The organism is Sutcliffiella sp. NC1 (assembly GCF_027594365.1).
GTDB classification, from domain to species: domain Bacteria; phylum Bacillota; class Bacilli; order Bacillales; family Bacillaceae_I; genus Sutcliffiella; species Sutcliffiella cohnii.
In genome coordinates this window covers 3374242-3430179 of sequence record NZ_CP115153.1, presented here as the reverse complement: position 1 = coordinate 3430179, position 55938 = coordinate 3374242, and the positions used below count along the sequence as shown (strand labels likewise).

Below are 55938 nucleotides of genomic sequence, written 5' to 3'. Positions count from 1 at the left end.
TGGTATGTTGGTGTCGATCTTGGTGGAACTACAATTAAGATGGCATTTGTCAATGTATATGGAGAAATTATTCATAAGTGGGAAATCCCTACAAATATTAACGAAAACGGAAAATACATTACAACTGATATTGCAAAATCAATTGATAGGAAGTTATCAGAACTAGCAGAATCTAAAAGTAAATTACATGCAATTGGCATAGGTGCTCCAGGCCCTGTTAATTCCGCAAACGGTTCCATTTATGAAGCAGTAAATTTAGGGTGGTCGGATTACCCTCTGAAGGACAGGCTAGAAGTAGAAACAGGCTTACCGGTTATAGTTGACAATGATGCCAACTTAGCTGCTGTTGGTGAAATGTGGAAAGGTGCCGGTGACGGTTCAAAGGAGCTAATTTGTGTAACACTTGGTACAGGTGTTGGTGGAGGAATAATTTCAAATGGTGAAGTAGTAGTAGGAGTAAACGGCGCTGGAGGAGAAATAGGACATATAACAGTAGAGCCTACAAATGGCTCCCAATGCAATTGTGGAAAAAAAGGATGTTTAGAAACAATTGCTTCCGCTACTGGAATCGTTCGCCTTGCTAAAGAAGCCATCGCTAAAAATGGAGATAGTCAGCTTGCCATCAGAGCAGAACAAGAAGGCCTATCGGCAAAATTAGTGTTTGATCTTGCGAAAGAAGGGGAACCGATTGCTTCTTCTGTTATTGATTATATTTCTTCTCAGTTAGGCTTAACTCTTGCCAACTTAGCAAATGCATTAAATCCAGAAAAAATAATTCTCGGTGGAGGCGTATCGAAAGCAGGGGAACATTTAGTTCAAAGTATTACATCTCACTTTTTACCATATTTATTTCCGCGCGCTCAAAAAGGAGTTAAATTAGAGTTAGCAACTTTAGGTAACGATGCGGGTGTAATAGGTGCGGCTTATATCGCCAAAACAAAAATATAAAAAAGCCCGTTGTTACCGTGTTTTTCAAATGAAAAAGATGGGTAAAATATAACGGAAGCTATGAAAAGAAGCTTCAAAAAGAAGCTTCTTTTTCATGTGTTTTAATATTTAGAAAATTTAAACTTAAATATTCAATGAAACTTTTTAGGTTGTCCTACGTCTATTATTATAGTTGCTTATTTTTTGAATGAAAAATTAGGCGTAATATTCAACCAATTAGAACAGTATGAAATAACCATTGACTGATTTTAAAAAAAGATTTAAGATATGTGTTATTCCTTTTAATATTTATTCCATAAAAATGGAAAAAGGCATATTGTTGAAAATATACCTCAAAATACTATCTGATTGGTTTTGCATTGAAGGAGGTTTCAAAAATGAAAAAAGGAATAAAAACAAACATTCCTTTTATTCTAGTAGCGGTAACTTTACTATGGATAAAAACGTATATTGTCTATAAAACTAGCTTTAATATAACTATTGAATCCATTAAACAAGAATTTATTTTATTCATTAACCCATTAAGTTCAATATTATTAGTGTTAGGGTTGGCTCTTTTCTTTAAAGAGAAAGGTGCAAAGCGATTTATTATTATTACAAGTATAATTGTTTCCTTTGTCTTGTATGCGAACGCTGTTTACTATCGATTTTTCAACGATTTCATTACAATTCCGCTTTTATTCCAAACAGGAAATATGAGTGACTTAGGAAGCAGTATTACAGAACTAATTAAACCAACGGATCTATTTATGTTCCTTGACGTTGTTATTTTAATTGCATTAATGAAATGGACACCGAACTTCATTAACTTTACTACATGGAGACCTAAGGTGCGCAAAATGTATTTCTTATCCATTGTCGGCATTTTCTTATTCAACCTAGGATTAGCTGAAACAGAAAGACCGCAGTTATTAACACGTACTTTTGACAGAGAAATATTAGTGAAAAATTTAGGAACGTACAATTACCATGTATATGACGCTATTCTACAAACAAAAACTACTGCTCAACGTGCATTAGCGGATGGTAGTGAATTAACAGAAATTCAAAACTATATTAATGCAAAACATAAAGAGCCGAATGATGAATTGTTCGGAATTGCAGAAGGTAAAAATGTTATTGTTGTTAAATTAGAGTCATTGCAAAGTTTTGTTATTGATAACGAGATTAATGGTGAGCCTGTTACACCATTTCTAAATGAGCTTAAAAATGAAAGTTTCTATTTTGAAAACTTCTATCATCAAACTGGTCAAGGAAAAACTTCTGACTCAGAGTTTTTATTGGATAACTCACTATATCCGTTAGGACGAGGAGCGGTTTTCTTTACGCATGCAACAAACGACTATCATACTGCAACACCAAATGTTATTAAGGAATTAGGCTATCACCCTGTCGTGTTCCATGCGAATAACCAAAGTTTCTGGAATCGTGATGTGATGTACCAATCACTTGGCTATGAGCATTTTTACGAAATCAATGATTATGAAATTACAGAAGAAAATTCTATAGGATGGGGATTAAAAGACATCGAATTTTTCGAGCAGTCTATTCCGTATATGGAAGAATTACCTCAACCTTTCTATGCTAAATTTATTACGTTAACGAACCATTTCCCATTCGTTTTAAATGAAGAAGATAGGTTTGTAGATGAGTTTGATTCTAAGAGTAGAACGTTAAACCGATACTTCCCAACGGCTCGTTATATGGATGAAGCTATTAAAGTGTTTTTTGAAGAATTAAAGGCATCTGGCCTCTATGAAGATTCCATTATCATTTTATATGGTGACCACTATGGAATTTCTGAAAACCATAACGAAGCTATGGAGCAATATTTAGGTAAAGAAATTGGTCCTTTTGAAGTAGCTCAATTGCAAAGAGTTCCAATGTTTATTCATATCCCTGGTGTTACGGATGTCAATCCGGAAACATTTGATACCGTTGGAGGTCAAATTGACATTAAACCAACTATTAAACACTTATTAGGAATTGAAACGAAATTTGACATTCAATTCGGTCAAGATTTATTTGCTGAAGACAGAAGTGAGTTCATCGTTTTCCGTGACGGAAGCTTTATAACAGACGAACTTGTTTATACAAAACAAGTTTGCTATGACAAAGAAACGGAACAAGAAACAGACGAAGCAAGCTGTGAGCCGTTTATTGAACAAGCAAAAAAAGAATTACAGTACTCTGACAAAATAATCTACGGTGATTTATTACGTTTTTATAACGGAACGACAATACAAGTAGATGGTTTTGAAGATACAGTTATCCCAGATTAATAAGTAACAGAGGCTACAGAGTAATATATACTTTGTAGCCTCTTTTTATCGTCTAGTATTATTAGAACTTTTAAATTTTGTAGATAGTACTTAACTAAAGTTCTAACATTGAAATTTTCTCATAGGGTGTATTAGAGCCTTAAAATAGGGGGATAGCAATGTTAGTACAAGTTAGAAAAGGAGATTCTTTATGGTATTATAGCCAGTTATTTTCCGTACCTCTTGAAATGATAGAAGACGCCAATAAAGAAGGTAAATGCGAACATCTCCCAGTAGGAAGTACGGTTAAAATTCCAGCGTATAGGAAAGTGACAGTGGATTTTCAGCCTGGAGATACTTTGTGGACAATTGCTGCGTCGAGAAAACTGCATGTGGATTCTCTATATTTATTAAACCCACATTTACAAAATGTACCCCAGATTGAAATCGGGGTACCGGTTCAAGTTCCTGTAAGAATTGAATCAAAATTAATATATGGTAAAAAGAAATATTGCTATGAAACGATGATGAAAGACATTAAGCGATTAGAAGAAATATACCCGTTTATTAAAACTGAAATAATTGGTCATTCCGTCTTAGGGAGAGCAATCCCCCACATTAAAATTGGAAATGGCCAAAAGCATATACACATTAATGGAAGTTTTCATGCGAATGAATGGATTACAACGGCTATTATTATGACATTCATCAATGACCTTTTATTATCACTCACGAATAAAACGAGTTTACGAGGTCTATATATGTATCCATTTTATGACGAAGTTACATTATCGTTTGTGCCGATGGTTAATCCAGACGGAGTTGATCTCGTATTGCATGGAGCGGATGCTAGCTATAAAAAACAGGTTGTTGCTATAAATGGTGGTAGTGAAGATTTTACAGGTTGGAAAGCGAACATTAGAGGGGTAGATTTGAATAATCAATACCCAGCCAATTGGGATATAGAAAAGGAACGGAAAATTCCAAAGGCACCAGCTTTCCGTGATTATCCAGGTAATGCTCCATTGACGGAGCCTGAAGCGATTATAATGGAAGAGTTAGCGAATAGAGAACAGTTTGATATGGTTTTAGCTTTTCATACGCAAGGAGAGGAATTGTATTGGGGATACGAAGGGTGCGAGCCAAATGAAAGCGAAGCACTTGCAAAGGAATTCGAACTAGTGAGTAGTTATAAAGCAGTTCGATATGTTGATAGTCATGCAGGTTACAAAGATTGGTTTATTCAAAAATATAAAAAACCAGGCTTTACAATTGAATTAGGTAAAGGCGTAAACCCGTTACCTCTTTCCCAGTTTGATGAAATATACGTAAAATCGCTAGGAATATTTTTAGCCTCTATGTATATTTAGTTGAAAAACTCGTCAATATGACGAGTTTTTCATTTTTCACTTTTAGAAAGATGGGAATATATTACCTAATATAGAGTACAAAAACAGGACAAAAGTTATAATAAGAATAGGTAGAAATTAATATCTTCTCTTTAATGGTTTTTGCTTGAAATGAAACGTATTAACCTTCATAATCGAATACAAAAGGAGTAACAATGAAACGGAGTTGATGAGGTGAATTGAAAGTTATTGTAGTTTTGCTCAGCATGCTTCTTCTTCTTGGATGCCAAAACTCTCATCAGCATAAAGTTGTAGAACCATCCAAATTGATGGAAAATCGCTATTTTTATAAAGAACCTGGAGAACGCGCTTTTTTTCATCTCGATGAAATTCAAGTGCTAGAAGTGAATTCAACTTATAATTATTCTGTGTTGGAATGGCTTAACGATGAATTGATACTGTATATGGAAGAAACCCCTTTGGAGAATAATATTTATGCTTACAACCTGTTTACAGGGGATATAACAGAATTTTATTCCACCAATAATCCTGTCCTCTCAGTACGAGCAAACAAAAATTACGATTTATTTGCTCTTCATACAGCACCTTCTTCTTACGAAGCAAACGTTATTGTAGTGAATAAATATGGAATCCCAGTCATGGAGTATACTTTTCCTTCGTATGATTTAACGTATGAGTGGAACCCTTTTAATCCAGAGCAGATAATGATTACTTCGTTTCAAGAAGATTGGTCTTTCGAAAACTATATGATGGAAGTAGATAGTGAGAAAGTTCAAAAAGTCTTATTATCAAATCCGTTTGTTCACTGGGTTCATGATCAAAAGGTAGCATTTCTTGAATGGAATACCGAAGAGCCGTCTTTAACAGCGCCACTTTATGCCTTTGATTTACAAACAAACGCTATGCAACTATTAACAGAAGATGTAATTAGCTTTGCAACATTTTCAAACTATTTATTTACAATTTCTAATAACCGATTAGAAGATCATATTGCGGATTACACCTTATATTTATTACCTGATATGAAGGTGAAAAAAACATATACTGCACCAATTCTTTCTATGTATTCCACGTATCTAATTCCTTTTATAGAGTACGTACCTTCCAAAGGAAGTCTTTTTATTTTTCAACCTTATGATGGTGGTAATGTAGATAATTACGCAAACAAGTATCAACTAAAATCAATTTCAATGACAGAAGAGGAAGTTTTGTTTGATGACGTTGAAAATTTACCATTACGGTGTGCGCCATCCGGTGGCTATTGTTTATATGGTTATCAGTATGAGAAAATTATCGATATAAATAAACAACAAATTGTGAACATAATGGAGACGCAATAAAAGAAAGAGAGAACGAGCAGAAAAGAGGTTTTGCAATTGGCAATCGTTGATGTAACGGTCATTCCGATTGGTACGGAAGGGCCAAGTGTTAGTAAGTATGTAGCTACGATACAATCAGTTCTTGAACAATTTAAACAAGAAGGAGTTATTGAATATCAACTAACTCCAATGAATACTATTATTGAAGGCGAACTTTCACAGTTATTAAAGGTAATACAAGCAATCCATGAAGTACCGTTTCAACATGGTATACAAAGAGTAGCAACGAACATACGTATTGATGACAGGCGCGATAAAAAGTCAACAATGGTAAGCAAAATGGAATCTGTGCAAAAACATCGAACCAATTAAGACTGGCAAATTCACGCGAAAATAAATATTTTTAAATTTATCTAAAACCGACAAAAAGCTATTTCTCCTTTATTAGGAAAAATAGCTTTTTTGAGTGTTTAATTTCGCTTACCGAGGAGAGATATTTTATAATTTTATTTTGCCATTTCCATTGCATTTGTAACACTTTTTTGTGAAAGGGAGTAGTTTTCCTTTTAGTTTTCCCCGTCCATCACAAATTCCGCAAATAGTAATAATGGACATCATTTTTCTCCTTCATGTAGGGCTTTTATAAACAATATGTCCAAATATACTAGTTTTTATAGAAGTGGGAAGAAAAAAGAAAAAACACCTCTTGAAAGAGATGTTCTTCAGATAAAACATTTTAGTGAGCTACAGGATATCCTGATTTAAGGATTGTCATAACAGTAAACCATCCGAAAACACCAAGTGTTGCTAATGAGAAGCCAATACCTAGTAAATTCATTTCACGGAAAGTATGAATTGTACTAAATACAGATAGTACTGTTACGAGTGCAAAAAATACAACTAAAAGCATGGTTTTAACCCCCTCTTGTTACGGTCTATTATAGAAGTATCATACCCAATATATGTAATAACATATTACACTCTCATACCATTTTATCTGTTTTATTACAATTTGTCGAGGTCCAAAAATGACACTTCTATGTCATATGCTTTTCCTACTTTTTCAACAAAAGGTCTATATTCTTTGTCGATAAAATAACATTCTTTGACCCCGTGTTCAACTGCAAGTAAACAGTCGTCCATTTGAAGAATTGCCATTTCCATTTCCTCTTCTTTTCCACTTGTAAAGTAAAAGGAGCTAACTAAGTCTTTGAAGAGGTAGGAAAAAAAATTTGTTTGAAAACCATAATCAGAAAAAAGCGATGTACAGGTTTCATTTTCAAGCAAAATTAATGGATGTGTATCTCCAATATTGCGGCTGTTATGTGGATCTACATCAGAAGCATATAAAGCCGGAAAAACGATAATAAAATCGTCATCATGATCAAAAACGTTAACTGTCTGTTTTAATGACTGTACCGTATTACTAAAAGATTGTACGGAGTTCTGATCCGACAAAACTTCTATCCCATACATTATTTTCATCCAAAATAATCCCTTTCATTCGTCTACGATATATTAATTAGTGTAGAATAGAATGATGAATAGTTCAAGAATTATTGAAAGGTGGAAACTTTACATGCAATGGTTACAAATTCCTTTAGGTCCGTTACAGACGAATGCCTATTTATTAATTAACGATAAAAAAGAATGTATCGTATTTGATCCGGGAAGTGAAGGGGAAGCATTCGTTTCTTATATGGAATCACAAAATTTAAAGCCGCTTGCCATCCTACTTACCCATGCTCATTTTGATCATATTGGCGCTGTAGAGGAAGTGCGTAATAAGTGGAGTATTCCGGTATACATACATGAACTTGAGAATGACTGGCTAGAATCACCTAGTTTAAATAGGTCAGAATTTTTCCAGCAAGGCTCTATTAAAACAAAAAAAGCAGAACACGTTATTACTGAAGAAAAAACGCTTGTTATAGGAGATTTTGCTTTTACACTACTATTTACTCCAGGACATTCTCCTGGAAGTGTGAGCTACTATCATGAACCATCAGGCATTGTATTTGCAGGTGATACATTGTTTGCTGGAAGTATTGGTAGAACAGACTTACCAGGTGGTAATCATGCAACACTATTAGCTAGCATTCACGATAAGTTGTTAACCCTACCTGAAGAGACTGCTGTGTTACCAGGTCATGGACCAGCTACTACAATTGCTTCAGAAATGGACCAAAATCCGTTTTTAAATGGTTTTTAATAGGATGACTGAAATGAAGTCCTATATTAAAAGAATAATGGAACAAGACCCGTCAAAAAAAATAACATATTCAACATTTATCGAGGCAGCTCTCTATCACCCACAACTAGGGTACTATATGAAACCAAAGCAAAAAATAGGGAAAGAAGGAGACTTTTTTACATCAAGTAATGTGCACACCATTTATGGTAAGCTATTTGCAAAATTATTTTTATCCATTTGTGCTACTGAAAAACTCCCACCAGTAATTTGTGAAATCGGTGCAGGTACGGGGAGATTTGCGAATCAAGTGTTAGCAGAAATTAAAAAAGAGTCTCCATCCTTTTATTCTCAGTTATCCTATATCATAGTAGAAACAAGTCCGTATCATCTTAAACTACAGCAACAGCTATTACCTAAAGATGCGAATATAATTTATTATGAAAAAATAGAAGATGTACCACCTTTTGAAGGGATTATTTTTTCAAATGAGTTATTCGATGCATTACCAGTTTCGGTTGTTAAAAAACAAAACGAAACAGTATATGAAATATTTATTACGTTGAATGATGAAGAAAAATTAGTGGAAGTTATGGAGCCTTTACAGAACGACAAAATAGAGAAATATATCGAAGAAATGGGATTAGAGCTCGGGGAAGGTCAGAGGATAGAAATCCCATTAGCTATGGAACCTACTATTCGGTCCCTGTCACAAATATTGCAAAAAGGGATAGTGTTTACAGTAGATTACGGATATACGTTTGAAGAGTGGAAGCGTCCAGAACATCGAGATGGAAGTTTACGTGGATATTATCAACATCAATTAGTAAGTGATCCCCTACAATATGTTGGAGAGATGGACTTAACGACACATATTCATTTAAATGGTCTAGAACACTTTGGAGAGAAATATGGTTTATCACATGTGTTCACGATGAAGCAAGGTGAATTTCTCATTTCCGCAGGTATATTACAATATTTACAAGATAATTATGATCCTAATCCTTTTTCAGAAATAAGTAAACAAAATCGGGCTATTCGCAGTTTAATTATGGATAGCAGTTTAAGTAACTCATTTACAGTTGTAGCTCAGCAGAAAAACATAAGCGCACATTGGAGCAGTTTAATCAATTTATAAAAAAGAAAGCGATGACGAAGGTCACCGCTTTCATTTTTTTGAGGTATTAATGACCTCCTGGAACCATCATAAATGTTGTCCAGTACGTGAATCCTACAAAGAAAACTGTTAAGTATGCACCAAAAATATAAATGTACATACGCTCGGTAAGTTTTAAATAGCTTAGTAAAACAAAGAATACCGTTTGTCCAAAGAATAATAATGCAGTTTGCGGCATATGTCCAAGGTAGAACATAACAGCAAAAATCCCTGTCCAGAACCCTAACACACGGTACATACGATCCATATGTATTCCCTCCTTACACACGTAATCCATTTTATTTAGTATGTCACTTATCTATTATAATGTACAATTTGTTTAAAAGTAAATATAAGATTGAAGTTAGTTTGTGACATTTGTGACAGTTGCTTGATAAATGCATTGCTCACAACCATTTGGCATTATTTCTAGCTCTTTTAACTCCGTCCCTGGAAACACTTCTTCAAAAATCCCTTGAAGAAAAGATAAATGCATGTTACATATGGAAGAATATTCTTCACCGCTATTTATAATTTCTTTAAAAGGGCAATTGTTAATAGCAAGCTGTACAACATTACTTTCTTCGTTCACATCAAAAGAAGGATATAATCCACAGCTTGATGTAATATCTCTTACTAAATTAACTTTTTCATATAAAGAAGAAAAATTAGTCGTGTTATTTTTTATAAAATAACGTTGGGAAAGTTCTTCGCCAAATTTCCTCCCAGTATTATAAAGTGCCACTTTTCCTGCTTCCCCAAGGCTCACCATAGACTCTATAGCAATTTTAGCTAGTAAGGCATAATCTCTATATGGGAATGATAGTTCAATCGCATAATTAGATAATTTATATTTCCTACTTGGTCGACCGCCTTTACCTGATTTGTAGGAAAAGGAGAGAACTAGCTTTATTTCTTCTAATTTTGATAAATGTAGTCGTGCAACATTAGGATGGATAGAGAATTGATCGGCTATTTCTTGCACATCGACAGCGTTTTTGTTTGTAATTAAATACTCATAAATTGAATATCTCGTCGGATCCGCTAATACATTTGTAATTTTGAGTACATTTTCCAAGCGACATCACCCCACTTCTTTGTAATATATTATAATACAGCGAGTGTCATTAAAGCTTAATTTATGGAAAAAGACTAAAAAATGTCACAGAAATAGTAGTGAAAAGACTTAATGCTGAAAAACTAATATTGTCATAAGAATCTGTAGTCTATCATGTTTATTAGGAAGATATGGTGATATTAAAAAGTAGCTCCATTATTGAAATAATTTTTGCCATTTTTCTATAATGCCTATAATATGATAAAAGAGGAAATGAAAAAGGATGATGTTTATATGGCAAATAAAAAAATAGTTTTTACTGGTGGAGGCACAGCAGGGCATGTTACTCCAAACATTGCAATTATGAATCCATTACGTGAAAGTGGTTGGGATATTACATATATTGGTTCGAAGAGTGGAATCGAGAAGGAAATAGTTGAAAAAGAAAATGTGCCTTTTTATGGTATTTCTAGTGGGAAGCTAAGACGTTACTTTGACTGGAAAAACTTTAGCGATCCATTTCGAATCTTAAAAGGGGTTGGAGAGGCATACAGCATATTAAGAAAATTAAGGCCAGTTGTAGTTTTTTCAAAAGGTGGATTCGTAACAGTGCCTGTCGTAATGGCCGCTAAAATGTTAAAAATTCCAGTAATTATTCACGAGTCGGATATTACACCTGGACTTGCAAATAAAATTGCAACAAAGTTTGCAACTAGAATTTTTGTTACTTTTGAGGAAACAGCTAAATATTTTCCGCTAGAAAAGGTTTTACACACTGGCTCTCCAATTAGGAAAGAGCTATTCGAAGGGAACAAAGTAGAAGGAAAAGCTATACTAGGCTTACATGAGAATAAACCAATTATAACGATAATGGGTGGCAGTCTAGGAGCTAGAAAAATTAATGAAACAATCCGTGAATCGTTAGACATTTTAACTAATTCTTATCAAATTGTGCATTTGACAGGAAAAGGAAATGTTGATGAAAGTTTAATGCATGTTAGAGGATATAAACAGTTTGAGTATATTTCTTCTGAGTTACCCGATGTCCTTGCAGCTACTGACTTTGTCATTTCAAGAGCGGGTGCGAATTCTATTTTTGAGTTTTTAGCATTACGAATTCCAATGTTGCTCATTCCTCTTTCTAAAAATGCGAGCCGAGGCGATCAAATATTAAATGCGAAATCGTTCCGTAAAAAAGGATATGCACAAGTGCTAATGGAGGAAGAACTTACGAAAGAATCATTGTTATTAAATCTTGATTCGCTAGTGAGCGAAAGCGAAGTTTTTCTTCATGCAATGGAACAAACGAGTACACAAGATACAGTAGACTTAATTGTAGACGAAATAACGTACTATTCGAGATAAACTTGGCATCTAGCCAAGTTTTTTTCGAGTGAATAACTTTTACGGATGTTATCCTACACTGATAGTTCTCAAATCATATTCTTCCTCTTAGTGGTTAAACTAGAAAAAGACTAATGTCCAAAAAAAGTTCTTTGTTTTTAACAAAGCGTTTTATTGACATAAGCCTTAAATTTTCAGGAAGAACTCAGCAAGACGGCATGTTTTTACTTCTGCAGTTAATTGTGTTAATTTTATAAGTAGCAAAAGACTTACATATTGGGGGAGCAACGAATGAAATTAAATGCTATTACACTTTGGATTGGTGTTTTCGTATTTGGCGGACTGTTACTACAAACGTTTATTCAATTACAAGGAAAAGGGTGGACAACTCAGTTAGAAGCTCTTATCTTTATAGGGATGGCAACAGTGCTCTATTATTTAATTGCTATTTTGTACCAAAATAAAGCTAAGTCAATCAGTCTAGCATTAATAGGGATAACAGGCATAGTAGGCGTTGTATTTATTTTTCTATCACCAATCTTATTTGCAACACATTAATATCCAGGTGAAAGGGACTATCTTCTTCCATGTAGATAGTCTCTTATTTTGCATTTAAAAAAATGATTGTAAGAAATGAATTGTGCATTGATTATAGAAAATACTATAATGAAGAGTAATTAAAATTTATTTAATAGAGGTTTTTAAAAGTGAAACAAAAAAAATACTTGATTCCTATTATTTATTTTATTTTCGGTATCGTTTGGTTATTTTTTACAGATATATATTTACATCAAAATTTAACTTATGCTGCAATCATATATTTAGATTTATTTAAAGGAGTATTATTTATTTTATTTAGTACTTTTTTAATTTACTTATTACTGAAAAAACATACGGACTTAAAGCAGTTAGAAGCAAAACAAAATGAGTTAACAACACTTATAAACTCTATGCCAGATTTTGTCTGTTTTAAAGATGGCGAGGGTAGATGGGTCCAAACGAATGATTTTGGGTTAGAACTATATAATTTAAAACATGTAAATTATAAAGGGAAAACCGATGTTGAGCTTGCTAAGTATACTCCGTTTTTTAAAGAGGCTTTAGAATTTTGTGTAGAAACAGATGAACACGCATGGAAGGAAGGCGTTTTAACGAGGAATGAAGAATCTTTTCCACTACCAACCGGTAAAATTAAGACGTTTGACGTAATAAAGGTTCCACTTTTTTATCCTGACGGAAAAAGACAAGGTCTACTCACATTAGGAAGAGACATTTCTGTACTGAAGGAAGCAGAACAATTACTGTTAACAAAAGAGAAATTATCAGTAGTAGGTGAGCTTTCTGCAGGAATTGCACATGAAATTCGTAACCCGCTTACTTCTATAAAGGGATTTATCCAATTACTACAAGAAACGAAAGATCCTGATCCAAGACATTTCGAGCTTATCATGTCCGAAATCGAAAGAATTAACGAAATAGTTAGTGAACTACTTATCTTATCAAAACCACAACCTAAAGTAATTAAAAAATTCCCACTGAATGATGTGTTGAAATACGTAAATCAATTATTCAGTCATGAAGCGACGCTACATAAAATAAAGATCCATTTGAATATTGATGACTGTCCACACATGGTAGTTGGAGATGAAAATGGATTAAAGCAAGTTTTTATAAATATTGTTAAAAACGCCATGGATGCAATGGACTGCGGCGGAGAAATTGAGATATATTGTGAACGAAGAGTGGAAGATTCGGTAAATATTATCGTCAAAGATAATGGTAAAGGTATGCCGAAAAGTAGATTAGAACGTTTAGGAGAGCCTTTTTTTACTTCTAAAGAAAAAGGAATGGGATTAGGATTAACCATTACAAAAAAGATTATTAACGACTTTAAAGGCGATATTAAATTCGAAAGTGCTGAAGGGGAAGGAACAACGGTAACGGTTACTCTACCAGTTGCAAAAATGGACGAACACATAGGTGATAGATGACCAAGCAATCTAGAACACAATGCATACAATGTATTGTGTGCAACTTCCTTCTCCTTTCGCGTACACGTTAAAGACAGTTCCGTTTATCGGTTCTGTCTTTTTCTTTGTTAGGAGCTTTTGTTTGGATTTATAATAAATTTGCTGAAAATATTTTAAAAAAGTGTGGAAGAAAATTGTGAAATTTTGTAGAATATTAGTGACGAAAGATTACATTTTGATGTTTCTATTAAAAGTATTCAGGTAGCACTCTTTAGTATGAAAAAAGAAGGTGAAAAATTGAATATAGAAACAATTAGTGAAGCATTAATTCTAGAAGCTCTCCAATTAGAGGTGTCCGACATACACATTACACCGTACGAAAAACACGCTACCATCTCATTTCGAATGGATCACTATTTATACGATCAAAAGAAAATTACTCTACCCTTATATGAACGATTACTTTCTCACTTTAAATTTCAAGCATCAATGGATATTGGAGAGAGAAGAAAACCTCAAAATGGCTCAATGAAACTATTGCTAAAAAAACAGACCGTTCATTTGCGCCTTTCTACATTACCTACGATTTATACGAACGAAAGTTTAGTAATACGACTTCTACCCAACCAATCCGTCTTTCCTTTAAAATACCTATCTCTGTTCCCATCGACCACTACAAAGTTATTAACTTGGATGAAACATTCTCACGGTTTAATTTTATTCACTGGACCAACTGGATGTGGCAAAACAACTACACTATATTCCCTTATTGATGCTAGTAAAAAAATGCTAAAGCGAAATATTATTACGTTAGAAGACCCAGTTGAAAGAAGAAGTGACGTCGTTTTACAAGTACAAGTAAATGAAAAAGCGGGAATCACTTATTCGACAGGTTTAAAAGCTATTTTACGCCATGATCCTGATGTCATCATGGTTGGAGAAATCCGTGATGAGGAAACGGCTAGAATTGCCATTCGTGCAGCGTTAACAGGACATTTAGTAATAAGCACACTGCATTCTAAAAATACAAAAGGTGCAATATACAGGCTATTGGAATTTGGTGTACCTTTTCATGAGTTAGAACAAACCCTTATTGCAGTATCAGCCCAGCGACTTGTTGAAATTAAATGTCCATACTGTGAGCAAACTTGTTCACCATACTGCCGAAAATATCGGAAGCATCGCCTTGCTAGTGTATACGAATTATTGTACGGGAAGGAGCTAAAAGAAGTTTTTAAAGAAGTGAAAGGTTCTGCTTCTAATCCAAAGTTCCACACGATCAGTGATTGTATTCATAAAGGAATAGTTTATGGTTATTTGCACCCATTTGAAATACAAAAGTGGGGGGAGACCGTTGGCTAAAAATACATGGTCACTAAATCAACAAGAGCAGTTTCTTCAAAGAATCGGACAATTATATAGTAATGGTTACACAATTCTAGAAGCGATAGAGCTATTTAGTTTACATGCAAAGCCTGAAATTCAAAGTGATTTAAAATATATAATTGATTGCTTAAAAGGAGGACATTCCTTTCACGCCATTCTTTCTAAGCTTCAATTTCATAGTTTAGTTTTGTCACTATTATTTTTTTCTAAACAACATGGTGATTTAGGTAATAGCTTAAAAACTAGTAGTGAGCTACTAAAAAACCGAAGAATGACGCGTGAAAAAATAATGAAAACAATAAGGTACCCATTTTTTCTTTGTTTCTTTGTTTTTCTTATGCTTTTGTTTGTGAAAATTGTATTAGTGCCACAGTTTGAACAATTATTTTTACAACTTAATATTAATAACAATTTGTTAATAAGCGGAATGCTCCTTTTAGTGACGAACGTACCAACAATTTTTGGATTATTCTTTTGTCTCGTTTTAATTATTTTTATCACATACCCAATTTGGAAGAAAAAACTTTCACCTGAAGAAAAAATACATCTACTATTAAAACTTCCTTTCATTACTACTGTTACGTCCTACTATTACACCCAATTTTTTGCCGACCAATTAAGTCAGTTGCTTCATGCCGGACTAAGCATAAATGAATCGCTTGAAGTGTTTGAACAACAAAGCTATTCTCCTTACTTTCAAAAAATCACGAAACAAATTCACGCGTCACTCGTTGACGGAGAATCACTAGAAGCTGCAATAGCAAGAGAGAAAGTATTCGACGACGGGTTAGCTGTTGTATTAGTACATGGTCAAAAAAACGGGGCATTGTCAAAAGAGCTTCAAGATTATAGCCAACTTCTATTACAGCTATCTCAGCAAAAAATGGAAAAGCTAATTTCAATATTACAGCCGGTGATTTTATCTAGCATTGGTGTTTTTGTGATGCTGTTATACTTATGTATTTTCATACCGATGTTTCAATTATTAGGAGGGATATAATATGAGAAAGATTTTCAAGAATGAACGAGGTTTCACTTTAATTGAAATGTTACTAGTTATGTTAGTTATTACTGTTTTACTTCTTGTTATGATTCCGAACGTTTCCAAAAATTCAACGATGATTGACAGTAAAGGTTGTGATGCCTTTTTAGCGATGGTTCAATCACAAGTAGAAGCGTACAAAATAGATGAAGGAGAATATCCGAAACAATTAACTGATTTAAATACAGAAGAATATTTGAAGGAAAAGTTCGAAGAAAATGGCGAATTAAAATGTCCTGGTGGTCAAAGTATCGAACTAGTTAACAACAAAGCGGTTGTACCTAAGGGGTCACAATGAGAATTTATTTGCGAGGTCAAGACGGGTTTACTTTTTTAGAATCGCTACTCGTTTTGTCCATTGTGACCGTTATAATATCTATATCCATTGTGAAGTTATCACCTGTAAAAGAGCGTCAAATAATGACACATTTTATTCAACAACTTACAGATGATTTATTGTATGCACAACAATATGCGATGAGTTCTAATCAATCAGTTAGAGTAATTTTTTTTCCGTCAGATTATTATTATCGAATTGTAGGAACTAAAACGCCTACAGAACTAGTCAATCGTAAATATGATCCTGCAATTGAGATAAGAAGTTGGACAATCGGAAATACGATAACATTTACTCGAACAGGAACCATTTCTAGTTCAGGTACCTATGCTATTTCTTATAAGGGAAGAGAACGATATTCTTTAGTTTTTCAAATAGGCTTTGGAAGATTTTATGTTCAAAAATTGTAACGGTTTCACACTGGCAGAAACGGTATCTTCCCTTATTATTTGGATAATGATTGCTACCTTTTTATTGCCGAATTTTCTGTTTATTGTATTGGAGAGGAAAAACTTACAACTGGAACAGTCTATAAGGTATACCTTGACGAATGAGCTGGAAAAAAGACGTGCAGGGGAAATGCAATTTGATATTGAGAATTATAGTAATGGGATGCAAATTGTAGAACGAACAGTAGAAGGAAACAAGGCAGTATGTATAATATACGACGATTATCGTAACGTATCTCGTGAAAGATGTGCTATATATTATGAAGATTAAAAATAATGAATATGGTTTTACTTTAGTTGAATTATTAATTAGTTTTTCCGTTTTGTTAGCAGTTTGTGCTGCTTTACCGCTATTACTAAAATCGTTACACAATTTAACGTTTACGCCAGTTACGATTCATCCGCTTGAATTAGACGTTTTCGTACAGCAAGTAAATAAAGAAATACGGGCTGGTAAGGAATCGTATGTTGTACGAAACGTGTTAACGGTTGTGAACAACGAAGGTGATAAAATTACGTATGAATATTATCAAAATCGCATTAGACGAAGGGTTAACGGGACAGGTCATGTGATTGCTCTCCAAAACGTTTATTCGTTTTTTGTAACGGAAACAAGCAATGGAGCTTTTTTACAAATAACAGGATTAAATGGTGAGACGTATGAAATTAATGTTCATAAGTGGACGAAAGGAGCAACAAATGACGGAGCGTGGCTTCATCTTTCCGATCACTATCGCAATGGCTATGATTATGACTGCCTATTTACTTCATCATATTCAATTGTATAATTTAGAGAAAAGATTTTATTTTGAAACTAATCAAGTTCATGATCTAGAAATCATGATAAAATATGTTTGGGATATGCTTGAAGCTCAAATTGTAAACGATGAATACGTGGAATCTGGAATAAAAGATTTTTCAACTGGAGAGGTCGAATTTAATATTTCAGAAAAAGAACCTCTCCTAACGATTGTGCTTCGGGCACGGGCACTTTCTGGTAGAGTAAATGATGTGAAAGTAATATATGATCAAAACGAGAAAAAGGTAATTTCTTGGCAACAACAGTGAGGCTGAGACAAAACTAAAATCCTCTTTTAAAAAACGAACTATCGCAGATTTAGCGGAGGAAATATACGTAGACTCCAGCGGGAGGAAAGGCCTAGGTGAGAAGATAGCAGTGCGAAGCACGAGGAGGCTCACCAGTACGAAAAGTGCAGGCGGCTCGCTCTGGCCCGACAAGCATAAGACAGACGCTGCAGTTGGGCGCTCTTTGCCCAACGGAAGTGACTGGCTTATGTCTCGAGGGCCAAGCCGCCGTAACTAGACACGCCCGCGGAAAGCGAAGTATATTTCCGTAGCGGATTATCTCTACTTTTCTATTTTGTTCGTTATTTACTTTGATAAAAATAGTTATGTCCCAACCTCCATTTGAAGGAGAGATAAAATGAAGACTATTTATATTACAGGGTTTATGGGTTCGGGCAAAACAACAGTTGGCCAGGCAATTAGTCAACATTTAAACTTACCAGTATTTGATACGGATACATATATTGTAAAAAAGATGAATAAATCAGTAAAAGAAATTTTTCGCGATCAAGGAGAGAGTTTTTTCCGACTGGAAGAATCAAGCGCCTTAAAAGAATTACCGTTAGAAAACGCTATCGTAACCACTGGTGGGGGAATAATTAAAAGCAAAGAAAATAGACAGTGGATGAAACAACATGGCCTCATTGTCTTCTTATATGCAGATATTACAGAAGTAATGAAAAGGCTTGAAGGCGATATAACAAGACCTTTAATTTTAGATAAAAGTATAGAAGAGGTAGAAGCTCTGTTTCAAAGTCGATTACCTTTTTATAAAGATGCCCATTATACAGTAAATACAAATGGTAAAAAAATTGAAGAAATTGTGACAGAAATAGAACGGATGATTAAAAAAGGTACAGAAGGCTAAACTAATACTGCTATTAATATAATGGTGGTGGTATAAGTTGAAAACGAATGATTATGTAAAATATGTAACCCAACAGCTTGTAAGTTATATGGATCAGCCGAAAGATGTACGTAAAGAGCAGAGGATAGTCCGAAAGCAAGAACAAGCTCCACTTTCAAACCAATGGTTAGGGGTCATTCCACTTTCGTTAAAACTGATGTTCAAGAAGAAGGAGAGCTAATGGCAAAAGTAGTACTTTTTACTTGCCAACTTAGAAAAGTATATGCTACTATTCTAATGTAAATAATTCATTGCAAATACTGTTAACGCATTAAATATATACGTGTTACTGATTCGATCAGGCATGAGTAATAAGTTTTTATAGAGATAGGATATCTCTATGCTTATTTACTCATGCCTTTTTTAGTTGCAAAAATGTTTTGTAATAATGTTACATTTAGTATTTGCGAAAGCTTGTTTTCTTTCTACACGATAATGGGAATATATAAATAAGTGGACATATTTTGTAGAAACTATAGGAAACGCCAACAAAATAAATTATTACTAAAGGAGAATGAAAAACATGGCAGAAAAAGTATTTAAAGTAACAGCAGATTCAGGAATTCACGCTAGACCAGCAACTCAATTGGTACAAACAGCTAGTAAGTTTGATGCAGATATCAATTTAGAATATAACGGTAAAAGTGTAAACTTAAAATCCATCATGGGTGTTATGTCTCTAGGAATTCCCCAAGGTTCCGAAATCAAAATTGTGGCAGAAGGTTCTGACGCTACAGAAGCAATTAGTGCATTAGAGGAAACTTTAAAGAGAGAAGGCCTAGGCGAATAATGTCATCTATTATTCAAGGTATTGCTGCTTCCAGTGGTATCGCCATTGCGAAAGCATACCGCTTGGAAGCTCCTGAACTTCACGTTGAAAAGCGTGAAGTAATAGCGATTGAGGAAGAAATTAAACGTTTTGTTCAAGCAGTAGAAATTTCTAAACAAGAGCTTGAGAAAATTAAAGAACATGCACTTAAAGAACTTGGGGAAGATAAGGCCGAAATATTTGCAGCACACTTATTAGTTCTAAGTGACCCAGAATTGATAAACCCAATTAAAGATAAAGTAACAACTGAAAAAGTGAATGCAGAATTCGCATTAGATGAAACGGCAAAAATGTTCATTTCTATGTTTGAATCAATGGATAATGAATATATGAAAGAACGTGCAGCTGACATTCGTGACGTTACAAAACGTGTGCTAGCTCATCTTTTAGGTGTTACGATTTCAAATCCAAGCTTAATTTCAGAAGAAGTAATTGTCATTGCAGAGGATTTAACTCCATCTGATACAGCGCAGTTAAACCGCCAGTTTGTAAAAGGGTTTACTACTGATATTGGGGGACGTACATCACATTCAGCTATAATGGCGAGATCTTTAGAAATTCCAGCTGTTGTTGGTACAAAAAATATTACTTCCACTGTTCAAAATGATACGATGTTAATCGTTGATGGATTAGACGGTGTAGTCATTATTGATCCAACGCCTGAACAAGTAGAAGAGTATAAAGAAAAACAACAAAAATATGAACAACAAAAGCAAGAATGGGCGAAGCTTGTTTCTGAAAAAACAGTTACAGCTGACGGTCATCACGTAGAACTAGCAGCAAACATCGGTACTCCGGAAGATGTAGCTGGTGTATTAAAGAATGGTGGAGAAGCAGTAGGTTTATATCGTACAGAGTTTTTATATATGGGCCGTACAGAACTACCTTCGGAAGAAGAGCAATATACTGCTTACAAAGAAGTACTAGAGCGTATGGAAGGAAAACCAGTCGTTGTTCGTACGTTAGACATCGGTGGGGATAAAGAACTGCCATACTTACATTTACCGAAAGAAATGAATCCATTCTTAGGATATCGTGCTATTCGTTTATGTTTAGAAGAACAAGATATTTTCCGTACACAATTACGTGCATTACTTCGTGCTAGTGTGCATGGGAATCTGAAAATTATGTTCCCGATGATTGCAACAGTGGAAGAATTCCGCCAAGCGAAAGCGATTCTTTTAGAAGAAAAAGAGAAGCTTGTAACTGAAAATGTACAAGTTGCTGAAAGCTTTGAAATTGGAATGATGGTGGAAATTCCTTCCACAGCGGTAATGGCAGATGTGTTTGCGAAAGAAGTAGATTTCTTCAGTATCGGTACAAACGATCTTATTCAATACACAATGGCAGCTGACCGTATGAATGAACGAGTGTCCTATTTATATCAACCATACAACCCTGCAATCCTTCGCTTAATTGATAATGTTATTCAAGCAGCTCATAAAGAAGGTAAATGGGCTGGTATGTGTGGAGAGATGGCTGGAGACTCAATCGCAATTCCAATTTTACTAGGTCTTGGCCTTGATGAATTCAGTATGAGTGCAACAAGCATTTTACCAGCACGTACTCAGTTAAAAGGATTATCTAAAGAAGAAGCAGCACAATTGCGTGAACAAATTCTTTCATTAAGTACCGAAGCTGAAGTAGAGGCACTTGTTAGAGATAAATTTATAAAGTAATTGTTAAAAACTAGCTAAAGGAGTCGAATTCCTTGGCTAGTTTTTTTATTAATAAACGAATTCGTTGCTACCGCAAATAAAATCTTGCTTAACATAAATAAAACAGAAATAAAGCCTCATTGACGCCCAAAATTAACATAAAAAACCTCCGACACTTAATGAACTTTCATCTCCATTCCGTATCAACACAAAACACTATATGTTAAAATATTCTAAAGAAGGGGAGTTGAAATGATGAATGTAGAAAGCTTAAAAAAATATGCTGAATTAGCATTAAAAATAGGTATCAATTTACAACAAGGTCAGCCGTTAGTAGTGCAAGCACCAATTACTGCAGCAACACTCGTAAGAGAAGTGACTAAGCTAGCCTATGAATTTGGCGCAAAATACGTACATATCGACTGGCATGATTCACAAATCACAAAAATTGCATACGAGGGTGCGTCACTAGATTCCTTAAAAGAAGTTAGAATGTGGAAAGTAAAAGGTATGGAGGAAATGGCAGAAGAGGGTGCAGCATTTTTACGGATAGTCGTTTCGGATCCAGACTTATTAAAAGAAGTAGCCCCTGAAAAAGTATCTACTGCCAATATCGCTGAAGCAACAGCTTTAAAGAAATATCGTTCTTATATACAAACAGGTAAAGTTAGTTGGTCCATTATTTCTGTGCCATCAGAAGCGTGGGCGAGTAAATTATATCCCGATCTCCCAAAAGAAGAAGCATTGAATACGTTATGGGATCACATATTTGCTGTAACAAGGCTCAATGAGCTGGACCCCGTTGCTGCATGGGAAAGTCATCTGCAAACATTACAAGAGAAACTAAACTATTTAAATAATAAGAAATATGAAGCACTTCACTATGAAGGGCCAGGTACTGAACTAAAGATTGAACTACCAACAGAGCAAGTATGGTTAGGTGGGGGAATACATAATGAAAGAGGTACTTACTTTGTCCCCAATCTACCAACTGAAGAAGTCTTTACAGCACCTGTAAAAACAGGAGTAGATGGAACAGTTACTTCTACGAAACCTTTAAACTTAAACGGAAAATTAGTTAATAATTTCACACTAACTTTTAAAGAAGGACGAGTTATTGACTACAGTGCTGAGGTTGGTCAAGATGTGCTTCAAAAACTATTAGAAACAGATGAGGGAGCAATGTATTTAGGTGAAGTTGCCTTAGTGCCAAACAGCTCCCCAATTTCAAAGTTAAATGTTATTTTTTACAATACGTTATTTGATGAAAACGCATCTTCCCATTTAGCATTAGGTTCTGCATATCCGATTTGTATTAATGGTGGAGGAGCAATGACAAAGAACCAGTTAGAGGAGAACGGAATTAATACAAGTGTCGTTCACGTTGATTTTATGATCGGTTCTAGCGAGTTGACCATTTATGGTATTGCTCAGGACGGTAAAAAGGAATTGCTTATGGAAAAGGGAGAATGGGCTATTTAATGATTTAATCTGAGGGTAAGTTTATAAAAGGAATATAGAAGAAGCGTTCTTCATTGATCGCTTCTATTTTATTTTTTGGCAAATAGAGAATATACGTTCCCTTCCCTCGGAAGATTCGATATAATGAAATTATTCAATATATTAGGAGGAGAAAATATGAGTAAAACTTTTCAACAATTTGCAGAAACACTAAACGCTGTACAAATGTTAAGTAATAAAGATGAGAGCATATTGTTAGAGCCTATCGGTGAAGGAAAATGGTCCCAAAAGGAAATTATTGCTCATTTATACTACTGGGATAAATTTAATTTAGAAGTAATGGTTCCGAAAATGAGTGATGGAGCGAACTTACCGCAGTTTCCTGATCACGATGAATATAATAAATTAGCAATTGATACACTTGAGAAATACACCGTACATACTATTATTCAATACTTTGTGGAAACAAGGAACGAACTGTTACAAAAAATAAAGAACGTACCTAGCGATATTAAATTCACAATTGGAAAAGGCAAACGCCAATACTCAGCTGAAAGCTTTATAAAAATGTTTTTAAAGCATGACGCTCATCATATCGAACAAATAAACGGGAAGCTAAAATAATGGAGTTTACCATTAACAAAGATTATTTTTTTCAAGCAGTCTCTCATGTTAGTAAAGCGATCGAGTCTACAAAAACAGATTCTATTTTAGCAGGGATAAAAATTACAGCGGGAGCAGATCGAATAACAATAGTTGGTTGTAATTCCACTTTTTCAATAAAAAAGCAAATTCCAACTAAGTTTAATGGTACAGAGCAGTTACAAATATATCGTGCGGGTACCGTTGTTATTCCGGCAAAACACTTACTAGAGTTATTAAAAAAGCTTCCTGATGAAATAACAATGAAAATGCAAAAAGATTTTCTAGTAACATTGAATGCAACAGGTATTTCCATAAACATTAAAGGGTTAAATCCTGAACAATATCCAGCCCTATTAGAAATAAATGAAAATAGTAAAATAAGCATAACTATAACTAGTAGTAAACTTATTGGAATTTTAAAATCTACAATGTATGCGGCATCTAACACCATTACTAAACCTGTACTAACAGGAATTATGTTTTCCTTCCAACAAGATCAACTCACATGTACCGCCACAAATTCCCATCGATTAGCATATAGAAGGATGGCTATTAACTCGAACGTAAATACATGCTGCATAGTTCCAAAATCTGCACTTAATGAACTGTTAAAATTATTAAGTCATGATGAATTACAAGTAAATATTACGATAACCGATCATGAAATACTTTTCTCTACTTCTACCTTTCATTTTCACACTAGAATAATAGATGGAAAATATCCAGATGTTACAAGCCTATTATTGGGTGATGCTAAAACAATCGTTACTATACACCGAAAACAACTCCTTCAAGGAATAGAAAGAGCGAATTTTTTTGCAAAGAATTCGAGAAATAACAATATCCATTTCGAGCTATTACCGGACTTTACGCTAAAAATAAGCTCTAAATCTACAGAAATTGGAGATATAAAGGAAATTCAGTCGATAACATCACTTCAAGGAGAAAACGATGTAAATATAACGTTAGATGGACAATTATTGATAGATGTTTTAAAGGTTATGAAAGAAGACGAAATTAGTATTCGTTTCAATGGATCTTTAAAGCCTGTTTTGATACAACCAGTAGATGAAACATATCATAAACACCTAATCTCTCCAGTAAGAACAAAGTAAATTTAAAAGTAAAGTGGCATAGAAGTAATGAGCATGCTATGATGATATATAATTTGTTTACATTAGGAGAGTCATAGAAATGTTACGTATAAAAGGCATATTGATGATCATTTCGGGAGCTACTTTGTGGGGAGCAACTGGGCCGTTAATTGAATATATTTTACAAAATACTAATCTATCAGTCCCATTCTTACTAACGTTACGTTTAACAATTGCGGGCTTAGTGCTATTATCACTGCTATGTATAAAAAAAGCAGATGTTTTTTCAATTTGGAAACAACCAAGTTCTAGAAATCAGCTCGTCTTATTCAGTGTTTTCGGGATGCTAGGAATTCAGTATACGTTTGTAGCAGCGATCGAGGAAAGTAACGCGGTTGTGGCAACATTATTGCAGTTTTCTGCACCAATTTTTGTAGTACTGTACGTATCTTTGTTACATAAAAAGTTACCACCAGGCTATCAAGTAATTGGCATTATTGGGACGTTAATCGGCTTGTTTCTTTTAATGACAAATGGAAACTTTTCTAACCTTCTAGTTAGTAATAAAGCTTTATTATGGGGGTTAGCGTTAGGTATTACGTTTGCTTTCTATACGTTATATCCTGCACGTTTGATGAAAGAGTGGGGTGTATTAATAGTTGTTGGATGGGCAATGTTATGTGGTGGAATTGTGCTAGGAGTTATAAATAGAGTTTGGAGTTCCAATGAATGGTCTATCATTGTTGAACCACTAGTTCTTTCCAAGTTAGTAATATTAATCATTTTCGGTACTATGGCATTTGTGTTATTTTTGAGTAGTTTAAAATATATAAGTGCAGTTGAGACAAGTATATTATCAAGTGTGGAGCCTTTGACCGCGATGATGATCTCGGCTCTTTGGTTTGGGATGATGTTGCAGACTGTGCAATTATACGGGGTACTTCTGATGATTATTTTTGTTTCGTGGTTATCAGTCGGTGGAATTCTTAAAAAGAGTAAAAGTCATCAAACAGGAGTGGCTAAAAACTCTTCGGGATAAGGAGCCAAGGAAACTTAGCTCCTTGCTTCTAGCCTATAATTGAAAAAGTCTTTGCATATCTTCTCTTTCGTGTCGAATATAAAAAAAATCGTTTTTTGTTTCGTCATAAACGTAATCTTTTTTCCACTCTTCTTTATTTTGTATAATAGATTTCAATGCGTTTATAAAGCTTAGTACTTCACTATTTGTCATTGTAGGATGCATGGAAAACCGTACCCAACCGGGTTTACTAGATAAATCGCCTGTATCTATTTTATTTGTAATCTGTTTAGATTCATTCTCTGTAATTTGAAATAAATAATGCCCATAAGTGCCTGCACAGGAGCATCCACCACGAACTTGGTAACCAAAACGATCGTTTAATAGTTTTACAACTAGATTGTAGTGCATGTCGTTAACATGCAAAGAAATAATTCCCAATCTGTTAGTTTGTTCTTGTTCAAAAACATATACATCTGGAATGTTTTTTAATTTTGATAAGGCTAATTTCACTAATTCTTTTTCGCGTTTTTTTATTTTTTCTATGCCCATTTGCTCTTTCAACTTTATACATAATGCAATTCTAATACCTTGTAAAATACCTGGTGTCCCACCATCCTCACGATATTCAATTTTTTCTATATACTGGTGTTCTCCCCAAGGATTCGTCCAAGTAACAGTACCGCCCCCTGGATGATCAGGAATTTGGTTCTTATATAATCTAGAATCAAAAATTAATACACCACTCGTACCAGGTCCACCTAGAAATTTATGCGGTGAAAAGAAGATACCATCCAATTTTTCAAGTGGATCTTCTGGGTGCATATTTATCTCTACATAGGGGGCAGAAGCGGCAAAATCTATAAAACATATGCCGCCATGTTTGTGCATGATTTTAGCCATTTCGTGATAGGGAGTAATGATACCTGTTACATTAGAACATGCAGCAAACGAACCAATTTTATGTTTTCGATGACGATATTTTTTTAGAAGCTCTTCTAAGTGCGAAAGATCAACATTTCCATCCTTTTGGGGCCGGATAATTTCCACATCTGCTATCGTTTCTTCCCACGTTATTTGGTTGGAATGGTGCTCAAAATGTGTAATAAAGACAACAGGTCTTTCATCTGAAGGTAAAGAAGTTTTGTTGTTCCATTGTTCAGGCAATCTCCAGCCAAATATTCTTTGAAGTTTATTAATAACTGCAGTCATACCAAATCCATCGAAAATTATTACGTCATGTTCATCTGCATGAACATGCTCCTTTATAATACGTTTCGCCTCTTTATATGCAACAGTCATGAAAGAGCCAGTTGTATTGGACTCTGTATGTGTATTGGCCATGAATGGACCAAATTGTTCTGTTATTTTTTTCTCAATAGGTTTATATAAGCGGCCGCTAGCTGTCCAATCTGCGTAAATAATCTTCTGTCTGCCATAAGGCGTTTCGTAGCTATAATTTAACCCGATTATATGTTGACGAAATGGATGAAAATATTGCTCAAGTTCTGTTTCCAATTCATAATGATTATTACCTACTCTAACAGAGATCATGATAAACCACCATTCATATCAAAGTTGCTTCTCTAATATATGTAGTCAAATCTGTAAGTGATAGTAAAAATAATTGGAAAAAATGGTTTTAAAAAAAACTACTTTAGTTTCTTTTTAAAATGCTTAAATATTCTATCCACGGTCCAACATCGTTACTATATCTATTTGCTAACACTCGAACGATTTGGGCGATATGAGTGAGATCATGTACAACCCATGTTGAAATTAATTCACGTACTTTTACTACACCAAAAGCTGGATGATATCCAGTTCTTTCAAGATGATCTTCTGATTCGATGAGTTGAAGTAGTTTCTCGATATTTTTTGCCCGTATTTCTTTAAAGTGTTCAACTAGCTCTGTTATGGAACTTGATTTATTAATACTTAGATGGGAATAACGATCGAAGGCGGGGAAGGGGTTACTCTCACCTTCCTGCAATATAAATTCTAATCTAGTGATCCAATTATGCTTCTCAGCTTCAATAAGGTGAAGAATTACTTCTGTTACATTCCATGTCGCATCTCCTTCGTTACATTGTAGCCAATTGCTTGATAATCCTGTTAAAAAGGCTTCTAGTGACTTTGGTGTTCTTTCCAAAATTTCAACTGCCTCTTTTAGTGCAAAATTCATTAAAAAACCTCCATTTCTTCTAGTAATAGCTTATATATATGATAGCATTAAATAATTTCTACTGATATGACGTAAAAAAGAACAAACCGTTTAATTTAATAACAGAGAGGTGATTAAAAAACACTATCCAATATTATTAGATAGTGCTTAATTAAGGTCGAATAGAAACTAATGTACCAATCGGAACGATGCTTGCTAACTCCTCCACGTCCCGATTATACATACGAATACATCCTCTAGATACTGCTTTTCCAATCGAACTTGGGTCATTAGTTCCGTGAATACCGTAATGTTGCTTCGATAAACTCATCCACATTGTCCCAAAAGGACCACCAGGGTTTGGTGCCTTATTAATAATGATAAAATCACCAACTGGAGTTCCATACAAAATTCTACCAACAGCAATGGGATACTGCTTTTGAAGAGAACCATTTCTCAATAAACGTAAATGCCGATTATTAATGGAGACTTCTATTCGATATGGGATTGTATTAGGTGATGGAAAGCCTGGAATAACAATGGATTGACCTGGATAGATCATATTTGGGTTTATGCCAGGATTGGCACTGATAATAGTAGCTAAGGGCTTCCGATAGTCGATAGCGATTTGATTTAACGTTTCACCAACTTTTACCGTATGAATCAGTGAAACCACCTCCAAATATTTATTGGTTTTTAACATACTATGCAAATTAGGTAGAAAATCCATTAAAAGTGAAATGAATTTTGTGCACACCTATAATTCATACCCTTCCGCTTCTATACAAGCAAATCTAGTAATTACACATACACTACAGAAGATAGGTAGTGATACTTTCACTAGAGAATGGAGGTTTTAAAAAAATGATAGGTAGAAAGTCTAGTTCTCCTCCTGGACCAAAAGGAAAGTTTTTCAATGGGAACTTGCGTGAGTTCCAAGCAGACCCACTGCAATTTATGAGGAAAACAACGGAACAATTTGGCGGAATATCGTTGTTAAGATTTGGTCCCTTTCAAAAAGTGTACCTCGTAAATGACCCGAAGTTAATTAAAGAAATACTAGTAACAAAACAAAAGTATTTTATTAAATCTAATGATATTCGGTCTTTGAAAACAGTGGTTGGAGATGGATTACTCACAAGTGAAAAAGAAAAGCATATGTATCAACGTCGGCTTATCCAACCTGCTTTTAAAAAGCAGCATATTATTAATTACGGACAAGATATGATTGAAACAACGTTACAATACATTGCAAAGTGGCAGGATGGAGAAGAACGGGATATAACAGAGGATATGATGAATATAACATTAGGTATAATAAGTAAAACGATGTTCAGTATGAAGCTAGAAGAAGGGCATAGTATGATTGGGGAGCCAATGGAAGCTGTAATGACACTAGCAATTAAACGAATGAGAGCTATTTTTCCATTGCCGTTATGGATTCCTACAAAAGAAAATAAAAAGTTTAATAAAGCGATAGAAAAGCTTGACGAAGTGCTTTATGAGATTATTAAAAAGCGTCAAAAGGAAGCTATTGTAAAAGAAGATTTACTTGGAATGTTAATGGCAGCTCGAGATGAAAAAGATGGTTTAGGAATGAACAATACGCAGCTTCGAGATGAACTAATGACCATTTTTTTAGCAGGGCATGAAACGACAGCCAATGCATTAGCTTGGACGCTTTATTTACTATCACAGCATCCAGAGAAAGAAGAAAAGCTTAAAGATGAAATATCCTCAGTAGTGTTGAAGCGTGAACCTCGGGCAGAAGATTTTATGAAATTACCATTTGCTCAAAATGTTGTTTGGGAGTCTATGCGCCTTTTTCCACCGGCTTATGTAGTTGGTAGAGAAGTAGATAGAAATGTAGAAATAGGTGGACATACATTAAAAAGGGGAGACATGATCCTAATAAGTCAATATGTGATGCATCGAAACGCTGAATATTTTGAGAACCCGGATACGTTTATACCAGAGAGATTTGAAAATAACTTCATGAGAAGTCTCCCGCCTTACGTATATTTTCCATTTGGGGGTGGTCCTAGAGTATGTATCGGAAACCATTTCGCTCTCATGGAAACAGTTCTAACTCTTGTATGTATTATCCAACAATATAGTCTTAGACTTGCACCGAAACATCACACGGTAAAACCACAACCTTTGATTACATTAAGACCAAAGCATGGCATTCGAATGGTAGTGAAGAAAAGGTAAATAACTTTCATAAAAAGGGACTAACCCTACAGCTTATGGATTAGTCCTCGTACTACCTTTATTTTTTGGAAAACTTACTTCCTTTATTTTTTGATCGCAGCTTTGCCATCATAGAATCTACTTTTTGTTGTTCGGAGATAGACGCCTTCTCATCCAGTGTTAACGAAATTATACGATCATCTTCAATTTTTACGTCAAAATAAGAATGAATACGACTTCCATGTGGTAATTGGTCTTTGTGAAGGACATATTCTTTTCCGATTTCTTCAACTAAAATAACGGCATATTTATCATCTTCTATTCGGTCTAAATATCCTTTCATAATACTACCCTCCTACACAGGCTAGTCCCTGTTCTTTAATATCCTTTATTCTTGCAGGACCGATTCCGGTTATTCGAGATAAATCATCAATGGTTTTAAAAGGCCTAATATTGACTAACTGTTCTGCTCGTTCGATACCAATATGTTTTATCCCTTGTAATTGATCAATAGATGCCGAATTCACATCTATACAGCCTTTAGTAATATTAGAGTCTTGTTTAGGTTCCTCCGTCTTCTTATTCCCAGAAGGAGTTCCTTTTTTGCTGCTAGGGGTAATTGTTCCATCTTTGTTCGTGAAAACTTTGTAATCTTTTCCATCTGTTGAAACGATAATAGTACCATGAACATCCGTACCGTATAAGTCGATTCCAGCATTTTGGACAAGGTTAACGACCTCATCATGAGGGTGTCCATAACTATTGTCAACACCAGCACTATAAATAGCAATAGATGGATTTACTGTACTAAGAAACGCAGGGTCTGTTGAAGTAGATGAACCGTGGTGACCTAATTGTAAAATATCTGCATCTAAATCAAATCCACTTTGCATCATATTTAATTCGTTTTTCTTACTAGCATCTCCAGTAAAGATAAAACGAATATCACCATACGTAATTTTTAAAGAAATGGACTCTTCATTGTCGTTTTCTGTGATTGTTTTTGGATATAAGACAGCAATTTCTAATGATCCTATTTCAAATTCATCGCCCATTCTCGGTTCATAATAATCTGCACCACTTTTATCAATGGCTTCTAGTACCCGTTGAAACGTTTGCGAAGAGTTCGTATTACCGGACATCCAAACTTCCCCAACGTCAAATGTATTAATTACTTTATCCAGTTGGCCAATATGGTCAGCATCTGGATGAGTGCCAATCGCAATGTCGATATGTGATACGTTTTGAGCATGTAAATAGTTTACAACATCATTTCGGTTCCAATTTCCTGCGTCAATTAGTATATGAAACGCTTCTCCTTCAACAGTGAATTGCAATAAGGTGGAATCAGCTTGACCAACATTCATGTAATGAACCTTTAACTCAGATAACGATTGACTTTCTTTTTCGTTTGCATTTTTTTCTACTTCTATTTCCTCTTTCTTGCTCGGAGGTACTTTATCATTAGAGTTTTGCTCTTGATTGTGTTCACTTGTATTATTTCCTAAATTTGTAGACTCTTGTGCGCATCCTGTAAAGATAAAGAGAACAACGGTAAATAGAGCTAAAAGATGGTGTTTGTACATGTAGTATCCCTCATTTCTATTTTACCAATATACCATATTGGTAAAAGGTTTACGCTTTTATATGGTAAAATCAAAAAAGTACAAGATAATTATTAGGAACGGGGAGTTATTATTGAAAAACTTCTTTACGTATAACTGGCAAGTTCGACAAGAATGGTTTGAGTGGTGTAAGCATGTTAAAGAGGAAGAATTGACAAAATCTCGAGTTGGTGGAGTTGGGAGTATATTAGAAACACTGTTTCATATAGTAGAGGTTGAATATAGTTGGATCCGAGCTATTCAACGTAAGGAGGATATTGTCGTTACCTTCAAAGAATATGATACGTTGGACAAAATCATGTCTTTATCTAAAAGATACGAAGAAGAAATAACTGAATTTTTAAACGGTGATTTATTTGAGATGAAAAATGAACATGTTTACATTCCGTGGGACAAAAATACATATATAGTTGATGATATACTGCATCATCTCGTCGCACATGAAATTCATCATATCGGACAATTATCAGTATGGGCGAGGGAGTTAGGAAAAAGACCAGTTCCTGCAAATTTTATTGGTAGAAATATAAGAAATTGAGAGTGAAAAAGAGTATGTAAGGAGATTGTGCCAAATGGTAGCCAAAATAAAGATTGATAAACCAAAAATACCAATGGGGTTAACGACTGCAAGTTTTCAAGACGTATTCTCCAATGAAGAGCCATACTTAGGCTCAAGTGTAGTGGAGAGCTCCATAGTGGAAAGTGAACAAATAGAAAAAATAGAATTCTATCAAGTTGTTTTTCGTAACGTTACATTTACAGATGTATCGTTTAGAAAAATAGAGCTTACAGATGTTATTTTCGAAAATTGCGATTTATCTAATGTCCAGTTAATAGAAGGTAGTTTACATAGAGTGGAATTCATTGACTGTAAATTAATCGGGTTAAACCTTTCGGATTCGACGTTGAAAAATGTATTGTTTACGAACTGCAATCTAAATTTAAGTGGATTTGGTTATGGAAATTTAAAGCAAGTCGCTTTTACTACCTGTTCATTACAAAACGCTGATTTTTATGACTGTACTTTTAGTAAAATTCATTTCCATCAATGTGAATTAAACGATGCTAACTTCACTGGTACCCCATTAAAAGGAATTGATTTAAGTACTTCTACGTTCCAACGACTTACGGTTGCAGTGGAAAACTTAAGAGGTTGTGAAGTTTCTGTGGAACAAGCGGTTGGGTTTGCTACGCTGCTTGGATTAAAAATAAAAGACTAAGGCCCTCAACTAAAAGCCTTAGTCTTATTTTTGTAAACTCCAGTATATTTCTGTTTTGTCTGTACAGTAAAACCCTTCTAGGTTAGTGGACTCTACTATTCTTTTTACCGTTGCTTTATCAGAGCACACAAAAGAAAAGTGACTATCCGAGTGAGTCGTAATTAAAATTTTATGATCATGTGTGAAGAGATTTCGATTTAAATAGATTTCTACTGTTCCATCTATTACATCATTAATATATTCAAGCTTTCTTTCTGTACAATGTTCGTCACCACACCATATCCAACTATGGCCAACTTCTTTTACAGCGTTAAGTACATTTTCTATTACGATATTTGGGAAAACACCCTCACTTGGTTCTAGAAGGCCGTGCTTTTGACACACATCTTTTATTATCGTTCCTACCTCTTGATCTGCATATTCTTTACTTAACCCTAAAATATTCGTTCGCAGACCGATATCCAATTGTTGGATGCTAGTTAGACCTGATAATGTTAAAAATTCTCTCCATGTTACTACTTCATAATTTTGTTTTATTTCCTTAGTAGTTGGAAAGCCATTAACTTGCAAATCTTTACTTTTAGGCTTTAAAAATGGATGAAAAAAAATATAAACTTCTTCAAATACATCTTTATAAAATTTCTTTATTGAGGTACCTTCATAAGCGCATACAGCGTATTTATGTGGTTTAGGAGCCCGTCGATTCGATTCATCCATACGTTATCACCATCCTTAAAGATAATTGTATCTATTTTTCTATTATGTAGTAATTAACATAATATCCAATGTCATTTTTGTATAACTAAAACACTATAACTCTATTCATTAAGGGTATTAACATCATTTTCAATCCATTCTTCGAGCATGCGGTTAAAAAGGTCTGGGTGGGCTAAAGAAAAACCATGACCGATACTAGGTAAAATTACACCTTTACTATTTGAGCTATTGTTTGTAACTTCTTTCATCGAATCTTTCATGATTTTTCTTTCTTTTTCTCCGACTGTTACTAAAATTTTGCTGTTAGAAGTATTAAACTTATGTGGTATTGCAAATGACATATTTTCTTTCATAACCCGCAGAAAACTATCCTTACTTAATTGACAGCTTTCTTCATAATAAATGTCATAATAATCTTCTGTTATGTACATGGATTTCGCTTGAATTTTGGAAAATGCTTTATATTTCACTAAAGGAAATGCAAACATCATCGAGTTAGTTAAAGCATTAGCGAAAGGAATTTTTTTAACTAAAGGGCTATTAATCATAGCGAAATCAATTAGCTGTGGTTTCTTTCCTATCATAGCAATTAAAACTTGAGCACCTAACGAAAATCCTATTGCAATAACACGTTTACCATTACTTTTCTCATTAATTAGGTTAATAATTTTATCGGCAGCCCCATCATGTAAACGAGCACATTGTTTCAGCACCTCTTTTTCAAATTAATTCAGAACATAATCTGAGATAATGTGCTCGTTTTTCCATTATATTTCGGAATGTGCAAAATCTTATTCATTTTATTTCAGATTTTATTGATAAAGAAAAGACCCTAAAACGGGTCCTCGACTTCCAAATAATTTTGTGGATTCACTTGTACCTTATATATATGTTGAACATGTAATACAAACATTACTTCTCCCTCTAAGGTGACAAACCAATCAAAGTCCTTCTCAAGGTATGCTTGAAAATATTGATTTTGAACGAGTAACTCAAAAGAATCACCTTGCTGTAACCAATAGGCTTTATGTTCAATCCACAATCTCCATTCCTGTACCTCATGATCATAGATTAGTATCCCTTTTTTCATCATAAGCCACTATCCTCAATTGCCAGACGTACAACTTCTTCATCTACTTGTTCTTTTTTTAGTTGTGACCCGAATAATAAGCTATTTATCGATAATGAATTAATTACTCGTGGCCACCCCTGTGAACGGGAAGCGATAGCCTCAATGGCTTCGTCCGTGAAAATCGGCATTTTCGCTCCTGCTAACTTCATATGGTGTTGAATATACTCTCTTACTTCTTCTTTTGATAAAGGCTGTATCTCGTATTTCATAATCATTCGTTGTGCTAGAGGTCGATGATGATTAAGGGCGATTCGTGTTTTTAAGTGTGGCAGTCCAGCTAAAACTAGAATATAAGGATTCGTTGAATCCATCTGGAAGTTAAAGAGAATCGCTAAATCTTGTAGAAAGGCATCTTTCGCCATATGCATTTCATCTAATATAAAGACGGGAGTGATTTTACGCTCTTGAGCCATTCGTTCAATACCTTGTTGTATTTGCCTAAATAAATCCACCTTACGAAACTTTGGTTCTTCTCCTAAGCCATAAACTAAGCCTCGATAAAAATCCATTACTCCCCCTGTAGAGAGTGGAAAATAGACTACATGATATAACGAGGGATTTAAAGATTCTTTAAAGGTGCGCAATGTAAAAGTTTTTCCTGCACCTGGATCTCCAATGAGAATACCCATTCCTTTTGACTTTTTAAGATAATCTAGGGCCCCTATGGCACCTTGATAGTCTGTGGAAGCGAAGGCATCTGTTGAACGTAATTCCTTTGAAAAGGGAGCTTGGGATAAGGAATAAAAAGACTTATACATCTATGACTTCCCCCTTTCCTGCTGATAACGTAAAAGGAGACCGAACCCGTTTGACATGGGCATTATCACTCATAGATACTGGTATAGCTTCAGCTACCTTTTTATCATCTTCAAAAATAAATATTCCTTTTTCATCGAATCGGACATCAATTGATTGACCAATGAAACGAGGAGGTACTTCATAAAGTTGTTTATTTAATGTAATGGTACTATCTGCTTTTACTTTTCGATGTTCCCGTTTCAAAAAGATGGAGTCCAAAATAGACGTGTTGTCTAGGAATTTCACATTTTCTAATTGAGATTGATAGACTTCATGTGGCGTTTTTCCATCCAGGGAAGCGTGAACTCTTCGGTGATAATCTACCTCTAACCATCTCCAAAACCTTTCATTCAGTTCTTCTAAGGAATGAACTGGCTTTGCCTGAAGTAGGGGATAAAACCTTGTTTGAATCGTTTTGAAAAGCCTTTCTATTTTTCCTTTCGCCCTAGGATCGTACGGTTGCGTATGGGCTAACGTAATTCCTAATTGTGCACACGCATATTGAAGTGTTTCCGAACGATAAATTTTCCCGTTATCCGCATAAATGATGGTGGGGTTTCCTCTCCTGAGGAGTGCCTCTTTTGTCACGACTCTTAACCCATCAAACTTTTCTGACGAGAAAAATTGACCGTGGGGAACGAGGCGTGAACAGTCATCTATATAGGCAATGAGAAATGTCTTTTTCTTCTTGCCATCTATTGGTATATAGGGGCCATGAGACAAATCTGCCTGCCACAAAACATTGACTCGTTCATGGGCAAACCTTTTCCGTTCAGGAGTAGCCAAAATATTTTTCCCTACTAAGTTGTGTTTTTTCAGTAATCGGTTTATAGTAGAGTAAGATATTTGATTTTTGTTGATTTCTCCTAGCTCGATGAGATGTTCGTAGAAAACACTCACTGGCATATGGAGAAATTTTTTTCGTATTTCAAGAATTTGATCTTGATCATCAGGAGATAATCTTCTAGAATTCCCCTGGTCTGCCCGTTTCTTTGGCTTTAATGCCTCGAACCCATGTCGGCGATAATGAAGCAGCCACTCTTTTATTGTTTTTTCTGCCACTTTCCTTTCCCCATAATAAGGAATGGAATGAAGCTTACCCTCCAAGCCTTTAAAATATTCCTTCGGATCAACTTGTTCATTAAATAATGGGGAAATCAACCCATATCGAAATAAGGCCACCTGTTCACGTTCTTTTTCATTCATGGAATCTTCCTCCTTTTTATAGAAGGACGACCGGTCATCCATGATTCTTATTCTACTTTTTTCGATATTTTCTGACTATGAAAAAGGTATGTGGGATAAACAATATTTTCTAAATCACTCAAATATGATAGAATTAATTTGCCATAAAGTATGTTGATAAATGACCTTGTGACCTTCGCAAGAAAGGTGATTCGCCAAAATCAGAGATCATTTTCATATATTTTGTGGCTTCTTTTATAATGTTTCCTGACATTGCGCTAACCAGCCCGATATCGATAAAGAAGCTATGTATCCAATTTATCCCCTTAAGATAACGCTTGTAGTAAAAACTTACTAGTTGACGACTGCCCTTTGCTTTTTTCTTTTGAAGCACATGTTTTACCCTATCTAAAACCGTATGAACAGTATGTTGAAAATATGGTAGGAGAAAGTCTGGTAGAATAGAAATATTCACTTTACATTGTAAACATTTAATGCGACAAATAGGGATTCGTAATGTAACATCGTCGGTTATCCCATAACGCCAATAATATCCGTTACGATGAAGATTTCCATGTGCAGGGCAATGGCAATTTGAGCATTCATCCAATAAAGGAAACTCGTTCTCTATCCCTCTTTCACCATATTCCACTAATCCAATGCCAAAATCATAAGAAATGATCATAAAAAAACCTCCCCTTGTAATATGCAAAAAATTTAGCACATTATTTTAGAGAAGTATAGATGTTACTCCGGAGAAATTTGCAAAATTTAGTTGTATATTGGAGGAGAAAAAGTGACTGTTTACACCCATCAATCGTAAAGTGGCCTTCATGAATACTTTTACCGTGTTCGGGAAGGTCGGGTACTAAACAATGAAACTTCGAACGAAAATATTCAACCTGTTTATCCCACATCCAACCACTTACTCCACCGCCATGGATAAAAACCATCAGTGTTGAATGTTCTATTCCAAACTCTTTGTAATACATCCAAATCCCTCCATGTTCCTTCTTCATACTATTTTTATCATACAACATAAAGGAAAAATTACAGTGCAATTTACAGAATAAAAACAATTTAAATATGTACTTGAGGGAAGGAGCTTTGAAATGGTAGTGAGGTTAGGATTCATTATATTAACAACTAAAAAGTGTTGAAGGGGATTGTGATATGAAAAACATCCCCCATAAATAGTATAGGGGATGTTCATGTTTAAAAATAATCGCCTGTATCACCCATTGAATCTAGATGGCTAGCTATTAGAGCGATGATTGTGCCGGCCTCTTCTTTACTGAAAATAAAATTGGTTTCATCCTTTAACATTTCATCTTCCTCGGTTCTAATGCGATTAATTCTTCTTAATACACCATCACCGGTTTCTTGAACAACCCCAAATTGATACGTAACCTCCACTTCATCTTCCTCATAGTAAGCAGTTACTTCTGGTGTTTCCCACTCTACATCAATTTCCTCGTAAATTTGGTCAGTATTTTCTACTTCGTCATAATCTGAATCATAAACAACGATATCTGTCTCTGTATAATCTTCGCCGTCCATATACGAGACTTCATTCATGTCGCCATTCATATAATCGTGAAAACTTTCATGCACTGCATCTACAATATCTTCAATGTCAGGTAATATTACTTTACTTAAATGACCATATTCGGGGTCAACTGTTTCCATATAAAACTCTTCATTACTAGGGTCGAAAAACAAAGTACAAAAATAATCTCTCTCTAATTCATCATCAATCTCTGTGTAAAACTCAATTCTGGGATGTTTTGCCCCTCTTTCAATAGACATATGCCCAGTTTGATCATACTTATCACAAATTGATTCTAAATTATCTTGCAACTCTCCAGTTACCCGGTCAAACCATTCTAAAGACATAGTATCCCACCTTTTCAATTAGTCGGAATTATTATGTCCATCCTTTCCTTAATTAAATTTCCATTTGGTGGGAAATGGCCATGAAAGGTACTAAACTATTTTTAGTTCCAATGCTTCAATACCTTCCAGATGCCTCTTAATAATAAACGTAATGGGGTAGCTAAAATTTCAATTGAGAAAGTGATGATGTCTATCCAATTATGCCATTCTCTCGTTTTTTCCTTTTTGCTCATTCATATCCCCTCACCTTATTTACAAGTACTATAAAAGCTCCCTAAGTCTTACTTTAAACAAAAGGTAATGAAATTTCACCAAAATTTTCTAACTTGCACTAAAATATAGAAAATAATGTTATAATTTCTTAAAAATATATATGTGAATGTAGGAAGGAGTGAAAAACGGTGGGAATTGCAATCGGAATATTAATTGCTTCTTTTGTTGCTTGTTTTTACTTAAGTAGTACGCGCTTTAAAGATAAAAAGTTTATTGTATGGGGTGTATTTACCATCTTCTCATTTGCTCCACTAGTATCATGGTTATTGTCGATCTCTTACGGAGTATATGAGGAAAGTGGCTTTGCTGCTATGGCGTTAATGATGGTAACGTTTCCGATATTTTTAATTGTTGGTGTCGTTATACTCGTTATGGGATTGTACAGGTTGAAATATAGTTAAGCAAAGAGTTACTTAAATATAGTGTGATGAAATGTTAGGGGGGTAGTGGGATGGATGGTGTTGAAGTAATTATATCATTGGTTGGTTTCTTTATAGCTATTTATTTATTATCAAGAGTTGCACACTTTTTTAACAATGTAAAAAATAAATTGAATGACATCGAAAAGAAGTTAGACGATTTAATAGCTTTTAATGAAAAACAAACCAACAATAATGAAAAAAGTACATAAGGAGGATGCCGATGCCTACTTGTCAATCTTGTGGAACAAAATGGGGCTGGAAGCAAACGATTAAAAAATCGTTCACCTTTCATTCAGCGTTGGAATGTCCTTACTGCGGTAAAAAGCAATATTGGACAACAAAGTCACGGAGAAAGGTAAGTTTTTCTACTATGATTATTCCCTTTTTTATTATTGTTCCATCTCTTTTTACTATTTCGCGATTGCTTATTTTAAGTATGTTAATATGTTTAAGTTTGTTCATTCTTTCGATGGTTCCTTTTATTATGGAATTGACGGACGAGGAAGAGCCCCTTTGGTAGGGTAGCGCAAGAAACGGAGGGAAAAAAAGATGACTATTTATGAAGCGACAAAGAACGATGTCGGAGGTGTATCTAACTTATTTAATTTATATCGGATGTTTTATAATCAACCTTCCGATTTAGAAGGAGCACGTTCATACATAACAGAAAGAATGGAGAAAGGGGATTCTGTTATTTTTGTTGCAAAAATTGATGATGAGTATGTCGGTTTCACTCAACTTTATCCGACTTTTTCTTCTATCTCGATGAAAAAAGCGTGGATTCTAAACGATCTTTACGTAGATGAACAGGCAAGAGGGCAAGGCGTAGGAGAAAAGCTATTACAAAGGGCAAAGGAGTTAGCCGTTCAAACGGGTGCTAAAAGTATAAGTCTAAGTACTGCACTTGACAATTATACTGCCCAAAGGCTTTACGAGAAAAACGGATACGAACGGGACGAACATTTTTATCAATATGAACTTAGTTTAAGTAAATAAAAGGTTAACAGTTTATGTTTCAATTACTAAAGTTGTATGGGGGATCCAATGACAATTGATAATTTGAAATATGTAATGGAACGAATCCTTTCTCAACTAGAACAGCATTATATTTTTCCAGAAAAAGTTAACGAAGTCCGTGCTTTATTGGAAGAAAACTTTGCAAATAGCAAATACCAATTAGATGTTGTATCGCTTTGTAAAGTAATTACTGAAGATTTGCAAAAAGTTACAAAGGATAAACATTTAACTGTTTTTTACCGTCCAGGTCTCTCTGTAGATCAGAGTTTGGATCAAATATTGATAGAAGATGAAATGAAAAAAGGTAAGGTAGATAACTACGGTTTTCATAAAATGGAACGACTTACAGGAAACGTAGGTTATATCGATATCCGTAAATTTTACAGTGTACAACTCGGGGCGGAAACAGTAATTAGCGTAATGAACTACATTGCAAATACAGATGCATTAATTATCGATTTAAGAAAAAACGGGGGAGGAAGATTAGAAATGATCACATTCCTTGCTTCCTTTTTTTTCGAAACATCCACACATGTCAATAGCGTCTATAACCGATCGGAAAATACTTTAATACAAGAATGGACCCAACCTTTTGTTCCTGGAAAACGGTATGTAAATAAACCCATCTTTCTCTTAACGAGTGATTTTACTTTTTCAGGTGGAGAAGCATTTGCGTATAGTTTACAACAGTTAAACAGAGCGAAAGTAGTTGGTGAGGTAACTGGAGGAGGGGCTCATCCAGTAATGTTTGCACGTGTTGAGGGAGACATTCATATTCGAATTCCGAATAGAAGGTCAATTAATCCGATTACGAATACGAATTGGGAAGGGACAGGGGTGTTTCCTAATGTGCAAATGAAAAATGAAGAGGCATTTCATTATAGTTACAAAAAGGCTCTACAATATGTCAAAGAAAAGTATGAACCTATTAAAGGTTATGAGTTCTTAGTGAAAGAAATTAATTCTACCATTAGGGAAATAACCAGGTAAATAAAAAATTTAGCAAAGGTGGATGAACAATGGGAGAGAAACTTGTAAGAGTAGGTACTACTTATTTACCTGTAATCAATGTAAATGAATCAGCCGAATGGTATGTAGAAAAGCTAGGGGCAGTGCTATCGTATAAAGACGAAGATAAAGCAATCATTAATTTAGCTAATCAAAGCTTTTTTCTTGTGAAAGCTGTGGAAAATGGAACAGCAAACTTTATTGATGCCTATGGGGAAGAACGGTTTTCGTTAACTTTTGAAGTGGCTGGGGAAGAGGCTTTAGTTCAATTAAGAGATGAATTATGTCAGAAAGAAGTTAAGGTCGGGGAACTGGAAGACAGAGGACATATCGGTAGAAATTTTGTCTTTTATGATTTAAACGGAAATAAGTTCGATGTATGGAGTGAGCTTAGTCCATTTTTTAAAGGGCAGTTTTCTAACAAAATGTAAGGAGCATATAAATCTAATTAAGGAAGTGATTAGATGCATCCCATCACTTTAATAGAAATTATGATTGCTAGTATCTTCATTCTTCTACTTTTGATGGTTTCTGTAATTTTAAGAAAAAAGTGGAGAAAAAACGGGCTAATTCTTACTTCTGTTTTGTTGGTTATAACACTTGCCTTTTTCTTTATTCGTCCGTATTGGATAGATTACCAAATTAAAGAGCGTATCGTAGTACTTGATGAATATTTAAAAGAGCGTTATCCAGGGGAATCATGGGAAATTTCAAGTATTGACCATACAACTTATCGACAGTACAATCCGTATCATTTAAATGTAACTTTTAGTAAAGAGCTAGAAATACAATATTCTTATCATGTTAATTGGAAAGGTGATATTAAACAAGTTTCTGTCTATACACCTGACAATATTCGTTTAAGCGAGTTAAATTATTTGGAAATTGAGGAGAATCAATAGATTTGACGATATACATTTAAATTTTATAAGCATCAACCTTGATCAGAGGTTTTAAAGATGGATTTGTAGAAGGGGATAAACCGATGGAAAAAACAACGAAAATGAGCGAGACAAAATGACCATAAAAAAAATTGACATCGAAAAACATGACGTTGCAAAAACGGTATTAAACATACAACTAGCATCCTATAAAATAGAAGCGGAAATAATCGGTTATGACGGTATTCCACCTCTTCATGATACGATTAAATCACTGCAACATTGTGGTGAATCATTTTATGGATTCTACTTAGACGACGAATTATGTGGAGCAATATCATTTAAAATGAAAAAGAACATAATGGATATACATCGTTTAGTCGTTCATCCTGACCAATTTCGTAAAGGTATTGCTAGTAAACTGCTAACATATATATATGATTTGGATAATATTGAAGGGATAGTCGTTTCTACAGCAACGTTGAATACTCCGGCCATTAAATTTTACGAAAAACATGGCTTCCACAAGGAAAAGGAAGAAAAAATTAATGAACAGTTATCACTATCCTTTTTCAGAAAAGAAAAAAAGTAAAAGGCCAGCCGAGTAGGACTGCCCTTCATAATTTAATGCAGAAGTGTTAATACAGAGAAAAAATGCATAATCGACCCTGCCATAACGAATAAATGCCAAATTGCGTGATGATAGGTAAAGCCGCGCCACACATAGAAAATTGCACCTACAGTGTATAACACACCGCCGATTACTAAATAAATAATCCCTTGAGAAGAGACATTTTCTACTAACGTTCCCCACGCAAACACAATAAGCCAGCCTAGAAAAATGTAAAGAACGGTAGACATATGCAAAAATCGTTTTACAAAAAAAGATTTAAACACCGTTCCGATAATAGCAACACCCCATACGATACCAAAAAGCGTCCAACCTAAAGTCCCTTTTACTGCAACAAACAAAAACGGTGTATACGTTCCAGCAATGAAAAAATAAATGGAGGAATGATCTAAAATTTCAAACACGTCTTTTGCTTTACCAGGTGGAAAGCTATGCACAAGAGTAGAGGAAGTATATAGTAGCACCATTGTTACACCGAATAGTGTGAAACTAACTACGTGCCAAGCAGTGCCATGTAGTGATGAGAAAACAATTAAAATAACTAATGCAGCAATACTTAAAAGGGCACCTATCCCATGTATGATGGCATTAGCGATTTCCTCGCCTTTCGAAAATGTATGAGTATTTGCCATACTATGAATCAATCCTTCCTGACATGTAACTAAAACTTTTTTGTTTTAATTAATTCTTCTCTAAGTATAGCTAAATTAACGAAGTTTAGCACATAATAGCCTCTTATTTCATGTATATATTTTATTTGATTTGCGTGAGACCAGTTGTTTAATGGTGAGAGATATATAGGAGGGGGAATATCAATGAAAAAGCTATTTTGTATCATAATAGTAATTATGGTAGCACTTATCGGTTGTGGAACGGAAAAAGAAACACGTTCATCCACTCTAGATGACTATGAAGTTACAAATAAAAATGCTGAAATTATGGAAGGTGATTTCGTATACCGACTGTACAGTAAAGAAAGAGTTTATGAACCTAATGAAGAGATACAAGTCTACGGGGAAATAGAATATGTTGGGGAAGAAGAGGAAGTAGTCATCTATCATGCAGCCTCCCCGTTTTATTTTATAATAACGGAAGAAGTTCGCGGTTATGAAATTGATTATGCTATGGACACACCATTAATTGGCACTACACTAAAAAGGGGAGAACCACTAGTGGAGCCTTATCGTAAAAGTGGAGGATATAGTGATCAATCTGAAAAGGAGTTTGTGGAATTTATAAAAGAATTTTTACATAAAGAAGGATTTCCTTTAGGTTTTTATACAATAAATGGTTTCACTGATTTTTATGTAGAGAAAGGCAACCACATAAAAGAAGAATATAAAATGGAGGCGCAAATTAATATTAAAGTGAGTAACTAAATGATGTCAGAGAAGTAGGTGAACCATCTGGAAAAATTAACATTAAAATCAATTGATAAATATAATTGGGAAACGGCAATTGAATTGTCAGTAAATGAAGATCAAAAGCGATTTATCGCCACTAATTTATACTCTATCGCACAAGTGCAATTTTTAGATAACTTCTATGTAAAAGGAGTTTACAACAGCGAAACGATGATTGGTTTTACGATGTACGGGATAGATAAAGATGACAAAAACTATTGGATATATCGTTTAATGATCGATAAAAACTATCAAGGCAATGGTTACGGTTTAAAAGCTATTAAGTTGGTAATAGAAGAAATTAAAAGGGAAAATAATGACAGGCCATTCATCCTAATTGGTTACCATCCTAATAATGGGGCAGCAAGGAAGGTATATAAAAAAGCTGGTTTTATAGAAATTTCTATTGCTCCATGGGGAGAACAGTTAGCAAAGTTTAATTTATGAACTCATCAAGTCGAAATCATTTTTCGGAGGAAATAGAATGAACCAATTAAAAGGGAAGGTCGCTGTTGTTACTGGTGTAAGTCGACTTAAAGGGATAGGAGCAGCAATATGTGCAGAGTTGGCTAAGGCGGGCTGTGACATATTTTTTACGTATTGGACAGATTATGATTTGTCTATGCCCTGGAGTATAGAAGCGGACGAACCGCAACAAATAAAAGAACGCTTAGACAACTATGGTGTGAATGTTTATGCTATGGAGTTGGACTTAACGGATCATGAAGCTGCTAATCAACTTTTTAGTACAGCAATAGAAAAGTTAGGTAAGCCGGATATTTTAATCAATAACGCAGCCTATTCATCGAACAATGATTTTTCTACAATAACAGCAAACGAGTTAGATAGGCATTATATGGTAAATGTTCGTGCGACAACTTTATTATGTAGTAAATTTGGGCAATTGTTTCATAAGAAATCTGGTGGAAGAATAGTTAATATAACATCAGGGCAATTTCAAGGTCCAATGCCTGGAGAGTTAGCTTACGCCACAACAAAAGGTGCTGTTGATGCTCTCACCATAACACTAGCTGCAGAACTTGCTCATAAGGGGATAACGGTAAATGCTGTTAATCCAGGCCCAACAGATACGGGATGGATGACAAACGATATAAAAGATTACCTATTAAATAAGTTTCCATTCGGTAGAATAGGAGAGCCGCAAGACGTTGCAAAAACGATAAAGTTTCTAGTAAGTGATGATGCAAATTGGATAACCGGGCAAATAATCCATTCAGAAGGTGGATTTCAAAGATAATTATAAAAGGTAAATGGGGGTAATGGAAAATTGTTGGATCTTACGAGTTTAGTACTTGGGAGTTTATTAGTTGTATTAGTAGCATTCATTATAAGTAGGTTTATTCAAGATCGGATGAAAGTAATCGTCATAACATTTGTATTTATAGTTGGCCTATTTATGTTGGCAAATTTATTAGCGTATACGTCTTTTACAAAGTATGCTTCTAAATATATTAACGAAGAAACGACTATTAACAATGTTACCATTACAGTAAATAATTTAGATGATAGAGGGATGAGACTAGATTCTACTAGTATAACGATAGAGGATGAGAAAGTTATTGACAAGCTTTTACAGGACTTTTCACAAGTCAAATTGAAAAAAGATTTAAATACTACAGGCTGGGAAAGAAGATATAATGTCATGTTCTCTGTAACTAATCCTGCAAGTGATGGTAAATATGTCGTTACAGGAAGCTATTCATTTAATGTTGATGAAAAATATTTAAATGACCACAAAATAATAAACTCCACCAATCACTTGAGTACAATTGAAGAAATAATAGGATATGAAGATTTGTGAAGTAAAAATAGTTCTATAGGCATTCTATTCTGAAATATGGAATGCCTAATCTTCTCTAAATTTGTTGGTTAAATCTTTGGATAGTATTGATCATACCCTGGATTACAATAATACGGTGGTCTTGGTCCGATTTTTGGTACCTCTAATATCGTCCCATTATAGATTAACTGATTTTTTTCTTCTGAATCATTTAATAACAGTATTTGGGCCTCGGGATAATAATAAAAATAGTGTTTCATGATTCAACCTCCTTATCATACATTATTCCATTCTGCTTATAGAGGAGCCCTTCCTATGTCACTTTAATAGCCCATCTTTCATACTGTAAGTAGTATAGTTTTTTCATCTAGGAGGTTTCATATGGGAAAAGATGAGTTAAATATGGAGCAGAAGGATAGTGGATATCCGTTGTACCCTAACTATGGAAAAATAACGGAATACAAGGAGGTCCCGTTAACGGTTCCGGAGCAACGCCAAGTTCGACAGCCCGGTTTAGAAAAAATGATGGTACCAAGACCAATTATTGAAAACCCGAATTATGTAGGTAGTGGCAAATTAAAAGGAAGAGTGGCCTTAATTACAGGAGGAGATAGTGGGATTGGTGCTGCGGTAGCCATTGCATTTGCAAAGGAAGGTGCCGATGTTGCTATTTCTTATCTAGATGAGCATGAGGACGCTAAATGAACTAAAGATAGAATTGAAGAACTTGAACAAAGATGTATTTTATTGCCTGGGGATGTAAGAGATAAAGAGCAATGTCTAAACATTGTAGAACAAACAGTGAGTGTCTTAGGTCAATTAAATATTTTATGTAACCATGTCGGAATACAATTTCAACAACTAAGTCTTCTTGATATTACTGATGAGCAATTTGATGATACGTTCAAAGTTAATATATATTCTCACTTTTATACTACAAGAGCGGCTCTCCCGTATTTAAAAGCTGGGAGTTCTATCATTAATACATCTTCCATTGTTACATTCGTTGGGAACAAGCAATTAATTGATTACACTGCCACGAAAGGCGCTAATATTGGCTTTACAAGAGCACTAGCCAACAATCTTATTGATAAAGGTATTCGAGTAAACGCAGTAGCTCCTGGTAGAGTGTGGACACCATTAATTCCCTCTAGCTTCTCAGCAGACCAAGTTCCACTCGTTAATAACCCTATGGAAAGACAAGGTCAACCATTTGAGTTAGCTCCTACGTATGTTTACCTTGCATCTGATGACTCAAGGTTTGTTACTGGTCAAACACTTCATGTAAATGGTGGAGAGTGGACTTCATCATAACGTACTAATTTAAAAATAATGAGCTCGAAGGAAGGGAACTTCGAGCTTTTACGATTATTTTAAAAATAACTTAATTTTTTTCAGTCCATCTTTTACATTTGGATATCGAAACGGAAGATCAAATTTAGTCGTTTGTTTTAAAACACTTTTATTGTGTGAGAACGTATTGAAACTACCTTTTCCGTGATAAGATCCAATACCGCTATTTCCAACACCCCCAAAAGGTAAGTAAGGAGATGCCAAGTGGTAGACTGTATCATTAATACATCCCCCACCAAATGAAATATTATTTAAAACTTCTTTTTGTATACTTTCATTTTCCGAAAAGACATATAAAGCAAGTGGGTTAGGGTGATTGTGTATTCCTTCGATAATGTCTGAAAGTTGTTCATATTCCATAACAGGTAAAATTGGGCCGAAGATTTCATCCTGCATGATAGGGTCGTCCCACGATATATTCGTTAAAACAGTTGGCTCAATAGTTAATCCCTCTTTGTTGACATTCCCACCAATGGTCACAGTACCGTTGTTTAAGAACGATTGCAATCTATTAAAATGTCTCTCACTCACAATTCTTGTGAAATTAGGATTACTTAATGGATTTTCACTGTATAACTCTTCCGTAGCCTTCTTAAAGTGGAGTAAAAAATCCTCTTTAATCCGTTTATGTACGTAAAGATAATCTGGAGCAACACAAGTTTGCCCAGCGTTCATAAATTTACCCCAAGCGATTCGTTTTGCTGCAATTTTTATATTAGCGTCTTCATGAACAATACAAGGACTTTTTCCACCTAATTCTAGTGTAACAGGAGTTAAGTTTTTAGCAGCAGCCTCCATTATGACTTTACCAACTTGAACACTTCCAGTAAAAAAGATATAATCAAAATTTTCGTTTAACAGAGCTTGACTTGTTTCAACATCACCTTCTGCTACTGCAACGAACTCTCTGGGAAAAATGCTTGAAATAATAAGGCTTAATAATTGAGAAGTTTTAGGTGTTAGCTCAGAAGGCTTTATGATGGCACAATTCCCTGCTGCTATTGCACCAATTAAAGGTGCGACAGCGAGTTGAAACGGATAGTTCCATGGTGAGATAATAAGGGTTACTCCATATGGCTCTGGGTATACATAACTTGTAGATCCAATATGTGTAATTGGTGTTTTTACTTTTTGAGGTTTTACCCAAGATGGCAAATGCTTTAACGTAAATCGTATTTCCTCTAAAAGGATACCAATTTCTGTAGTATACGCCTCGAATTCTGATTTATTTAAGTCTGCCTTTAATGCATCAATAAGTTGTTGCTCATTATTTTTAATAGCACCTCTTAATTTCTGAAGTGCTTCTTTTCGAAAGTCGATCTCCTTCGTCTTACCTGAATGAAAAAACTGCTTCTGCTTCAAAACTAAAGACGAATAATCCATATTATCATCTCCTTAGTAAAGGAATTATTTTAAATGAAAGAGCATGTTCGAATTACAAGATCCTAAATGTATTTACTATTGTACCTTTTCTTTCTTATTACTTCTACTATAGTCGACTCCGTAAGCATAATATTGTATTATCCTGCATGTGAGCCGAGACACCCAACCTACAAAAATATGTAAAAGGTATTAACAGAATGTTCTATTATTGAGAATATTTATGGTAATATTTAGATAGATAGTGTAGAAAGAAACACTTAAGGAATATAATCGAAAGGAGACTTAATTTGGGTTCTCTTGATGTTACTATGTTTATCGTTTTATTACTATGTGCCGCAGTCGGCATGACCATTGCATTAATTATCTTTACATCTATTTTTGTACAAAGTAGAGCAAAAGGATATATATACATCTTGATGCTTATTGCTGGTTCCGCCACCTTGTTAATTAGCATTTATGAAACGTCACCTATCCTTGCAGCAGCAATTTTAATATTATATGCAATTTTAACAGTGTTAACTTGTTTCAACGTTAAGAAAAAATTAAATGAAGCTGAACTATGATAGTTAGCTAGATAATGAAAAAGATGGGATAGATAAGATGAAAAAAGCATTACTATTTTTGTTCGATGGATATTGTGAATTTGAAATTACTCCAGCGATTTCGATGCTAAGAGGGACTCATGAAATCACTACGTTCGCAATGGATAAAGCTCCGAAACTATCAGAAGCGGGTTTGTTAACACTTCCTTCTTTGACAGTTAGTGACATTAAAATTGTAGACTATGAAGCTTTAATTATTCCAGGCGGAGACTTAAAGCCTATTGCGGAAGCTGAGGAGTTTTTTCAACTTGTAGAAGCTTTTCATATGGCAGGTAAGGTAGTTTCTGCTATTTGTAGTGGAGTGTTTGTGTTAGCAAAAGCAGGGATACTACAAGATGTTCCATACACTGTAACATTAGCAAAATACCAAAGAGAGTTTTTAGGAGTTTTTCCTGAAGAGTATTTCGTATATAAGCCAATTGTAGCTTCAGGAAATATATTAACAGCTCAAGGTCATGCCTATGTACAATTCGGTATTGAATTAAATAAAATGTTACGAACTGTTAATGATGAAACCATTGATTTTTATAACGGAAAGAGAAATGTAATGATGGAAGGCAAATCATAACTTACAGCTAAATAAAAGACAAAGCACATCATGAACTTGATGTGCTTTGTCTTTTATTTTGTTATTAAAATTAATAATACTGCTACGACAATTACGATACTACTTATTTTTACAAACAATGGAACCGTTTGATTTTTCTGTTCATTAACTTTCTTTTCTTTTTCGCTTACGATTTCGCGATATCGGGGATTACATGGTCCCATTATGCAACTTTATTATAATCTGAAATATCTACTTCCAATGGTAAATTATTCGCTCGTGCTCGTCTTGCAGCAAGGAAGAAAATAACGACTAGAACAGTTGCTCCAATGATTCCACCAACCCAAGCTATGTTCATCGGTAAGCGGAAACCAATTTGTGCGTTCAGTATATACGTTAGAACCATAACTAGCATAAATGTTCCTGGAATTAAGGCAATCCAGTAATTTTTTCTTGCGATATATAAGTACATAGCACCTACAAATAAAGCGATAACAGCGGTTGCTTGGTTTGCCCAGCTAAAATATCTCCAAAGTAGATTAAAATCAATTTGTGTTAAAACGACAGAGATACCGAATAGTGGAATGGCGATCCATAAACGACTTGAAATTTTCTTTTGAGCAACGTTGAAATATTCTGCGATAATCATACGAGCACTACGGAATGCTGTATCACCAGATGTGATAGGTAAAACAACAACCCCAAGTACTGCAATTGTTCCACCAACAGCTCCTAGTATAACTGTTGAAATTTCACTAACAACAGCACCAGGTCCACCAGCAGCTAGCACATCACCTAAACCGTTAGAACCACCAAAAAGGCTCATTGCAGCTGCAGCCCAAATCATCGCGATAATACCTTCTGCAATCATCATACCGTAGAAAATTTTGCGGCCTTGTTTCTCCTTTTGAGTAGTACGTGAAATAATTGGCGTTTGTGTCGCGTGGAATCCAGATAGGGCACCACAAGTGATAGTAAAGAATAATAACGGTAAAATTGGCGCGTTATCAGGATGGAAGTTCGTTAAAGAGATTTCTGGAATTGGAGCACCTTTTACTATTAAACCAATACCTACTCCAACGGAACTTAACAATAGGATTGCACCAAAATAAGGATAAAAACGACCAATAATTTTATCAACTGGCATTAATGTAGCTAAAATATAATAAACGAATATTGCAGCAATGATAATACCTAGTGCAATCTTTCCGTCTGCTAAAACATGTAATAAACTAGCTGGTGTTGATACGAATACAGTACCAACTAATAAAAGTAAAAGGACAGCGAAAGCATTTACAACATGCTTCATTACTTTTCCTAAAAACTTACTAGCAAGTTCAGGAAGGTGGGCGCCACGGTTACGAATAGAAATCATTCCAGTTAAATAATCATGAACAGCACCAGCAAAAATACAGCCGACCACGATCCAAATAAATGCTACTGGTCCGTATAAAGCTCCCATAATAGGTCCAAATACAGGACCTGTTCCGGCAATGTTTAATAATTGTATCATTGAGTTTTTCGGTGTGCTCATCGGCACGTAGTCAACACCATCACCATTAACAAAAGCTGGTGTAGGGCGCTCTTCTTTAACGCCGAATACTTTTTCAACAAATTTTCCGTACGTAAAATATCCGATAATTAAAAGTACAATACATATTAAAAATGTATACATGAAAATTCCTCCCTTGTTATCTATCAAATGAATGAATGCGTTTACATTTAGTATAAATAAATAAGAGATAATAGGGAGGGATTTTGATTAACAGGTAGAAATATTAGTTTAATATGTTCAAAAATACAATTAACATGCAAAAAGTAATAAACAGATACGGCTTATATTTCTAACCTTTTTCTTAACGCTTTTACATAGTTTCTACTAACAGAAAGCTGCTCTTCTCGACCATCTAGCTCTAATTGGTATGCTCCATTAAACCACGGAGTCAACCTTGAAACATAGTGCAAGTTAACGAGGAAGCTTTTATGAATTCGAAAGAACCCAAACGTGACTAGTCTCGTTTCTAAGTCTTTTAATGGAGTCTTTGTTTCAAATTCTTTATTTTTTGTTACTATTTTTGTCAGTTTTTCTTCGCGAGATATATATAGTATCTCTTTAGGTTCAAGATAAAATATTTCTCCATCACATTCTACTGCTAGCTTTCCAGTAGGCCTGGAAACATCTTGTTTTTCAATAGAACGATAGTGTTGTTCCAATCGGTTAATCGTTTCCTTCAGCTGTTCTTCATCAAAAGGCTTAAGTAAATAATCCATTGCGTTAAATCGAAACGCTTCGACAGCGAATTGTGGATAAGCAGTTGCAAACACAATTAGTGGCGGCTTTTTGAGCTCCATTAACGATTTTGCTGCAGTCATCCCATCCATCTTAGGCATCTCAACATCTAGAAAGACTACATCTGGTTGATGTTGCATTGTTTTCATAATAGCACTCTCACCAGAATCTGCTTCGCCAACTATGTGAGTAGAAGGAAATAAGCTCAATAAATGTTTTAATTCCTCACGACTATATGGTTCATCATCGACTACGAGTATTTTAATTTTTTGGTCCACTATTTTGCACCTCCGCATAGGGAATAGAAAAAGAAATTTCCGTACCTTTATTTTCTTCACTTATAATTTTCAAAGCTGAATCATCACCATAACAAAATGTGAGACGGCGATTTACATTATATAAAGCAACTCCACTACCTGTAACAGACTCTATCGGTGTAGTACCAATTTCCTTTAATCGTTCTTTTGTCATTCCGTTGCCATTATCTTTTACTTCAACGATAACGTTATCCTTAACTCTTTCAATACATATAGAAACGTTATAGTCATTCTCTTTTTCCTTCATCCCATGCTTAATCGCATTTTCTACAAGTGGCTGAAGAGTAAGAGGAGGGATGAGAGATTGTAATGCTTCATCTTCTATTTTATATGAAACGGTAAGTTTATTCGAAAATCTAGTCGATTCTATCGCTAAATAAGCTTTCACATGTTTTAATTCTTGCTCAAGCGTTGTTTTAGTTTGTGTTGTTGCTGAAAGATTTTGCCGTAAAAAATGCGAGAGCGATACGAGTAACTTTCGAGCTTTGTCAGGATTAATGCGAACTAAAGATAAAATGGTGTTAAGTGTATTAAAAAGGAAATGTGGACTAATTTGTGCTTGTAACGCATTAATTTCTGCCTCTTTAGCAAGTTGATATGCCTTGTCCGCCTCCGCAACCTCGAGCTGATTACTTAACAGAGCACTTAATCCTGTAATAAGCTCCATGATGACAGGTGTAATTTCTTTTTGCGAGCCAAAATAAAATTTTAACGTTCCAATCGTTTTTCCACGCTGTTTTAATGGTGCGACTATTACAGCTCCTAATGGACAATGCGCTTCTCGACAATGAATTTGTTCTTTTGTTGCAACAATTATTTTACCTTGACGAATAGTATCTACTGTAATTTGAGTTTGGATGGGCATTTTTGCACGATGATGATCATCTCCATCTCCTACGTGAGCTAATATTTCCGTTGTATTCGTTATTGAAACTGCTTTTGCTTTTAATTCTTCGTGAATAATTTGACATACTGCTTGGGCCGAATGAAGGTGGAGTCCATTTTTTAAATGGGAAATCGTTTTATCGGCAATTCGTAACGTTTTTTGTGCTTGCATAGCTCCTGCCTTTTCTTCTTCGTTAATGACACTTTTTATAATCATAAGGAAAAGAGCACAACCAAGACCGTTCGCAATAATCATTGGAATCCCGATGATATTAACTAAAGTCCATGCCTGTTCAAATGGTCGGGCTAAGAGAAGAATTACTAGCATTTGAATACCTTCTGCAAAAGCTGCAATAATGAAGGCAGAACGTAATTTAACATGTTTATTTTTTCGATAAAAGTAACTGGAAAGTACTCCAGCGATAATTGTAGCAAAACCGCATGCAAAGGCAGTAAACCCACCTAACGTAAAACGATGTATTCCTGCAATAAGTCCAGCGCCTATACCAACTTTATATCCACCTAAGAGACCTGCTAACACAACACCAATTACCCGTGAATTTGCTATTGCTTCATCAGTAGAAAGATCGGAGGTCCAGCGGCTAAACTGTAAACTTTCCGTACTTAAACTTAAGCCTGTATAGGTTCCGATAATACCGAAGAAGCCGAAGAAAAGAATGGCAATGTATTGTTGCTTTCGATTTAGTTCATCTTGGTATATCATTCCTCTAAAAAAAGTGAATCGGGTTAGGATAAAGGCGATGGTTACGATAATTCCTAACCTTTCTACCATTGTAATTAATAGCTCGAACATAGGAAATCTCCTTTAATACTCTTCAATTATTTTAATAATAGTATAGCGGTTTTTATAGGTTATACAAATATCATAATCTGTATTTTTACAAGCGAAAAACCCTCACTTCCTACAAGTAGGGGTTAAAACTTATTCTTCTACAATTAACGAAATTGTCATTGTTGCATGTCCGATACCGCATAGTTTTGTACAAAGTCCTTTGTATTCACCAACTTCGTTTGCGGTATAAACTTCTGGAGCTCTTTCTGAAAGAATGAGCTTAGTCCCATGAAACTGTATACCGTGAGAAACGTTATTGTCAGTTTTTAAGGTGAATTTTACTGTTTCTCCTTTTTTTAGTACGATTTCCTCTGGTTCAAATCGAAAATCTTCGATGTCCGGTCCGGTATAACCTGTAATGGTTATCTCTCTATCTACTTCTACTATTTCGTCAGTTGTAATAGTATTAGACTGCCCACAACTGGATAAAATAAGAAGAAATAGAATAGTAGTAATAAAGAAAAGTTTTTTCATAATCGCAATGCCTCTCTAATAAATTTATTATGTTTATCACACACATTATAACGGAAAATAAGAGACGGTGTCGATTTTTAAAGGATGAAATATTTCTTATTTACGAACGACATCTGGATAAATTCAAGTTAATACGTTATAATTGTTCTTAATTAAGAACAATGAATAGAAAGAAAAAAAGAGGTGAACTATGTACGGATTATTTTTAAGTTTATTAATATTAAACGGCATAGATGGAGTTCTCACTTTTATTGGGTTGAAATTTAATATGATCGAAGAGGCCAATCCGCTTATGTCACTCCTATTCACCCACAATCCATATTTATTTTTAATTATAAAAATTACTCTATCTTTCCTTCTACTCATTTTTCTTATTAGAAAACAAATACCTAATACTAGGTTAGTAAAAATACTATCCATTTTTGCAATTGCTAGTTATTCATATGTAACTTGTCTCCATTTAGTTTGGATTTATTACTGGATTTAACATAAAAAAGGGTCCAAAAAATCAGTCGATACTCATTTTTTGGACAGCCCTGTTATTGTTTTTATTTAATAAAATTCGGTGTTAAGTAAAATAGCCCACCATTAATAATTTCTACTTCTATTTTTGGTTCATATTGTTCCTGTAATGCGATCATTTCCGTTTCGTATACTTCAGGCTTTTCCTCCAAATTCTCGTAAAAGTGATTGAGTAAATTCAAATCCTTTTGCCATCTTTCACGTGCCTCTTCTGCCCATGTATGATCATCGCTAGCAATAAACCCTCTTACGTAATGCTCCAATCTTGATAGCCCACTTTGCGGTTTAATGATTGGTGACATCGTAAAACAAAAGTCCGGAATTTTTGGAGTTACACTAATGTTTTTCATCTTTTCTTGGAATTGTTCGACAATTGCTCCGGAAATTAAATGGATGCCAAGAGATTTCAACATATCTTTTTTACGGTCACATTTATATGATATTTTCAAGTTTACATTTAACCAAGGGTGTAGTGCTAAATGTCCGTTAGGTGGGACTGTTTTTACATGTTCATAAAGACGAATGTAGTTACCTAATTTTCTCGTTGATTCAAAAATTTGACGAAGGCGAGGAGAGCCGAAATGAACGACATCTCCTTTAATATCATCAGGTGCTTCATTTTGATTCGTTATTAGCGTCAATTTCATTGGATTCGGAACGCCACCTGTTTTCTCTAAATAATGCCAGTAAAAGGGGCGATTCATTAATTCTTTATCCATTTCAATCGTCAGTTGCACGGTTAAATGGTGTTGCTCGTTTTCGATAATTTCGCAATTATTCGCAGTGAAATATCGTTCTAAATAATTATGAATCTCCTG

General features: G+C 34.7%; 69 protein-coding genes and 2 pseudogenes (3 of these 71 running past the window's edge). 44 read left to right on the top strand and 27 right to left on the bottom strand.

Annotated elements, in window-relative coordinates:
* The 5 genes from O1A01_RS17985 to O1A01_RS17965 form a co-directional block, all read left to right on the top strand.
* On the top strand, positions 1 to 948 hold the 3' portion of the coding sequence (locus O1A01_RS17985; RefSeq protein ID WP_270064641.1) for an ROK family glucokinase. Its footprint begins 12 nt before the window's first position; the window shows 948 of its 960 coding nt (coding positions 13-960); its start codon lies beyond the left edge, outside the window; the stop codon is at positions 946 to 948.
* A 377-nt stretch (positions 949 to 1325) separates the two neighbouring features.
* Positions 1326 to 3230: an LTA synthase family protein gene (locus O1A01_RS17980; protein WP_270064640.1), complete on the top strand. Its 1905-nt coding sequence runs from the start codon at positions 1326 to 1328 to the stop codon at positions 3228 to 3230.
* Positions 3231 to 3388: 158 nt separating this feature from the next.
* A complete protein-coding gene (locus O1A01_RS17975) occupies positions 3389 to 4579 on the top strand; it encodes a M14 family metallopeptidase (RefSeq protein ID WP_270064639.1) in 1191 nt (396 codons plus the stop codon).
* Positions 4580 to 4797: 218 nt separating this feature from the next.
* Complete coding sequence (locus O1A01_RS17970; protein WP_270064638.1) at positions 4798 to 5919, top strand: YqgU-like beta propeller domain-containing protein; 1122 nt, start codon at positions 4798 to 4800, stop codon at positions 5917 to 5919.
* Positions 5920 to 5955: 36 nt separating this feature from the next.
* Entirely contained in the window at positions 5956 to 6270 is a 315-nt protein-coding gene (locus O1A01_RS17965; RefSeq protein WP_066419823.1) for an MTH1187 family thiamine-binding protein, read from the top strand.
* 364 nt (positions 6271 to 6634) lie between these two features.
* Here O1A01_RS17965 and O1A01_RS17960 read toward each other — a convergent pair whose 3' ends face one another.
* Together O1A01_RS17960 and O1A01_RS17955 are read right to left on the bottom strand one after the other, a co-directional pair.
* On the bottom strand, positions 6635 to 6808 hold the full coding sequence (locus O1A01_RS17960; RefSeq protein ID WP_084380651.1) for a DUF2759 domain-containing protein: 174 nt from the start codon (positions 6806 to 6808) through the stop codon (positions 6635 to 6637).
* Between the two features lie 95 nt (positions 6809 to 6903).
* Entirely contained in the window at positions 6904 to 7383 is a 480-nt protein-coding gene (locus O1A01_RS17955) for a hypothetical protein (protein ID WP_270064637.1), read from the bottom strand.
* A gap of 94 nt (positions 7384 to 7477) precedes the next feature.
* Here O1A01_RS17955 and O1A01_RS17950 point away from each other — a divergent pair, with 94 nt between their 5' ends.
* Together O1A01_RS17950 and O1A01_RS17945 are read left to right on the top strand one after the other, a co-directional pair.
* Positions 7478 to 8110: an MBL fold metallo-hydrolase gene (locus O1A01_RS17950; protein ID WP_066419821.1), complete on the top strand. Its 633-nt coding sequence runs from the start codon at positions 7478 to 7480 to the stop codon at positions 8108 to 8110.
* 13 nt (positions 8111 to 8123) lie between these two features.
* The gene (locus O1A01_RS17945; protein WP_270064636.1) at positions 8124 to 9227 is read left to right on the top strand and encodes a class I SAM-dependent methyltransferase; all 1104 of its coding nucleotides are present in this window, start codon (positions 8124 to 8126) and stop codon (positions 9225 to 9227) included.
* A 46-nt stretch (positions 9228 to 9273) separates the two neighbouring features.
* Here the strand turns inward: O1A01_RS17945 and O1A01_RS17940 are convergent, their stop codons facing one another.
* Complete coding sequence (locus O1A01_RS17940) at positions 9274 to 9513, bottom strand: DUF2626 domain-containing protein (RefSeq protein WP_066419817.1); 240 nt, start codon at positions 9511 to 9513, stop codon at positions 9274 to 9276.
* A 96-nt stretch (positions 9514 to 9609) separates the two neighbouring features.
* Complete coding sequence (locus O1A01_RS17935) at positions 9610 to 10323, bottom strand: helix-turn-helix transcriptional regulator (protein WP_270064635.1); 714 nt, start codon at positions 10321 to 10323, stop codon at positions 9610 to 9612.
* Positions 10324 to 10596: 273 nt separating this feature from the next.
* Between O1A01_RS17935 and O1A01_RS17930 the strand changes: the two genes are divergently transcribed.
* The 18 genes from O1A01_RS17930 to O1A01_RS17845 all read left to right on the top strand — a co-directional run bounded on the left by O1A01_RS17930 (position 10597) and on the right by O1A01_RS17845 (position 25549).
* The gene (locus tag O1A01_RS17930) at positions 10597 to 11667 is read left to right on the top strand and encodes an undecaprenyldiphospho-muramoylpentapeptide beta-N-acetylglucosaminyltransferase (protein ID WP_270064634.1); all 1071 of its coding nucleotides are present in this window, start codon (positions 10597 to 10599) and stop codon (positions 11665 to 11667) included.
* Positions 11668 to 11937: 270 nt separating this feature from the next.
* Positions 11938 to 12204: a hypothetical protein gene (locus tag O1A01_RS17925; protein WP_066419810.1), complete on the top strand. Its 267-nt coding sequence runs from the start codon at positions 11938 to 11940 to the stop codon at positions 12202 to 12204.
* Positions 12205 to 12353: 149 nt separating this feature from the next.
* Positions 12354 to 13637, top strand: a complete 1284-nt coding sequence (locus tag O1A01_RS17920) for an ATP-binding protein (RefSeq protein ID WP_270064633.1) — start codon at positions 12354 to 12356, stop codon at positions 13635 to 13637.
* Positions 13638 to 13892: 255 nt separating this feature from the next.
* Positions 13893 to 14978: a competence type IV pilus ATPase ComGA gene (comGA, locus tag O1A01_RS17915; RefSeq protein ID WP_270064632.1), complete on the top strand. Its 1086-nt coding sequence runs from the start codon at positions 13893 to 13895 to the stop codon at positions 14976 to 14978.
* Entirely contained in the window at positions 14971 to 16002 is a 1032-nt protein-coding gene (gene comGB, locus O1A01_RS17910) for a competence type IV pilus assembly protein ComGB (RefSeq protein ID WP_066419805.1), read from the top strand. Before comGA ends, comGB begins: the two co-directional genes overlap by 8 nt.
* A gap of 1 nt (position 16003) precedes the next feature.
* A complete protein-coding gene (gene comGC / locus O1A01_RS17905) occupies positions 16004 to 16342 on the top strand; it encodes a competence type IV pilus major pilin ComGC (RefSeq protein ID WP_066419803.1) in 339 nt (112 codons plus the stop codon).
* Positions 16339 to 16791, top strand: a complete 453-nt coding sequence (gene comGD / locus O1A01_RS17900) for a competence type IV pilus minor pilin ComGD (RefSeq protein WP_066419802.1) — start codon at positions 16339 to 16341, stop codon at positions 16789 to 16791. Before comGC ends, comGD begins: the two co-directional genes overlap by 4 nt.
* Positions 16775 to 17101 carry a type II secretion system protein gene (locus tag O1A01_RS17895; protein ID WP_270064631.1) on the top strand — a complete coding sequence of 109 codons (327 nt, stop codon included), beginning with the start codon at positions 16775 to 16777 and terminating at the stop codon, positions 17099 to 17101. Before comGD ends, O1A01_RS17895 begins: the two co-directional genes overlap by 17 nt.
* Entirely contained in the window at positions 17091 to 17618 is a 528-nt protein-coding gene (comGF, locus tag O1A01_RS17890) for a competence type IV pilus minor pilin ComGF (RefSeq protein WP_270064630.1), read from the top strand. Before O1A01_RS17895 ends, comGF begins: the two co-directional genes overlap by 11 nt.
* Complete coding sequence (comGG, locus tag O1A01_RS17885; RefSeq protein ID WP_157729285.1) at positions 17530 to 17898, top strand: competence type IV pilus minor pilin ComGG; 369 nt, start codon at positions 17530 to 17532, stop codon at positions 17896 to 17898. Before comGF ends, comGG begins: the two co-directional genes overlap by 89 nt.
* 376 nt (positions 17899 to 18274) lie before the next feature.
* Positions 18275 to 18784, top strand: coding sequence for a shikimate kinase (locus O1A01_RS17880; RefSeq protein ID WP_270064629.1), 510 nt, complete (start codon positions 18275 to 18277; stop codon positions 18782 to 18784).
* A 37-nt stretch (positions 18785 to 18821) separates the two neighbouring features.
* Positions 18822 to 19004, top strand: coding sequence for a YqzE family protein (locus tag O1A01_RS17875; RefSeq protein ID WP_066416398.1), 183 nt, complete (start codon positions 18822 to 18824; stop codon positions 19002 to 19004).
* 342 nt (positions 19005 to 19346) lie between these two features.
* A complete protein-coding gene (locus tag O1A01_RS17870; RefSeq protein WP_066416399.1) occupies positions 19347 to 19613 on the top strand; it encodes a phosphocarrier protein HPr in 267 nt (88 codons plus the stop codon).
* Complete coding sequence (gene ptsP / locus O1A01_RS17865) at positions 19613 to 21331, top strand: phosphoenolpyruvate--protein phosphotransferase (RefSeq protein ID WP_066416400.1); 1719 nt, start codon at positions 19613 to 19615, stop codon at positions 21329 to 21331. Before O1A01_RS17870 ends, ptsP begins: the two co-directional genes overlap by 1 nt.
* 231 nt (positions 21332 to 21562) lie before the next feature.
* On the top strand, positions 21563 to 22792 hold the full coding sequence (locus O1A01_RS17860) for an aminopeptidase (RefSeq protein ID WP_270064628.1): 1230 nt from the start codon (positions 21563 to 21565) through the stop codon (positions 22790 to 22792).
* A gap of 156 nt (positions 22793 to 22948) precedes the next feature.
* Positions 22949 to 23395 carry a DinB family protein gene (locus O1A01_RS17855; protein ID WP_066416407.1) on the top strand — a complete coding sequence of 149 codons (447 nt, stop codon included), beginning with the start codon at positions 22949 to 22951 and terminating at the stop codon, positions 23393 to 23395.
* Positions 23395 to 24531 carry a DNA polymerase III subunit beta gene (gene dnaN / locus O1A01_RS17850; RefSeq protein WP_270064627.1) on the top strand — a complete coding sequence of 379 codons (1137 nt, stop codon included), beginning with the start codon at positions 23395 to 23397 and terminating at the stop codon, positions 24529 to 24531. Before O1A01_RS17855 ends, dnaN begins: the two co-directional genes overlap by 1 nt.
* A 79-nt stretch (positions 24532 to 24610) precedes the next feature.
* On the top strand, positions 24611 to 25549 hold the full coding sequence (locus tag O1A01_RS17845; protein ID WP_270064626.1) for a DMT family transporter: 939 nt from the start codon (positions 24611 to 24613) through the stop codon (positions 25547 to 25549).
* 33 nt (positions 25550 to 25582) lie between these two features.
* On the opposite strand, the gene O1A01_RS17840 is transcribed toward O1A01_RS17845, so the two are convergent.
* The 3 genes from O1A01_RS17840 to O1A01_RS17830 all read right to left on the bottom strand — a co-directional run bounded on the left by O1A01_RS17840 (position 25583) and on the right by O1A01_RS17830 (position 28359).
* Positions 25583 to 27082: an aminotransferase class V-fold PLP-dependent enzyme gene (locus tag O1A01_RS17840; protein WP_270064625.1), complete on the bottom strand. Its 1500-nt coding sequence runs from the start codon at positions 27080 to 27082 to the stop codon at positions 25583 to 25585.
* A 103-nt stretch (positions 27083 to 27185) separates the two neighbouring features.
* A complete protein-coding gene (locus O1A01_RS17835) occupies positions 27186 to 27713 on the bottom strand; it encodes a DinB family protein (protein ID WP_066416435.1) in 528 nt (175 codons plus the stop codon).
* 151 nt (positions 27714 to 27864) lie between these two features.
* A complete protein-coding gene (locus O1A01_RS17830; protein ID WP_066416500.1) occupies positions 27865 to 28359 on the bottom strand; it encodes a L,D-transpeptidase family protein in 495 nt (164 codons plus the stop codon).
* 197 nt (positions 28360 to 28556) lie between these two features.
* On the opposite strand from O1A01_RS17830, the gene O1A01_RS17825 reads away from it, so the two are divergent.
* Positions 28557 to 29906 carry a cytochrome P450 gene (locus O1A01_RS17825; RefSeq protein WP_270064624.1) on the top strand — a complete coding sequence of 450 codons (1350 nt, stop codon included), beginning with the start codon at positions 28557 to 28559 and terminating at the stop codon, positions 29904 to 29906.
* Positions 29907 to 29964: 58 nt separating this feature from the next.
* Here the strand turns inward: O1A01_RS17825 and O1A01_RS17820 are convergent, their stop codons facing one another.
* Positions 29965 to 30228, bottom strand: coding sequence for a DUF3006 family protein (locus tag O1A01_RS17820; RefSeq protein ID WP_270064623.1), 264 nt, complete (start codon positions 30226 to 30228; stop codon positions 29965 to 29967).
* A 4-nt stretch (positions 30229 to 30232) separates the two neighbouring features.
* Positions 30233 to 31471: an MBL fold metallo-hydrolase gene (locus O1A01_RS17815; RefSeq protein WP_270064622.1), complete on the bottom strand. Its 1239-nt coding sequence runs from the start codon at positions 31469 to 31471 to the stop codon at positions 30233 to 30235.
* Positions 31472 to 31583: 112 nt separating this feature from the next.
* Between O1A01_RS17815 and O1A01_RS17810 the strand changes: the two genes are divergently transcribed.
* Together O1A01_RS17810 and O1A01_RS17805 are read left to right on the top strand one after the other, a co-directional pair.
* Positions 31584 to 32048 carry a DinB family protein gene (locus tag O1A01_RS17810; protein ID WP_270064621.1) on the top strand — a complete coding sequence of 155 codons (465 nt, stop codon included), beginning with the start codon at positions 31584 to 31586 and terminating at the stop codon, positions 32046 to 32048.
* A gap of 46 nt (positions 32049 to 32094) precedes the next feature.
* On the top strand, positions 32095 to 32730 hold the full coding sequence (locus O1A01_RS17805; RefSeq protein ID WP_270066433.1) for a pentapeptide repeat-containing protein: 636 nt from the start codon (positions 32095 to 32097) through the stop codon (positions 32728 to 32730).
* Positions 32731 to 32754: 24 nt separating this feature from the next.
* Here O1A01_RS17805 and O1A01_RS17800 read toward each other — a convergent pair whose 3' ends face one another.
* The 9 genes and pseudogenes from O1A01_RS17800 to O1A01_RS17760 all read right to left on the bottom strand — a co-directional run bounded on the left by O1A01_RS17800 (position 32755) and on the right by O1A01_RS17760 (position 38691).
* On the bottom strand, positions 32755 to 33447 hold the full coding sequence (locus tag O1A01_RS17800; RefSeq protein WP_270064620.1) for a DUF2711 family protein: 693 nt from the start codon (positions 33445 to 33447) through the stop codon (positions 32755 to 32757).
* Positions 33448 to 33548: 101 nt separating this feature from the next.
* Positions 33549 to 34160, bottom strand: coding sequence for an alpha/beta fold hydrolase (locus O1A01_RS17795; RefSeq protein WP_270064619.1), 612 nt, complete (start codon positions 34158 to 34160; stop codon positions 33549 to 33551).
* A 119-nt stretch (positions 34161 to 34279) separates the two neighbouring features.
* Positions 34280 to 34540 carry a DUF5348 domain-containing protein gene (locus O1A01_RS17790; protein ID WP_270064411.1) on the bottom strand — a complete coding sequence of 87 codons (261 nt, stop codon included), beginning with the start codon at positions 34538 to 34540 and terminating at the stop codon, positions 34280 to 34282.
* On the bottom strand, positions 34537 to 35337 hold the full coding sequence (locus O1A01_RS17785; protein WP_270064412.1) for an ExeA family protein: 801 nt from the start codon (positions 35335 to 35337) through the stop codon (positions 34537 to 34539). Before O1A01_RS17785 ends, O1A01_RS17790 begins: the two co-directional genes overlap by 4 nt.
* Positions 35330 to 36583, bottom strand: coding sequence for a DDE-type integrase/transposase/recombinase (locus tag O1A01_RS17780; protein WP_270064413.1), 1254 nt, complete (start codon positions 36581 to 36583; stop codon positions 35330 to 35332). The genes O1A01_RS17785 and O1A01_RS17780 overlap by 8 nt, the downstream gene beginning before the upstream one ends.
* Before the next feature lie 133 nt (positions 36584 to 36716).
* Complete coding sequence (locus tag O1A01_RS17775; protein ID WP_270064414.1) at positions 36717 to 37247, bottom strand: transposase; 531 nt, start codon at positions 37245 to 37247, stop codon at positions 36717 to 36719.
* A 130-nt stretch (positions 37248 to 37377) separates the two neighbouring features.
* A pseudogene (locus O1A01_RS17770) lies at positions 37378 to 37560 on the bottom strand (alpha/beta fold hydrolase); the annotation flags it as partial.
* A gap of 217 nt (positions 37561 to 37777) precedes the next feature.
* Complete coding sequence (locus O1A01_RS17765; protein WP_270064618.1) at positions 37778 to 38458, bottom strand: hypothetical protein; 681 nt, start codon at positions 38456 to 38458, stop codon at positions 37778 to 37780.
* Positions 38459 to 38559: 101 nt separating this feature from the next.
* The gene (locus O1A01_RS17760; RefSeq protein ID WP_270064617.1) at positions 38560 to 38691 is read right to left on the bottom strand and encodes a hypothetical protein; all 132 of its coding nucleotides are present in this window, start codon (positions 38689 to 38691) and stop codon (positions 38560 to 38562) included.
* A 168-nt stretch (positions 38692 to 38859) separates the two neighbouring features.
* Here O1A01_RS17760 and O1A01_RS17755 point away from each other — a divergent pair, with 168 nt between their 5' ends.
* The 8 genes from O1A01_RS17755 to O1A01_RS17720 all read left to right on the top strand — a co-directional run bounded on the left by O1A01_RS17755 (position 38860) and on the right by O1A01_RS17720 (position 42651).
* Entirely contained in the window at positions 38860 to 39132 is a 273-nt protein-coding gene (locus tag O1A01_RS17755) for a hypothetical protein (protein WP_066416450.1), read from the top strand.
* A 50-nt stretch (positions 39133 to 39182) separates the two neighbouring features.
* Entirely contained in the window at positions 39183 to 39362 is a 180-nt protein-coding gene (locus O1A01_RS17750) for a hypothetical protein (RefSeq protein ID WP_066416452.1), read from the top strand.
* An 11-nt stretch (positions 39363 to 39373) separates the two neighbouring features.
* Entirely contained in the window at positions 39374 to 39673 is a 300-nt protein-coding gene (locus O1A01_RS17745) for a TIGR04104 family putative zinc finger protein (protein WP_270064616.1), read from the top strand.
* A gap of 29 nt (positions 39674 to 39702) precedes the next feature.
* Positions 39703 to 40149 (top strand): GNAT family N-acetyltransferase, encoded by a 447-nt coding sequence (locus tag O1A01_RS17740; RefSeq protein ID WP_270064615.1) that lies wholly within the window; start codon positions 39703 to 39705, stop codon positions 40147 to 40149.
* A 48-nt stretch (positions 40150 to 40197) separates the two neighbouring features.
* The gene (locus O1A01_RS17735; RefSeq protein WP_066416458.1) at positions 40198 to 41160 is read left to right on the top strand and encodes a S41 family peptidase; all 963 of its coding nucleotides are present in this window, start codon (positions 40198 to 40200) and stop codon (positions 41158 to 41160) included.
* A 29-nt stretch (positions 41161 to 41189) separates the two neighbouring features.
* Complete coding sequence (locus O1A01_RS17730; protein WP_066416461.1) at positions 41190 to 41609, top strand: VOC family protein; 420 nt, start codon at positions 41190 to 41192, stop codon at positions 41607 to 41609.
* A gap of 33 nt (positions 41610 to 41642) precedes the next feature.
* Positions 41643 to 42080 carry a hypothetical protein gene (locus O1A01_RS17725; RefSeq protein WP_270064614.1) on the top strand — a complete coding sequence of 146 codons (438 nt, stop codon included), beginning with the start codon at positions 41643 to 41645 and terminating at the stop codon, positions 42078 to 42080.
* Between the two features lie 115 nt (positions 42081 to 42195).
* On the top strand, positions 42196 to 42651 hold the full coding sequence (locus O1A01_RS17720; RefSeq protein WP_270064613.1) for a GNAT family N-acetyltransferase: 456 nt from the start codon (positions 42196 to 42198) through the stop codon (positions 42649 to 42651).
* A gap of 32 nt (positions 42652 to 42683) precedes the next feature.
* On the opposite strand, the gene trhA is transcribed toward O1A01_RS17720, so the two are convergent.
* Entirely contained in the window at positions 42684 to 43322 is a 639-nt protein-coding gene (trhA, locus tag O1A01_RS17715) for a PAQR family membrane homeostasis protein TrhA (protein WP_270064612.1), read from the bottom strand.
* A gap of 183 nt (positions 43323 to 43505) precedes the next feature.
* Here trhA and O1A01_RS17710 point away from each other — a divergent pair, with 183 nt between their 5' ends.
* Genes O1A01_RS17710 through O1A01_RS17695 form a run of 4 tightly spaced genes read left to right on the top strand, consistent with a single transcriptional unit; the run spans position 43506 to position 45915 of the window.
* Positions 43506 to 44069, top strand: coding sequence for a hypothetical protein (locus O1A01_RS17710; protein WP_270064611.1), 564 nt, complete (start codon positions 43506 to 43508; stop codon positions 44067 to 44069).
* 27 nt (positions 44070 to 44096) lie between these two features.
* Positions 44097 to 44540: a GNAT family N-acetyltransferase gene (locus O1A01_RS17705; protein ID WP_270066432.1), complete on the top strand. Its 444-nt coding sequence runs from the start codon at positions 44097 to 44099 to the stop codon at positions 44538 to 44540.
* A gap of 37 nt (positions 44541 to 44577) precedes the next feature.
* A complete protein-coding gene (locus tag O1A01_RS17700; RefSeq protein ID WP_270064610.1) occupies positions 44578 to 45351 on the top strand; it encodes an SDR family oxidoreductase in 774 nt (257 codons plus the stop codon).
* Positions 45352 to 45381: 30 nt separating this feature from the next.
* Positions 45382 to 45915 (top strand): hypothetical protein, encoded by a 534-nt coding sequence (locus O1A01_RS17695; protein WP_270064609.1) that lies wholly within the window; start codon positions 45382 to 45384, stop codon positions 45913 to 45915.
* A 68-nt stretch (positions 45916 to 45983) separates the two neighbouring features.
* Here O1A01_RS17695 and O1A01_RS17690 read toward each other — a convergent pair whose 3' ends face one another.
* Positions 45984 to 46154, bottom strand: coding sequence for a hypothetical protein (locus tag O1A01_RS17690; RefSeq protein ID WP_270064608.1), 171 nt, complete (start codon positions 46152 to 46154; stop codon positions 45984 to 45986).
* Positions 46155 to 46275: 121 nt separating this feature from the next.
* Between O1A01_RS17690 and O1A01_RS17685 the strand changes: the two are divergent.
* Positions 46276 to 47208 (top strand): annotated as a pseudogene (locus O1A01_RS17685) (SDR family oxidoreductase).
* 54 nt (positions 47209 to 47262) lie between these two features.
* On the opposite strand, the gene O1A01_RS17680 reads toward O1A01_RS17685, so the two are convergent.
* Positions 47263 to 48630, bottom strand: a complete 1368-nt coding sequence (locus O1A01_RS17680; RefSeq protein ID WP_270064607.1) for an aldehyde dehydrogenase — start codon at positions 48628 to 48630, stop codon at positions 47263 to 47265.
* A gap of 287 nt (positions 48631 to 48917) precedes the next feature.
* Here O1A01_RS17680 and O1A01_RS17675 point away from each other — a divergent pair, with 287 nt between their 5' ends.
* A complete protein-coding gene (locus O1A01_RS17675; RefSeq protein WP_066416480.1) occupies positions 48918 to 49193 on the top strand; it encodes a hypothetical protein in 276 nt (91 codons plus the stop codon).
* 37 nt (positions 49194 to 49230) lie between these two features.
* On the top strand, positions 49231 to 49800 hold the full coding sequence (locus tag O1A01_RS17670) for a DJ-1/PfpI family protein (RefSeq protein ID WP_270064606.1): 570 nt from the start codon (positions 49231 to 49233) through the stop codon (positions 49798 to 49800).
* Between the two features lie 202 nt (positions 49801 to 50002).
* On the opposite strand, the gene O1A01_RS17665 is transcribed toward O1A01_RS17670, so the two are convergent.
* The 4 genes from O1A01_RS17665 to O1A01_RS17650 form a co-directional block, all read right to left on the bottom strand.
* Positions 50003 to 51454: a carbon starvation CstA family protein gene (locus tag O1A01_RS17665; protein ID WP_270064605.1), complete on the bottom strand. Its 1452-nt coding sequence runs from the start codon at positions 51452 to 51454 to the stop codon at positions 50003 to 50005.
* A 161-nt stretch (positions 51455 to 51615) separates the two neighbouring features.
* Positions 51616 to 52365 (bottom strand): LytR/AlgR family response regulator transcription factor, encoded by a 750-nt coding sequence (locus O1A01_RS17660; RefSeq protein ID WP_425319500.1) that lies wholly within the window; start codon positions 52363 to 52365, stop codon positions 51616 to 51618.
* Entirely contained in the window at positions 52331 to 54085 is a 1755-nt protein-coding gene (locus O1A01_RS17655; protein ID WP_270064604.1) for a sensor histidine kinase, read from the bottom strand. Before O1A01_RS17655 ends, O1A01_RS17660 begins: the two co-directional genes overlap by 35 nt.
* Positions 54086 to 54214: 129 nt before the next feature.
* Positions 54215 to 54598 (bottom strand): cytochrome c oxidase subunit II, encoded by a 384-nt coding sequence (locus O1A01_RS17650; protein ID WP_066416487.1) that lies wholly within the window; start codon positions 54596 to 54598, stop codon positions 54215 to 54217.
* Positions 54599 to 54788: 190 nt separating this feature from the next.
* On the opposite strand from O1A01_RS17650, the gene O1A01_RS17645 reads away from it, so the two are divergent.
* A complete protein-coding gene (locus O1A01_RS17645) occupies positions 54789 to 55085 on the top strand; it encodes a DUF5658 family protein (RefSeq protein ID WP_270064603.1) in 297 nt (98 codons plus the stop codon).
* Between the two features lie 61 nt (positions 55086 to 55146).
* Here O1A01_RS17645 and O1A01_RS17640 read toward each other — a convergent pair whose 3' ends face one another.
* Positions 55147 to 55938: the 3' portion of a YqhG family protein gene (locus O1A01_RS17640; RefSeq protein WP_270064602.1), read on the bottom strand. Its footprint extends 9 nt past the window's final position; 792 of the gene's 801 nt are visible here — the last part of the coding sequence; its start codon lies beyond the right edge, outside the window — the gene reads right to left on this strand; it ends in the stop codon at positions 55147 to 55149.
* Positions 55925 to 55938, bottom strand: the 3' end of a protein-coding gene (locus tag O1A01_RS17635) for a DEAD/DEAH box helicase (protein WP_270064601.1). Its footprint extends 1684 nt past the window's final position; 14 of the gene's 1698 nt are visible here — the last part of the coding sequence; its start codon lies beyond the right edge, outside the window; the stop codon is at positions 55925 to 55927. The genes O1A01_RS17640 and O1A01_RS17635 overlap by 23 nt, the downstream gene beginning before the upstream one ends.

What these genes read in the sequence shown, in the direction of transcription:
- O1A01_RS17815 (WP_270064622.1), bottom strand. Translation starts at nt 31,471, where the DNA reads ATGTACAAACACCATCTTTTAGCTCTATTTACCGTTGTTCTCTTTATC.
- comGD (WP_066419802.1), top strand. Translation starts at nt 16,339, where the DNA reads ATGAGAATTTATTTGCGAGGTCAAGACGGGTTTACTTTTTTAGAATCG.
- O1A01_RS17670 (WP_270064606.1), top strand. Translation starts at nt 49,231, where the DNA reads ATGAAAAAAGCATTACTATTTTTGTTCGATGGATATTGTGAATTTGAA.
- O1A01_RS17925 (WP_066419810.1), top strand. Translation starts at nt 11,938, where the DNA reads ATGAAATTAAATGCTATTACACTTTGGATTGGTGTTTTCGTATTTGGC.
- O1A01_RS17840 (WP_270064625.1), bottom strand. Translation starts at nt 27,082, where the DNA reads ATGATCTCTGTTAGAGTAGGTAATAATCATTATGAATTGGAAACAGAA.
- trhA (WP_270064612.1), bottom strand. Translation starts at nt 43,322, where the DNA reads ATGGCAAATACTCATACATTTTCGAAAGGCGAGGAAATCGCTAATGCC.
- comGA (WP_270064632.1), top strand. Translation starts at nt 13,893, where the DNA reads ATGAAAAAAGAAGGTGAAAAATTGAATATAGAAACAATTAGTGAAGCA.
- ptsP (WP_066416400.1), top strand. Translation starts at nt 19,613, where the DNA reads ATGTCATCTATTATTCAAGGTATTGCTGCTTCCAGTGGTATCGCCATT.
- O1A01_RS17690 (WP_270064608.1), bottom strand. Translation starts at nt 46,154, where the DNA reads ATGAAACACTATTTTTATTATTATCCCGAGGCCCAAATACTGTTATTA.
- O1A01_RS17790 (WP_270064411.1), bottom strand. Translation starts at nt 34,540, where the DNA reads ATGATGAAAAAAGGGATACTAATCTATGATCATGAGGTACAGGAATGG.
- O1A01_RS17835 (WP_066416435.1), bottom strand. Translation starts at nt 27,713, where the DNA reads ATGAATTTTGCACTAAAAGAGGCAGTTGAAATTTTGGAAAGAACACCA.
- O1A01_RS17725 (WP_270064614.1), top strand. Translation starts at nt 41,643, where the DNA reads ATGCATCCCATCACTTTAATAGAAATTATGATTGCTAGTATCTTCATT.
- O1A01_RS17880 (WP_270064629.1), top strand. Translation starts at nt 18,275, where the DNA reads ATGAAGACTATTTATATTACAGGGTTTATGGGTTCGGGCAAAACAACA.
- O1A01_RS17960 (WP_084380651.1), bottom strand. Translation starts at nt 6,808, where the DNA reads ATGCTTTTAGTTGTATTTTTTGCACTCGTAACAGTACTATCTGTATTT.
- O1A01_RS17730 (WP_066416461.1), top strand. Translation starts at nt 41,190, where the DNA reads ATGGGAGAGAAACTTGTAAGAGTAGGTACTACTTATTTACCTGTAATC.
- O1A01_RS17660 (WP_425319500.1), bottom strand. Translation starts at nt 52,365, where the DNA reads ATGCGGAGGTGCAAAATAGTGGACCAAAAAATTAAAATACTCGTAGTC.
- O1A01_RS17980 (WP_270064640.1), top strand. Translation starts at nt 1,326, where the DNA reads ATGAAAAAAGGAATAAAAACAAACATTCCTTTTATTCTAGTAGCGGTA.
- O1A01_RS17870 (WP_066416399.1), top strand. Translation starts at nt 19,347, where the DNA reads ATGGCAGAAAAAGTATTTAAAGTAACAGCAGATTCAGGAATTCACGCT.
- O1A01_RS17710 (WP_270064611.1), top strand. Translation starts at nt 43,506, where the DNA reads ATGAAAAAGCTATTTTGTATCATAATAGTAATTATGGTAGCACTTATC.
- dnaN (WP_270064627.1), top strand. Translation starts at nt 23,395, where the DNA reads ATGGAGTTTACCATTAACAAAGATTATTTTTTTCAAGCAGTCTCTCAT.
- O1A01_RS17800 (WP_270064620.1), bottom strand. Translation starts at nt 33,447, where the DNA reads ATGGATGAATCGAATCGACGGGCTCCTAAACCACATAAATACGCTGTA.
- O1A01_RS17955 (WP_270064637.1), bottom strand. Translation starts at nt 7,383, where the DNA reads ATGAAAATAATGTATGGGATAGAAGTTTTGTCGGATCAGAACTCCGTA.
- O1A01_RS17950 (WP_066419821.1), top strand. Translation starts at nt 7,478, where the DNA reads ATGCAATGGTTACAAATTCCTTTAGGTCCGTTACAGACGAATGCCTAT.
- O1A01_RS17820 (WP_270064623.1), bottom strand. Translation starts at nt 30,228, where the DNA reads ATGAAAGGATATTTAGACCGAATAGAAGATGATAAATATGCCGTTATT.
- O1A01_RS17825 (WP_270064624.1), top strand. Translation starts at nt 28,557, where the DNA reads ATGATAGGTAGAAAGTCTAGTTCTCCTCCTGGACCAAAAGGAAAGTTT.
- O1A01_RS17785 (WP_270064412.1), bottom strand. Translation starts at nt 35,337, where the DNA reads ATGTATAAGTCTTTTTATTCCTTATCCCAAGCTCCCTTTTCAAAGGAA.
- O1A01_RS17750 (WP_066416452.1), top strand. Translation starts at nt 39,183, where the DNA reads ATGGATGGTGTTGAAGTAATTATATCATTGGTTGGTTTCTTTATAGCT.
- O1A01_RS17650 (WP_066416487.1), bottom strand. Translation starts at nt 54,598, where the DNA reads ATGAAAAAACTTTTCTTTATTACTACTATTCTATTTCTTCTTATTTTA.
- O1A01_RS17860 (WP_270064628.1), top strand. Translation starts at nt 21,563, where the DNA reads ATGATGAATGTAGAAAGCTTAAAAAAATATGCTGAATTAGCATTAAAA.
- O1A01_RS17895 (WP_270064631.1), top strand. Translation starts at nt 16,775, where the DNA reads ATGTTCAAAAATTGTAACGGTTTCACACTGGCAGAAACGGTATCTTCC.
- O1A01_RS17855 (WP_066416407.1), top strand. Translation starts at nt 22,949, where the DNA reads ATGAGTAAAACTTTTCAACAATTTGCAGAAACACTAAACGCTGTACAA.
- O1A01_RS17745 (WP_270064616.1), top strand. Translation starts at nt 39,374, where the DNA reads ATGCCTACTTGTCAATCTTGTGGAACAAAATGGGGCTGGAAGCAAACG.
- O1A01_RS17945 (WP_270064636.1), top strand. Translation starts at nt 8,124, where the DNA reads ATGAAGTCCTATATTAAAAGAATAATGGAACAAGACCCGTCAAAAAAA.
- O1A01_RS17735 (WP_066416458.1), top strand. Translation starts at nt 40,198, where the DNA reads ATGACAATTGATAATTTGAAATATGTAATGGAACGAATCCTTTCTCAA.
- comGG (WP_157729285.1), top strand. Translation starts at nt 17,530, where the DNA reads ATGACGGAGCGTGGCTTCATCTTTCCGATCACTATCGCAATGGCTATG.
- O1A01_RS17655 (WP_270064604.1), bottom strand. Translation starts at nt 54,085, where the DNA reads ATGTTCGAGCTATTAATTACAATGGTAGAAAGGTTAGGAATTATCGTA.
- O1A01_RS17775 (WP_270064414.1), bottom strand. Translation starts at nt 37,247, where the DNA reads ATGATCATTTCTTATGATTTTGGCATTGGATTAGTGGAATATGGTGAA.
- O1A01_RS17975 (WP_270064639.1), top strand. Translation starts at nt 3,389, where the DNA reads ATGTTAGTACAAGTTAGAAAAGGAGATTCTTTATGGTATTATAGCCAG.
- O1A01_RS17645 (WP_270064603.1), top strand. Translation starts at nt 54,789, where the DNA reads ATGTACGGATTATTTTTAAGTTTATTAATATTAAACGGCATAGATGGA.
- comGF (WP_270064630.1), top strand. Translation starts at nt 17,091, where the DNA reads ATGAAGATTAAAAATAATGAATATGGTTTTACTTTAGTTGAATTATTA.
- O1A01_RS17765 (WP_270064618.1), bottom strand. Translation starts at nt 38,458, where the DNA reads ATGTCTTTAGAATGGTTTGACCGGGTAACTGGAGAGTTGCAAGATAAT.
- O1A01_RS17940 (WP_066419817.1), bottom strand. Translation starts at nt 9,513, where the DNA reads ATGGATCGTATGTACCGTGTGTTAGGGTTCTGGACAGGGATTTTTGCT.
- O1A01_RS17665 (WP_270064605.1), bottom strand. Translation starts at nt 51,454, where the DNA reads ATGTATACATTTTTAATATGTATTGTACTTTTAATTATCGGATATTTT.
- O1A01_RS17720 (WP_270064613.1), top strand. Translation starts at nt 42,196, where the DNA reads ATGACCATAAAAAAAATTGACATCGAAAAACATGACGTTGCAAAAACG.
- O1A01_RS17740 (WP_270064615.1), top strand. Translation starts at nt 39,703, where the DNA reads ATGACTATTTATGAAGCGACAAAGAACGATGTCGGAGGTGTATCTAAC.
- O1A01_RS17845 (WP_270064626.1), top strand. Translation starts at nt 24,611, where the DNA reads ATGTTACGTATAAAAGGCATATTGATGATCATTTCGGGAGCTACTTTG.
- O1A01_RS17930 (WP_270064634.1), top strand. Translation starts at nt 10,597, where the DNA reads ATGGCAAATAAAAAAATAGTTTTTACTGGTGGAGGCACAGCAGGGCAT.
- O1A01_RS17760 (WP_270064617.1), bottom strand. Translation starts at nt 38,691, where the DNA reads ATGAGCAAAAAGGAAAAAACGAGAGAATGGCATAATTGGATAGACATC.
- O1A01_RS17680 (WP_270064607.1), bottom strand. Translation starts at nt 48,630, where the DNA reads ATGGATTATTCGTCTTTAGTTTTGAAGCAGAAGCAGTTTTTTCATTCA.
- O1A01_RS17700 (WP_270064610.1), top strand. Translation starts at nt 44,578, where the DNA reads ATGAACCAATTAAAAGGGAAGGTCGCTGTTGTTACTGGTGTAAGTCGA.
- O1A01_RS17780 (WP_270064413.1), bottom strand. Translation starts at nt 36,583, where the DNA reads ATGAATGAAAAAGAACGTGAACAGGTGGCCTTATTTCGATATGGGTTG.
- comGC (WP_066419803.1), top strand. Translation starts at nt 16,004, where the DNA reads ATGAGAAAGATTTTCAAGAATGAACGAGGTTTCACTTTAATTGAAATG.